We start from the raw sequence: 57,671 nt of genomic DNA, 5'->3' as shown, positions 1-57,671 counted from the left end.
CTGTCAGGGGAATTGTTCTATCATATCCGCATTAGCGTCGTGCGCGCCGCGCTCGGCTTTTTACTGGGCGGGAGCTTGGGGCTGCTTATTGGCCTATTGGTTGGCATGTATGTAAAAGTCGAGGAATTAGTTGATCCTACCGTACAGATGCTGCGGACCGTGCCTTTGCTCTCGATTACCCCGCTGTTCATTTTGTGGTTTGGATTCGGCGAGCTGTCAAAGGTGCTGTTGATTGCAATGGGAGCGTTTTTCCCGCTGTATGTGAACACCTTTCTCGGTGTCAGGGGTGTCGATAAAAAGCTGTTCGACGTTGCGCGCGTGCTTGAGTTTAGCCGTTACAAGCAGGTGACGAAGCTGATGCTCCCTGCCGCCCTGCCCAACGTCTTGCTGGGCCTTCGCCTGTCGCTCAGCATTGCATGGCTGTGCCTCGTTGTAGCGGAATTAATGGGAGCCGACAGCGGAGTCGGCTATCTGATTCAGGATGCCAGATCGTATGTGCGGACAGGCGCCGTGTTCGTTGGCATTTTCGTGTTCGCCGCTGTCGGCAAGCTGGCTGATTCAGCTGTACGCTTGCTGGAGCGCAGACTGCTGAAATGGCAGGATAACTACCGGGGATAATGTAAAAAAATAGCCCATCCCGCTCATTCGTCCCGCAAATCAGTTATAATAAAACGATAGCAACGCGGAATATACGGCCCTTCGGAGCTGGAGACGAAAAGGACGATGAGAGATGGGAAGAGAGCTGGTAATCGGGCTTGATCTGGGGACAACCAGCGTTAAAGCTTGTATTTTTGATAGACATGGCCATCTGGTCGCAGATGTTGAGAAAATGAACACCTTTCACTATCCGCAGCAGGGCTGGGTGGAGCAAAGCGCAGTGGAAATTGAGCGCTCAGCGGTGCTTGCTATCAGAGAAGCGATTGAGAAGGCGAAGGTGCAGGAAGGCGAGCTGCTGGCGCTTGGGTTTTCGGCGGCGATGCATGCGATTTTGACGCTGGACGCTGACGGGAAGCCGACTTCTCCGGCGATTATTTGGGCGGATGGAAGAAGCGCAGGCCAAGCAGAAGCGATGCTGGCAGCAAATGGGGAGCAGGTTTATAAGGCAACGGGAACGCCGATTCACCCGATGACGCCGCTCATGAAGCTGCTGTGGATGAAGGAAAATAACTACGAGCCTTATGAGCAGGCGAGCTATTTCATGTCGATTAAGGAATATTTGCTTTACAGCTGGTTTGGCCAGCGCAAAATCGATTATGCAATGGCCTCGGCAACCGGCTTGTTCAATCCGGCGAAGCTGGACTGGGAAGCAGAGCTGCTGGCGCTTACCGGCATTACAGCAGAGCAGCTGTCCGAAATCGTGCCGCCAACGGAAATTCTCTCTGGGCTGAACGCGGATATTGCTGTGCAAATGGGCATCCCAGCGGATCTGCCCTTCGCGATTGGCTCTGCGGATGGGCAGCTGTCTAACCTCGGCATTGGAGCGATTCTTCCCGGCGAGGTTGCCGTATCTGTTGGGACGAGCGGGGCGATCCGCCAGCTTACGCATCAGGCGAAGGTGAGCGATAGCCGTGAGACATTCTGCTACTCTTTTACGAAGGACACGTATATCGTGGGCGGCCCGACGAATAATGGCGGCATTGCGCTGCAATGGCTGAAGGATACACTGAATTATGAGGGCGGCTACGAGGCTTTTCTGGCTGAGGCTGAAAAGATTGCTCCCGGCGCGGACGGCCTGCTCTTCTTGCCGTATTTGAACGGCGAACGGGCACCGCTGTGGAACCAGCGGGCGAAGGGTAATTTCTACGGCTTAACGATGACCCATGAGCGGGCACACTTAATTCGCGCGGTGCTGGAGGGCGTAACGTTCAACCTTTATCAGATCGGCAAGGCGCTGGAGAAGCTCGCGGGCGCGCCGCAGAAAATGTATGTGAATGGCGGGCTGTCCCGCTCGCCGCTCTGGCTGCAATTGATGGCGGATATTTTCAATGCGGAAATATACGTCTCGGAAAACCATCACAGCGCTGCATGGGGCGCCGCTTGGACCGCTCTGGTAGCGGCGGGTCATGCGGCCTCCTTTGAGGAAATTAAGCAGCATATTCCGATGGACAAGCCCGTTGTTCCGAACCCGGAGACGAGCAAACGCTACAAAGAAATTTATGCCCATTATGAAAAGATGGCGAAAACGATGGCAGCCTTTTTCTAAAGGGCTGACTAAGCTAGGTTGGCCGCAGTTAACAAAAGCAAGCCCCGGCAGTTGTGAGTAGTCAACGCCAGGGCTTGCTTTTTTATTCAAATAGCAGGAAAGAATGAGCGGCTGCCAAGTGTTGGCGACGCTGTTTATGCTTTATTCAGCGAATAGCTGTAGGTGTAGCTTTTGCCATCGAGAGCGCTGCGATAAGAGAAGCTTAGTATGCCTTTGGACGTTTCGCCAGTGAAAGCCAGCTCATCGCCATGGTAAGGAATGTCGTTTGTTTCGGCATACTCTTGCTCGGCAGCGGACAGGAACTGCTTATACAAAAGCGTAGCGGTGCCCGTCTTCAAATCGACTAAAGTGAGCAGTCCTGTCTTGTTAGGCCGAATAATGAGGTAGCCTTGGCCCATGCCAAGCACGGCATACGATTCATCCTTGCCACCCAGCTTGGGAAGGTCATATTCCTCCAGCGTAGCTCCGCTGCTGTCCAGCAGCGTTAATGTTTTGCCATCGGTCAGCAGCGGATTATTGTTCATCGCCACAATGTTAGGCTCATAGCGCTGATAATACTGCGCCGCAGCCTGCTTGACGAGCCTGCTATCTTTAATATAAGCGGCGTGGGAGCGGTATTGAATGCCGGGCTCCCCGTAGTTTATGAGAAGGGATACCATGAGGCCGTTTGTTCCGATCACTTTGGTAGAAATGCCCCAATAGCCGGTAAGCTCCGGATCTATTTGGAGCTTGCCCGCCAGCTTGGGAATATCAGATTTGCCCAGCGCCGTATAAAGACTGCCGGTAGCCGGATCGATCCATGCTGTGCCTGTCTGCATGCTGCCGCCCGTTTGATAAATGATTTTTTGGTTAATCCCTACTGTATTGTCGGCCTGCTTCCAAATCACGCTTGCTCCAATGGATTCGGAGAAAAAGCGCAGCGGTACGTATACACGGCCCTTAATCACTTGAAGAGAGGTGTTCAGCTTGATCTTCTTGCCGTTGTTGATCGCCTCTGTGGAGCCGACCTTTAACGTAACGAGATGTCCCGGATAGCTCATGGTGACGGTTTTGGCTGCTGCGTTCCATGCGACCATCGCTCCGAGCAGCTCGCCAACCTCGCGAAGCGGCATATACACCGAATTTTGAGATATAAAAGGGGCCGATTCGGTCAAATGCGAATTGCCGTTAATCTTAAGCGTTATTTTCTTGGCGGCTGGTGCAGCTGCTGCCGCTGTTATGTAATTGCTGCTCTTCACTGGAAGCGCTGCTGATGCAAGAGGCGCCCCTATTAACGAAGCTGCAAGACTGATTGCTGGAATGATTGTAAAGGCAGTGCGAAAACGTTTCATCCGTATTCCTCCTGTTAAGGCTGCTGCTATTGCCATGCCTTCTAAGCTTATTCTAAAATTAAAGACGCAGCTACACTACAAATAGTTACAATTTTGGCTGAATAAATTTCGATGTCGAGGGTGATGAAGGAATTAACGCCTTCCAAGTGGAATTCATGTATAATTGCTTTGAAGCAATGGCTACCAATAGTATAAAAAGTTATTTCGGAGGTATCGCATATGACGGAAGTGGCTTTATGGCCAGATTCAGCTTATGAAAAAGTGGAAGGTGAGCGCCCGTATTTAGTGCCTCATCTCATCAAGTCGGACAAGCCTCTAGCGGCAGTTATCGTGTTCCCAGGCGGCGGTTACCGCTATCGCGCCGACCATGAGGGCGAGCCGATTGCCAAGTGGTTGAATGATTTGGGCTTGCATGCATTTGTTCTTCATTACCGTGTAGCTCCGCATAAGCATCCTATTCCGCTTGGCGACGCGAAGCGCGCCATGCGGATTGTCAGAAGCCGGGCAGCTGAATTCGGCATTGATCCCGCGCGTATTGGCATACTCGGCTTTTCGGCTGGCGGTCATTTGGCTTCCACAGCCGGCACGCATTTTGATGCCGGAGACAGCAGCAGCCCTGATCCGATCGAACGCGCAAGCAGCCGTCCGGATGCGATGGTTCTGTGTTATCCGGTTATTTCGTTTGGAGAGTTCCGTCACGATGGCTCACTGGTCCATTTGCTTGGTGAGGATGCGCCTGAGGAGCTTCGCAGGGAGCTGTCGAACGAGCTGCAAGTTACGGAGCAAACACCGCCGACCTTCCTCTGGCATTGCGCAGATGACGGTGCCGTTCCGGTCCAGAACAGCTTAATGTTTGCAGCAGCGCTGGCGAGCAAGGGCGTGCCGTACGAAATGCACATTTATGAGAGCGGCGGACATGGCATGGGTCTTGCTTATGACCATCCTGAAGCGCATACCTGGAGCTTATGCTGCGGCAATTGGCTGAAAAAACGCGGCTTTACGGAAGAAGCAGACGTACAATAACACTAGCTTCAATGGCGAACAGCAGGAGTACAGCAGCAGGGCGTAGGAGCGAATAAACCGTTCATTCTAATGTCTGGTCCACTGGGCCTGCTGCTGATTGCTTAGAGGTTTGCTGCGAGCAGCAGTCACAGGGTCTCCGGGCAAAGCCGGAGACCTTTTTGTAACTATAAGCATGTATAAGTGTCAACCTTATAATCGACGTATAATGATATAGATAGAGAAGCGGAGCTGAGAAGCATGATGCAAATGAGTGGGAAAATCGTACTTGTTACCGGAGCAAATGCGGGCATGGGATTGGCATCAGTTACGGAGCTGGGGAAGGCTGGCGCGGAAGTTATTATGGCTTGCCGGAGCCTGGAGCGAGGAGAAGTCGCACGGCAGCAGGCGCTTGCCGCAAGCGGAGCCTCTCATATTGAGCTGATGGCCTGTGATTTGGGAGATTTTGCGAGCATTCATGCCTTTTGCGAAGCATTCAAGCAGCGGTACGACCGGCTCGATGTGCTGCTGAACAATGCAGGCGTTGTATCGCTGAAGCGCGAGCTGACCAAAGATGGTTATGAAAGCATGATTGGCGTCAATCATCTGGGACATTTTTTACTGACGACATCGTTGTTGGAGCTGCTGAAGCAATCGCCGCAGGGCAGAGTAGTCAATGTATCCTCGGGCGCGTATAAAGCGGGGAAAATCCATTTTGAGGATATCAATCTGACTCGGGGCTTTAGTGTAGTAAAGGGTTATGCCCAATCGAAGCTGGCCAATATTTTGTTCACCAAGGAGCTGGCTCGGCGGCTGGCGCATACGAAGGTGACGGTTAATTGCCTGCATCCCGGAGCGGTAGGTACATCGATTGGCGTCAACCGCCAGACGGGCTTTGGCAAAAGCATACATGCGCTGCTGCGGCCTTTTTTCTTGACTTCGCTGCAGGGCGCGCAGACGGCGCTTTATTTGGCAAGCTCGGAGGAAGGCGGAGCGGTAAGCGGGCACTATTTTTATAAGCAAAAAAGGGAGGAAGTGTCTCCAAAAGCAAAGGATGAGCAGGCTGCCAAGCGGCTGTGGGAATGGAGCGAGCAGCAGACCCGGCAAGGAAGGCTTGTGAAATAAAGCGAGATGGGGGGCGTTATGGTGGGAGGTTGTTTGCATGTTTGAGAAAGCCGCCGTCAAGTCGGCGATTGCGCTGATTGCACTGCTCAGCCTTATGCTGGCTGGCTGTACGAAGGATGCGCCGAAACCGGAACGAAGCAATCCGGCCATGCTGCAATGGCTGCCTATGATTCAAGAGTCGGGCAAGCTGGTTATCGCCACAACCGAAAATTACCCGTTTGAATATACGGATGAAGAGACGGGCGAGTTTATAGGCTACGATGTCGATTTGGCACAGGCTATTGCAGATGAAATTGGCGTAGAAATTGAATGGAAAAAAATGGACTTTTCTGACCTGCTTAATGCCCTGCAGCTGGGCAAAGCCGATATGGTTATTGCCAGTATGTATATTACGGAGGAGCGGGAGCGGATCGTCGATATGTCGGATAAATATTTGGATAGCGGCATGGCGGTCGTCAGGAGGAAGGGCGACAATTCGGTGAGCTCCCTCAGTGATCTGGATGGCAAAACGATTGGGGTAAAAACGCAAGCAAGCAGCGAGCGGGAAGCAGAAGCGCTGATTGCACAGGGCAAAAAAATTAAAATACGCTCGTATGCTTCGGTGGCAGAATGTTTGGTAGCACTGCGCTCCAGCGAGGTAGATATCGTATTTAACGATTATTTAAAACAGGTCAGCTACAATCAGCATTATCCCGAGGCGCAGCTGGAGCTGGTAGGCGGTGCATTTACCAAAGAAGGATTCGGGATAGCTGTCGTAAAAGGGCAGACCGAATTGCTTGAGGTCGTCAATCAGGTCATACATAGGCTGCAGGAAAATGGCGACGCGGATGTGCTGTACAGCAAATGGCTGCAATAAAGGAGGAACACACATGAAACAACGACAATTTGCTTTTACAGCTATTCGCTTATTGGCTATTTATTTTTTTGTAGCGGGCTTTGGAAGGCTGATGGATGTAGTGGCACCCATTGTGCTCAGTGGCAGCGATGTTAATGTAACAGCATGGGCGTATTTGTCTCTCGTACTGCCAGGGCTTTTCTATGTGGGAGCAAGCATTTTTCTCTGGTCGAAGGCAGAAGGCATCGTACTGCGCGTTCTGCAAGGCCGGGAAGATAGCGCTGGCGAAGCGCTTGGGACCCGTTTCGCCAGCGGCGAGCTTTACAAGCTGGGGTTATCCCTTACAGGCATCATCCTTATTGTGCTGACCTTGCCTACGCTTGCGGCAACGATTATTCAGCTTCTGCAGGTTAATGAAACGAGCTATACGGTATCTCAGCCATTTCTTTACTCCAATTGGGCTGTCATGATTGAATGCCTAGTGAAGCTGGGACTTGGGCTGCTGCTCATCATTAAAACACAGCTCATATTTGGCTGGGTGGAACGCACCCTTAAGCAGGTTCGGATGAACAACCAATAAACGAATGATCAATTAACGTATGGGCATAAAAAAGACTGGCGACGCATCGGGCTGTGCATGAAGGGCACCCGATAAGGTCATCGCCAGTTTTTTGTTTTTCGTACAAAGTCAGCGGCAAGCTAGCAGGCAAGTACAATGGCAAGCGAGTACAGCCTAAGGGCGGAATTCGACGTTTAGCTGAATAATTTCTGCGCGGCTGCCGATGCGAAGCGGCGGTCCCCATGTGCCGAAGCCGGAGGAGACGATGGCGTGAAGCTGTCCTTTTTGCAGAAAACCCCAGTCGAGCTCGAACAGCCTTCTTGTGAAAAAGTGGTTCGGCATCATTTGACCGCGATGGGTATGGCCGGACAATGAAAGATCAATGCCTTGCAGCGAAGCCTGCTCCAAATCCGATGGCTGATGATCCATCATAATGAGCGGCAGGGAGGCGTCAAGCGCTGCGACGAGCTCCTTAACGGATTGGCGGCCAGCTGGATCAGCTCTTTTTGCGCTGAGATCTTTGCGTCCGATGACGTAAAAGCCGTCGTCAATCTTCACGCTCTCGTCTTGCAGCACGCGAATGCCGACAGCATTCATTTCTGCAATAAAGCGGGCGATGTGACCGCCAATATATTCGTGATTGCCAAGAACGGCATAGACGCCAAGCGGTGCTTTCAGGCGCTTCATAACCTCCGACATATGATCATCGATATAAGGGGCAATGTCATCATCGATAATGTCGCCCGGCAGCAAAATCAGGTCCGGCTTCATTCGTTCCATAGCATTTGCAAGCCGCCCCAAATGGCGTTTGCCGACGATGGTGCCCAGGTGAATGTCTGAGGCCATGCCGATACGCAGCGATTTGCGCGGTCCGGCCGACTTGGCAATCGTAATGGAATAGGTGCGGACAATCGGAGACCAGGCATTCCAGCTGCCTCGCAGAACAATCCCCGTCATTATCAAAACGACTACGCTCCCTACGGCCAGCAAAGCAGTAGAAGCGGGGATATCCAGCTTCGTCAGCAGCCAGTATATTAGATTGGCTGGAGGAAGCAGCAGTACCCCATATTCCATAATCGCGAACCAGTAGGAGCCAATAAGCTTGAACACACGCCCTATTTTGCGCAGTGGAGCTACAGGCTGAAGCAGTCTTCCAATGATATAAGAGAAAGAGATAATAGCGACAATAAAGGCATAAGGCAGCGGGTTTTCCAAGGGAAGTAAGGCCGACAAATACAGCCATCCATTCCAGCCAATATAAAAATTAATAGCAACAAAAATGAATAATACTAAAGCGATTATACCGATCAAACGCGGTTTCAACATTCGCACTCCCCAGTCATTAACTTTGTGCATGAGAATAAGCTGCCAAATCTATTATCATTCATGGTGAGAATACTATAGCATAACGGCAATTGTCAGGTAAAATAGAGTCAGAGACTAAGGGGGAAAAGGAGTGCTTTAGCGTTGCCTTTAATCATGCAAATCTTACTGTTTATTGCGGCCGGGCTTGCAGAAATCGGCGGCGGCTATTTGGTGTGGCTGTGGCTGCGCGAAGGAAAGCCTTATTGGTACGGTATAATTGGCAGTGGAGTCTTGGTGCTGTACGGCATTTTGCCAACGCTGCAATCGTTTCCGACCTTTGGCAGAGTGTATGCGGCCTATGGCGGCGTGTTCGTCGCGATGGCGGTGCTTTGGGGCTGGCTGGTAGACAAGCGAACGCCAGATCTTTACGATTGGATTGGCGCCGCCGTATGTTTGGTCGGCGTATCGATTATTTTGTGGGCGCCGCGGGGATAGCTTGCTTAGGCGTCATGCTCGGTCTATTTTTGACAACATTAGCATTTGTAAGGATAATATAGCTTTACAAGCTGGACGAATGGAGCGAATGGAAGAGATGAAATCATTAGTGCTCGCGGAAAAGCCAAGCGTGGCAAAGGAAATTGCCCGTGTGCTCGGCTGTACGAACAAAAATAAAAGCTACATAGAAGGTCCTAAATATGTGGTAACCTGGGCACTTGGCCATCTGGTCACTCTCGCCGAGCCGGAGGAATATGATCCGAAATACCGCACCTGGAATTTGGAGGATTTGCCGCTGCTGCCTCCTAAAATGAACTTGAAGGTGATGAAGGAAACGTCGCATCAATTCAAGGCGGTAGCGCAGCTGTGCAAGCGTTCCGATATTGGAGAGCTTATCATTGCGACTGATGCCGGTCGTGAGGGCGAGCTGGTTGCCCGCTGGATTATGGAGCTGGTGCATTGGCGCAAGCCGTTTAAGCGGCTCTGGATTTCGTCGCAGACGGATAAGGCGATCAAGGATGGCTTTAGCAGGCTGAAGCCGGGAGCGGAATACAACCATTTGTACGCATCCGCTGTGTGCCGCGCCGAGGCGGACTGGCTAATTGGACTTAATGTCACCCGCGCTTTGACGACCAAATACAATGCACAGCTGGCGGCTGGTCGCGTACAGACGCCGACGCTTGCTGCGCTGATGGATCGGGAGAAGGAAATTGAGCAGTTCCAGTCCCAGCCATTTTGGACGGTCTCTGCGGATATGGGCACTTTTCAGGCGGTATGGCGCGAGCAGGATGGCCATGATGGTCGTGTATGGGGCCGGGATGAGGCTGGCGCAGTTGTCGCCCGCTTGCAGGGAAAAGGAGCGAAGGTTGACAAGCTGCGCACCGTTGAAAAGTCGGAGCTGCATCCGGGAGCCTATGATTTGACGGAGCTTCAGCGCGACGCGAACAAGCGGCTGGGCTTCTCGGCGAAGCAGACGTCCAATGTGCTGCAGAAGCTGTATGAGCAGCATAAAATCGTCACTTATCCGCGTACCGACTCGCGCTATCTTTCGAGCGATATCGTGCCGACGTTCAAAAGCCGTCTGGAAAGCGTGGCGGTCGGGCCCTATGCGCCTTTTGCCCGCAAGCTGCTGCGCGGCCCGCTAACCGTGACGAAGCGATTCGTTGATGACAGCAAGGTCAGCGATCACCATGCGATTATTCCAACAGAGCAATACGTCAACTTGTCTGCGCTAAGCGCGGAGGAGCGCAAGCTGTATGATTTGATCGTTCGCCGTTTTCTAGCCCTGTTCTCTCCAGCATACCGCTATGATGAGACGAGCGTAACGCTGGCGATTGGCAGCGACAAGCTGTATGCCAAAGGCCGGGTGCAGAAGGAAAGCGGCTGGAAGGAGCTTTACAGCGGGGGCGGAATCGGCAGCTTCAGTGATGATGACGATGAAGATGATGATAAAGCCCGCAGCGAGGCAGATCGCCAGCCGGAGCAGCTGCTGCCCGCCATGAGCATGGGGCAGACGCTGCCGATTAAGCAAGCTCGCTTCAAGGAGTTGCGTACGCTGCCGCCCGCAAGATACACGGAAGCATCGCTGCTGGGCCGAATGGAGAAGCATGGCTTGGGTACGCCAGCAACGCGTGCGGATATTATTGAGAAGCTGCTCGGAACCGACACGATTGAGCGCCGGGGCAACCAGCTGTCGCCTACAGGGAAAGGGCGACAGCTGATCGAAATTGTCGTTGAGGAGCTGCGCCGACCGGAGCTGACAGCTGAGTGGGAGCGGGAGCTTGAGCGTATTGCGCTCGGCAAGGGCAATCCAGCGAAGTTTATGGCGGGCATTCGCGAGCAGGCGAGCAAATGGGTAGCAGAGGTGAAAAATGAGACAAAGGAATACAAGCCTCATAATCTGACGCATTCGCGCTGCCCGGAATGCAGCAAGCATTTGATGGAAGTGAAGGGCAAGCGGGGCAAGTCGCTCGTGTGTCCGGACCGGGAATGCGGTTATCGCCGCTCGGCTGAGCCGGCGCTGTCCAACAAGCGCTGCCCGCAATGCCGCAAGAAGATGGAAATTCATGACGGCAAAGCGGGGAAATACGCGCAGTGCCGTCCATGCAACGTCATTGAAATGCTGGGCGATAAGCAGGGCGGCCGAATCAATAAGCATCAGGAGAAAAAACTGATCAATCAATTCAGTGATAATGTGTCGCTGTCAAGCAGCTTGGCGGATGCCCTTAAGGCAGCTATGGGCAAACAGGAGGACGACAAGTAAGTTCTTCATGTAAGTTCATCAAGTTAGTCAGTTAAAAAGCTAGTCGGCAAGATCATAAGCAAATAAGCAAGTGAACGCCCCTGAAAGCTTCGGCCTGCGCATGAGAAAGCAGGCCTGAAGCTTTTTCTTATAATTACGCTTGACTAGTGTTTCCATTGGCTTTAGCGTTATAGTGGCATAGAGAAAACAATTGATTTAGTAAGCGTTTACTGTGGTAACCAACGATGATGAGCTTAACTATTTTGGCAATGGCAGGAGGAACGTTCATGTGGAAAGCAGATCAGCTATTAAATCGGCTTTATGAGGAAGCGGTTGAGGCGCATCGTGCGGCGGCGGAAGCAGAAAGCAGGGAAGGCAGAAGGCTGCGATTAAAGAGTGCGCTTGCATCAGCGGTGGGTTCTTTTGAATCAAATCTTGGGCATGAGCCCGTCGTGCTTGAACGGGTCCAATGCGATGGATATACGAGGGAACGGGTTGAGCTGTCCGCTACGCCGGGGCTGTCATTCGCAGCGTATGTGCTTATTCCAGACGGCTCTGAGAGCCAGCAGCTCCCCGGTGTACTCGCGGTGCATGGACATGGCTATGGCAGCAGGGAGATCGTCGGGCTGCTCCCGGACGGCACAGAAGACTTTGGGAAGCCTAACATTCATCAGCATTTTGCCGTTCAGCTGGTGAAGCGCGGCATGGTTGTCATTGCGCCTGATGTTGTCGGCTTCGGTGAGCGGAAGCTGGATGCGGATTTGCAGGAAAATCCCGATGCTCCAAGCTCCTGCTATAGATTGTCCACACAGCTCATGATGCTGGGCAAAACGCTGACGGGCCTGCGAACGGTCGAAGTGTTGGAAGCGCTTAATTATTTGGCAGGCAGGCCGGAGGTGGATGCAGCCCGCATAGGGGCTATGGGCTTTTCCGGCGGAGCGCTTATCTCGTATGTAGCCGCTGCATTGGATGATCGGATAAAGGCCGTCGTCCTGACCGGCTTTACAAACACGTTTAAGGACAGCATATTTGCCGTTCATCACTGCATCGACAATTATACGCCGGGCCTGCTGGCCCAAGCCGAGCTGCCCGAGCTGATTGGGCTAATTGCGCCGCGCCCGCTGTTTCTGGAAGCCGGGCAAAATGACCCGATTTTCCCGGCCCGGGGCTTTAAGAAAGCGGCAGCAGAGCTGCAAGCGATCTATGAACGCGAAGGCGTGCCGGGGCAGCTGCAATGTGATATTTTCCCTGGTGTCCATGAAATCAGCGGACGGGTGTCTTATCAATGGCTGCACCAAACGCTTTCAATGAAATAGGGGGTTAAACAAAGAGGATGCCGCAGGGCAGCCTCTTTGTTCTATCCACCGCTATTGCCCTCAATGTGAACTTACGTACCGAAAGTCTGCTTCATGCGCTTCGTTTCTGGGGTTTGCTCTGAGCATAAAACACAAGGATAGACTTGTTGGACACAGCAGACGCTATTTCAACAAATCACGGGTTAAGACACAGTCTGCGGACTCAGGAGCCGCTAATGCGTTACCCATCGAAATTTTGAGAGGATTATGAAGGCAATAGCGAATCTCCTGTCCGCTTAAGTCCAAAATGAATGCCCTGGTGGCGCTGGCGGCCCTCATAAGAGGGGCGTCTTACCTGCGTCAATCATCCAAGAGACAGACGTCTTGCCGACATATGCTATGGAGGAGGAAGCAGGAAAGGAGCTGGTAGCTTTTGAGCGAGCATCAGGGCAGGCAGTTGGCGAGCAAGTGGGCAAAGACGGCCGTATTATTGTCCCACGCGGGTATTGCCCCGCACATTCCCCCTACCAGACGGTATACTGGGGAAAACTTGAGGAGCATGCTGCAAACGCATCAAATGGTTGTAATCAAGCCTGTTCGCGGAGCAGGCGGGCACGGGGTTATTAAGGTGACGCAGGATGGAAGCGCGAGCTATTCCTACACTTATTATGCAAAGAAAAAGCAATTCAGCAGCTTTAACGCACTGAAGAGCGCGCTTGATAAGCAACGCAAGGGACGGCCTTATATTATACAAAAAGGCATCTCTCTGGCATCCGTCGGCAGCAGGCCGATCGATTACCGCGTGAAATATGTAAAGACCGCTACGGGCTGGGTTTATCGCTCCATGGTAGGAAGAATTGCTAGAGAGGGATTATTCGTAACGAACCTCTGTCGAGGCGGAACGATGGTTAGCGCAGCGGAAGGCATCAGGCGCTCCATTTCCGGTGCAGCCGTTCGGGCGAAAAAATCGAAGATGAGAGAATTGACGGTACAGGCGACGCAGATGCTGGAAAGCCGGTTTCCAGGCATTGGGCAGCTGGGCTTCGATTATGGCATCGACAAGAGCGGGAAGATATGGATTTTCGAGGTGAATACAAGGCCGCAATAAACCCGAAAGGGTTTATTTTTTTGACCTTCCACTTCCTTTCCATAAGAGGAAAAAATAACTAATGGCATTAAACGATAAGATTGATAGATTAAGAGATTGTAATTAAAGTTTTTTATAGAATTGGTAAAAATTGAGACTGTGTATAACCGTATCCACAATGTACACAGCGTGAATCCTCAAGATTCGACGTTTATTCACACACCATGCACACCCTGTCCACAAGCAACTGTGTATAACCAGAACGGTTGTTCTATCGTTTATCCCCGTGATAATATGGTGAAGCATTAGCAAAAGCCATGAAAGGAAGTGCCGATTATGGAGCTTATGTCCGACGATTTTCTTAAGGACACCTACTATGCGGCGGTCCAGTCTAAGCTAGATCAGGAATTTATCCAAATGCTGCTGTTTGAAATGAAGCGAAGGCAATTGACAGACGAGGATGTGCGCATTACAGCCTGAGACGTTATTCCTGCCATTCACTTATGCACACTTCTATCGTATGCGCGCAGCTTGGGCACAGTGCCGTATGTAAACAAATTGCATCGCCTACCTGATTGCGGGTGGAACCGGAGATGGATACAGGCTCGTATGGAGCATAAGGATCACTCCATTCCAGCGTACGCCCGCAATCGTTCATCGCTTCATTGCACTTGCCACAACTTACTTCCACTCTCTTGATGCCATTGCAGACTGGACAAAACATAAGGGTATCCTCCTTGGCTTGCACCGCTTAACGCCATGCATTGCTCCAAGGTAGAATACCCTTATTTGTGTGTATTTACTTCATTGCTTGTATGAAAGGCTGTGCGCGCTACCAGCTTACAGCTTACAGCTTCATATTGCTGCTGTGGCCAGGGGACAGCTTCGCTTCCGGATCTACATAAACTTTAGCATTGTTAATCGCGGTTGGCGCTTCGCCAAACCCAACAGCAATCAGCTTGAGCTTGCCTGGGTAGGTCGTAATATCGCCGGCTGCGAACAGTCCAGGAATATTCGTTTCCATGCGTGTATCCACGACGATGGAGCCGCCCTGAATTTCAATGCCCCATTCGGCAATTGGGCCGAGGGAGGATACGAAGCCGAAGTTGACAATAACGGCATCGACATCAAGCTCGGTCGTTTCTTTCGTTTTCACATGGGCAAGCGTTACTTTCTCGATTTGGTCCTCGCCATGCAGCGCGGTAATTTCCATCGGAGTCAGCACATTGACCTTGGAATTCATCAGGTTCTCTACACTGTGCTCATGCGCACGGAACTTGTCTCTGCGGTGAATGAGCGTTACGCTCTTCGCAATCGGCTCAAGCATAAGCGACCAGTCAACCGCGGAGTCGCCGCCGCCGCTGATCAGAACGTTCTGGTCCTTGAAGCGCTGCAGGTCGCCGACAAAATAATGCAGATTTTTCTTCTCGTAAGCGGCAGCTTCCGGAAGCTCCAGACGACGCGGCTCAAACGCGCCTACGCCAGCTGTAATAATAACGGCCTTCGCGTAGTGGGTTTCTGTATCAGTCGTAATTTCAAACAGGCGCTCATCCTTCTTAACAACCTGCTTAACCTTTTGCTCCAGGCAAATTTCAGGCTTGAAGTGGTTAAGCTGCTCGACAAGACGGTCAACAAGCTCTTGAGCCGTTACTTTTGGGAAGCCTGCAACGTCATAAATATATTTCTCTGGATAAAGAGCAGCCAGTTGTCCACCAAGTTGGGGCATGCTTTCAATAAGCTTAACGGATGCTTGGCGCATGCCGCCGTAAAAAGCAGCGAACAGGCCAGCAGGACCGCCGCCAATAATTGCGATATCGACAATGTTTTCAGGTAGTTCAGTTTGAGACAACGTAGGCACCTCCACATATTTGTATCTATCCTTATTATTATAAACATACGGGCACAAAGAAGGAAATAACTAATTTGTATGCCCTTCTAAACTTTTTCGTATAAAATGCCATTGAACTTTTGTTTAAAACTCTGTAGTATGTCTGTTGTATGTTAAGGTTGGTACAATTGGAAATTGGCCAAATATAGGGAGACTAAGTTGCACATTTAATCCTCGTAGATCATAAATGTAGAAAGAGGTTTGTGTAATTTTTCACAATATAATTAAACGCATAGGAATGGAAGGGATCATACGATGAGCAACATACCTAAGATTGTTATTCTGGGTGCGGGATACGGCGGAGTGCTGACGGCGTTGCGTTTGCAGAAGGAGCTTAACTACAACGAAGCAGATGTTACCTTGGTAAACAAGCATGACTATCATTACATCACCACACATTTGCATATGCCGGCAGCAGGAACCGATAATCCTGAAAATGCCCGTGTCAGCATCTCGAAGCTGATTGATGAGTTTAAAATTGATTTTGTAAAATCAACCGTTGTACAAATCCGCCCACAGGACAAAAAGGTTATTTTGGAAGACGGCACGTTGTCTTACGATTATTTGGTTGTGGGACTTGGCGGCGAGCCGGAAACATTCGGCATTCCCGGTCTTGGCGAGCATGCCATGAACATCCGCAGCATTAACTCGGTCCGCCTTATCCGCGAGCATATTGAATATCAATTTGCCCGCTTTAAGCGCGAGCCGCACCGCACTGATTATTTAACGTTTATTGTAGGCGGAGCAGGCTTTACCGGCATTGAGTTCGTCGGCGAGCTGTCCGACCGCATTCCTGAGCTGTGCAAGCAGTTCGATGTGGACCCGGCGCTTGTGAAAATCTACAATATTGAGGCAGCTCCGACGGCGCTGCCAGGCTTTGATCCTGAGCTTGTGGAATATGCGATGGATGTGCTGACGAAGAAGAACGTCACGTTCCGCATTGGCACAGCGATTAAAGAGTGCACAGCAGAAGGCGTCGTTGTTGGCGAAGGCGAAGAGATCAAGTCGGCAACGGTCATCTGGACGGGCGGCATTCGCGGCAATCGCTTGATTGAGGATGCGGGCTTTGAAACGATGCGCGGACGCGTGAAAATCGACGACCAGCTGCGTGCGCCAGGCCATGAGAACATATACATTTTGGGTGACAACTCGCTCATGTTTAATCCGGAAGGCCGTCCATACCCGCCAACCGCGCAAATTGCTATGCAGCAAGGTGTCGTGTGCGCCCATAATTTGGTTGCATCGATACGCAACCAGCCGCTTAAAGCGTTCGCGTTCAGCAATAAAGGAACGGTAGCGTCCCTTGGCAAAGGCGAAGCGATCGGCCTTGCATTTGGCAAAAAATATAAAGGCCGTGTAGCGGCATGGCTGAAGAAAATGATTGACCTCCGCTATCTGTTCATTATCGGCGGCATTCCGCTCGTCCTGCGCAAAGGGAAATTTTTCTAATGCGTCATTGCAGCGTGCAGGTTCGGGGGTTGCTGACGCGGGATGAATTGGATCGCTATAACGCTCTAATGGAAGTTGGCTCGTTTCTGGAGTCGCAAAACCGCTATGATCTGGCCTATCCGGTTCAAAAGGAAGTGGACCTGCTCATTCAGCCGGCGATTGAACGGTTGAAGGAGAAGGGGCGCGAGCGCGACCGCGCGACGCAGGAGTATTTGGAAGCGAAGCGCCTTGGCCCAGATGAAGAGGATGACGAGGAAGAAGATTAGGCGAAGCTGTTAAACAAAAAAACCGCCCCGGCACAGTGACGAACATTCGTCAGCGTGTCGGGGCGGTTGTGCGTTATTTTCAGAAGAAAGAAAAAAGGTCTACACTTTCAGCAGAGCGGTAAATTTCGCTGCATCAAGCAAATTGCCGACGTAGAAGTCGCCAAAGTCGCCGTAACGTGCGCTGACTTCATCAAAGCGCATTTCGTAGATCAGCTTCTTGAATTGCAGCGCATCCTCTGCGAACAGCGTTACGCCCCACTCCCAATTATCAAAGCCGACGGAGCCGCTAATAATTTGCTTCACTTTGCCCGCATATTTGCGGCCAATCATGCCATGGCTGCGCATCATCGTGCGGCGCTCGTCCATGCCGAGCATGTACCAGTTGTCGTTGCCGTCGCGGCGCTTATTCATCGGATAGAAGCAGATGTGGCGCGCTTTAGGCAATATCGGCTTGAGGCGGGCGAGAATTTCCGGATTTTCCATCGGATCGAGGCCCGGCTGGTTCACATAATTGCTCAGCTCCACAACGCTCACATAGGAATAGGTAGGCGTTGTAAAGGAAGCGAACGCTGTTTTATTGAAAGCTGTCTCGATTTCATTCAGCTCCTCCAGCGTTTCGCGCAGGTGCATGAATACAAAGTCAGCCTTCTGTCCAACGATGGAGTAGACAGCTGTGCTGCCTTGCTTGCTTTCCTCTACATCCGACCATTGCTTCAGAAACGTATTTAGCTCGTCCAGCATGCGGTTTTGCTCTTCGGCGGTGCTCAGTCTCCATGCAGCCCAATTGACGCTGCGGAAATCATGAAGGCAGTACCAGCCCTCTAGTGTAATAGCTACTTCACTCATATCAGCGATAACCCCTATCTTTGGCATATTTTGCTGTGAACATTGTAACGTAGTTTAGGGCGGAAGGGCAAATGTCGGACTTGTGACAATTGGCAAATCGGAATTGACTTCCTTAAGCGGTTTCATTAAAATGTTATCGAGAGTCTGAGAGGGGAATCGTACATGCTTCAACTGATTATTGCGACGGTGCTGTTTTTGGTCATGATGTTCGGCATCGGATTTATTCTGAATATGCTATTGAAAACAACATGGTTTCCCATTTATATGTTTATTATTGTTCTGGTGCCCTTCTATGTGTGGAGTACATGGGATAAGACAATCTCCACTTCCGAGAACTTTACGAGCTTTACCTTCATTGATTTAGTGCCTGTGTTTGGCGCATTAATCGGCGCTTATTTAAGCGGCTGGACGATTCAGATGCTGCGCAAAGGCGGCTATAAGATGTTTTAAGCGTATAAGCAAATCCCTCACTTGGGGGATTTTTTCTATTCAAGCGCAAACGACTGAAGCCGTCCTCTGGCGGCAAAGTTAACGTTTCGCGTTGAAATATAAGCCCATTATAAGTGTATAACTTATAAATGCTAATATTTTCAGAAAGCCGCTTTGCGGTCTTTTTTATGTTAAACTGATAGAAAGTATGGACAGGATGGAGTAGATGCCATGCGCATCGGTAACTTATTGCAGTTTACGGAGCATCACCGCTATTATATCTTTCGTGATTTTTCATTAAGCAGTTTGGATTATAAAATATTATCGCTCATCTATCAGCCGATGATTGGTGCCTTCGCGGTTGCTTTGTACCAGCAGCTGTACCACGGCATCTCGGATGGTGCTTCTGGCTATTCCTCGCTGGAGCCGCAGCGCAAGCTGTTTCTAGGCCTCGGCCTTGAGATGAATGAGCGGGGACGCAAGCATCTTGTCGAGCAGGCGTCGCGCCTGGAGGCGGTGGGCCTGCTTCAAACGTCGCGGCTGGCACTGCCGGAGCAAAGCGATCTGATTTATGAATATGAGCTGGCTAAGCCGCTCACGCCGGGCGAGTTTTTTCAAACCCAGCATTTGGTCATGCTTCTTCGTGACAAGGTTGGCAAATACGCTCTTATTGCGTTAAGGGAATCATTTGGAGCGCAGGAGCCTGACGAGCTGGCTAGCGTACAGCTGAGCAAGGAGAACATTTCCGTACCGTTTTATGAGCTGTTTCAGCTCAATCCGCAATCTGTAGACCCGGAGCTGGAGCAGGCACTAAGCGAGGTGGCGCCATCTCGGCAAGCAGCTCCTAGACTTAAACAGGAGACGGCGGGCATTCCTTATGGGGAAATTATTTTGCGTTTTCCGCGCAATTCCGCTAACCGCAGCTATGTAGAGCGGCTGCGCGGCGATGGCGAGCAGCTTGGGCAGCTGAATTATGTCGCTTATAAATACAGCTTGAATGCGAGCGATCTTTGCCGTCTGCTGGATGAGGATGGCGTTTTTGCGCCAGACGGGCTGCTGCTCATTGACGAGCTGCAGATGCGGGCCAATCAGATGTATCGCCAGGATAAGAAGCGCGAAGGGGATCGCCAGCGTACGATTGCCCGCGTGCAGCAGTCACAGGCGGAAGCAGCCGATGACAATATAGAAGAGTTTGGCGTCCAGGAAGAATATTATTTGAGCGTGCCCAGCTTGCTCGATGGCAGATGCGATATTCATCAGTACAATATGCTCATGCGAAATGAGCCGCATACCCGCTTTATGCAGCGCTTTTTCCCGGGGGCTGTACCAGATTGGATAGAACGCTCCTTCGAGCGCATCGATCTCAATTACCGGCTGCCTGCACCTGTTATTAATGTACTCATTCATTATGTTATAGGCATGAACGACGCCCATCGGATGACGAAAACATTCGTTGAAGCGGTCGTATCCAATATGCTCGTCAAGCAGATAGATACGTTTGAGAAGGCTGTTGGCTACGTGCGCGAGCAAGGGAAGGTTGAGGAGGACAAGGAACAGCGGCAAGAAAATGCGCGTTCTGTGGGCGCAGCGGGCCGCGGGGGCTCACGGCCTGGAGCCAGAGGCGGTGCTTCCCGCAAGCCAAGCATCCCGATTGTGCAGGATACGGAAGCTTCAAGCCAGGTATCGCCGGAGAAGCTTGAAGAAATGCGCCAGCTGGCAAGGAAGCTGGATGGAAAATAAGATCGCGGGGTGATTAAGAATGGAATCGCTGGGTGAGCTTCTGAAAGCATGGCCTGCGGGCAAGTCATTAACGGATCAGGCGGACCGCAAGCTGGAAGAGCTGCTTGCTGATCCGCTTGTGCATCGGCTGCGGGAGAAGCATCCCGAGCTGGATGAGCAGGCGGTTCGTCTTAATTTGAACCGGGTCTATCAATATGTAACCGAATATCGGAACTGTACGAACTGCCCGGGACTTGATCAATGTCCGAATGACTTTGAGGGTCATTATACACTGCTTTCATGCGATACGGTGCAGGAGCGCGTACAGCTGCATGATCGCAAGGTTGCATGCAAGAAAATGATCGCTCGCCGCAATGAGGAGAGGATCAAGAAACGGATTCGCAGCTTCTATGTGGATGACCGGGCGCTCAAGAGCGGCTATTCGGCGCTCGAAATTTTGGACAAGGACCCTACCCGTGCCGAAGCGGCTTACCGCGTCATTGAATACATTGACCGGACGAAGGAGCAGGGCCTTCAGCCCAACGGCCTGTATTTAGCCGGAAAATTTGGCACAGGGAAAACCTTTCTCATGTGCTACCTGCTGCATGAGCTGGCGAAAGCCGATTATTCCGGCGTCATCGTCTATATGCCTGATTTTGTCGAGGATTTGAAGTCGATGATGCATGAGCCGGCGAAGCTGCGGGAAACGGTGGAGATGATGAAGGAAACGGATCTGCTCATCTTCGACGATATCGGTGCTGAGAACTTGAATCCTTGGGCGAGGGATCATGTGCTTGGCTCCATATTGAATTACCGAATGAACCGGAAGCCGACGCTGTATACGTCCAATTATGAGCTTGATGGGCTGGAGCGCCATTTCAGCTTCACAAGCAAAGATGGCGATGAAGTGTATAAAGGGCAGCGATTAATGGATCGTATTCGGCCCTATGTCGATGTGATTATGGTCACAGGCGACAATAAGCGAGGATTAAAATAAAAAATTTGTTTAAAGTTTCAGCCTATAGGATATTCTATTAAACCTGTCGAGAACGTTTCGACAGGTTTTTTTGCATCTGTAAACATTTATAAATGTTTTACTTTTGTAATGAATAATCAATGATGGTGCAATGGTGGGTCTATACCCAAAATTCTGGGACACAACGGTTCATGACAAATGAATAAAAGTGTATGAAGCGATTTTTCGGACTAAATATGTAAACGCATTATTGGTAGTAAATGTTAATTTATACGTAACTTAAATTAAAAATGTTTGCGTTTTCATTAAAAAAATTTTAAATTAATTTTTTGTGTTGAATTTAATCAAACGCCGTATTTTCGGACATAATACCTTACGCAAAACAGCCGTAGTATGTGATATTGCTCAGTTTTGTCGAAATGGGTAGTTGATTAAGTCTGATTTTATGCTATAATCTCTAGCATCAAATAGAGAATCTCGAACTATTCATAATTATTCCTTATGCCAAATATATATTCATCCTTACATTCAGTGGATAATATTTTTTTATTTCGGTTCTGCACAAACATGAACGTATGTTCACTGTATAAGGAACAAAGGAAGAATAAGAGAGATTCATATTGAAATATTAATTGGGAGGAAATAAACGCATGAAAAAGAAGTATTCGTTTTTACTCAGCACTTTGCTTGTCATGACTTTGCTCATCAGCGCTTGTGGAAATGCAGGCAAAAACACAGGCACTAACAATCCGGGAGAGGCTAGCCCAGATGCTACCGCTGCGGAAGTGAAATTGGCTGACAATCAAGAGATTAGCGTAAACATTGCATCTGAACCACCGACACTTAACCCTGGTAAAGCAAGCGACTCCACATCCGGTACGATTTTGCGTCAAACGTTCGAAGGTTTGACTCGTATTGGACAAGATGGTCACCCTGAAAATGCAGTAGCTTCGAAAGTTGAAGTTTCTCCTGACCAAACGGTATACACATTCACAATTCGCGACGGCGCTAAATGGTCCAATGGCGATCCAGTTATTGCCGGAGACTTTGAATATGCATGGAAATGGGTTCTTGACCCAGCTAACGCAGCAGATTACGCTTACCAGCTTTATTATATTAAAGGAGCAGAGGCTGCTAACCTCGGCAAAGGAAAAGTTGAAGATGTAGGCATTAAAGCGGTCAACGACACTACGCTTGAAGTTACGCTTGCTAACCCGACTTCTTTCTTCCTTGAATTGACAGCATTCTACACGTACCTGCCAGTAAACAGCAAAATTGCTGCAGCCAACAAAGATTGGGCTAACGATGCAGGCGACCAATATACAACAAACGGTCCTTTCCACATGACCGAATGGAAACACAGCGACAACCTTATTATTGAGAAAAGCGATACGTATTGGGATAAAGACAACGTGAAATTGACTAAAATCAACTTCTCGATGATCAATGACTTCAATACTGAGCTTTCGATGTTTGACAATGGCGAGCTGGACTGGGCTGGACAGCCTAACGGCCAACTGCCAGTTGATGCTATGCAAGCTTTGAAAGACCAAGGCACTTTGCATACTCAAGCAATCGCAGGTGTTTACAACTACAAGTTCAATACAAAAGTTGCTCCTTTTGACAACAAAAACATCCGTAAAGCATTCACTTATGCGATGAACCGCCAAGAACTGATCGATAACATTACACAAGGCGAGCAATTGCCAGCGATGGCAATCGTGCCTCCAACGATGTTTGCTGAGAACGAAAAAGGTTATTTTGCCGATAACGATTTGGCGAAAGCAAAAGAATATTTGGATGCTGGCCTTAAAGAAATGGGGCTGAAAGACGCATCTGAGCTTCCTCCAATTACGATTTCTTACAACACAAATGAAGCTCACCAAAAAATTGCTCAAGCGATTCAAGACATGTGGTCCAAAAACCTTGGTGTAGAAGTAACGCTTGATAATGCTGAGTGGGCTGTATATATCGAGAAATTGCATGCAGGCGACTACCAAGTAGGCCGTCTGGGCTGGCTTGGAGATTTCAATGATCCAATCAACTTCCTTGAGCTGTACCGCGATGCTGACGGCGGCAACAACGATACAGGCTGGGAAAATGCAGAATACAAAAAATTGCTGATTGATTCCGCATCTGAGCAAGATGCTGCGAAACGTACGGAAATGTTGAAACAAGCAGAAGCGATCTTCATGGAAGATATGCCTGTAGCGCCAATTTATTTCTATACGATGAACTGGGTACAAAATGAAAAACTGAAAGACGTTGTAATCAGCGGTCTAGGCGACGTAACTTACAAATGGGCCTATGTTGAAGCTTAATACAGGTAGGATGTAAAAAAGAATAGTCGACCATAACCGGATGCAGCGGTATGGTGGGCGGAACATCCCGAATCACATTTTCAAGTGGTTCGGGGTGTTCCTTTGTTATGAAAATGCGGGGCGATACTCCCCTTATATGTAAATAAAGCTCGAAACTAATAGGAGGTGCCAGACTATTATGGTGAAATATATTGGCAGACGTTTGCTGTATATCCTTTTGTCGTTGTGGCTGATTATTACAGCTACCTTTTTCTTGATGCGTCTTGCTCCGGGTAACCCGTTTACGTCGGAGAAGCAGCTGCCGCCTGAGATTAAAGCCAATCTGCTGGCTCACTATGGTCTGGATCAGCCGTGGTATGCGCAATATGGCGATTATTTGCTGAAAGTGCTGCAATGGGATTTTGGTCCTTCCTTCAAGTACAAAAGCCAGACCGTAAATGATTTGATCAACACTGGTTTTCCTGTATCGCTCGTGCTTGGCCTCGAAGCGATCTTCCTCGCGCTTGCAGTCGGTGTTATTCTTGGTGTAATTGCTGCGCTTAAACATAATCGCTGGCAGGATTATACCGCGATGATTATTGCGGTGGCAGGGATTTCGGTGCCTTCCTTCATCATGGCAACCGTGCTGCAATATGTGCTTGCCATTAAATTTGGCATTTTTCCTGTCGCGAGATGGGGAACGTTCATGCATACGGTTTTACCAGCGATTGCCTTGGCTTCCACGCCAACGGCGTTTATCGCTCGCCTGACGCGCTCCAGCATGCTTGAAGTACTTAGCAATGATTATATTAAGACGGCGAAGGCCAAGGGCCTTAGCGAATTTATGATTACAGTTAAACATACGCTTCGCAATGCTCTGCTGCCTGTCGTTTCATATATGGGCCCGCTGTCGGCTGGTGTCATTACAGGAAGCTTTGTTATTGAGCGTATATTCGGCATACCGGGCCTTGGCTCCCACTTCGTTGTAAGTATTGGCAACCGTGACTACACGGTTATTATGGGGGTTACGGTGTTCTACAGTATTATCCTTCTCTTTAGCGTACTCTTGGTTGACATTTTGTATGGATTAATTGATCCCCGTATTAAACTTGGGCGCGGGAAGAAAGGGGCTTGACGATGGAACCAATATCTAAAGACCGGTTTAAGCTGGTAGGCTTACAGCAGCAAGGAACAGATAATGTGGCGAAGGCAAGCCTTTCTTTCTGGCAGGATGTCGTACGGCGCTTCGCTAAAAACAAACTAGCTATGGTCGGGGTTGTTATGCTTGTCCTTTTGGTCTTCATGGCGGTGTTTGGCCCATTTATGACCGAATTTGATTACCGCTCCAACGATCTTGGCAATAAAAATCAGGCGCCGTCCGCAGTGCACTGGTTCGGCACGGATGACCTTGGACGCGACATGTTTGCCCGTGTTTGGGAAGGCGCACGAATTTCCCTGTTTATCGGTCTTGCAGCCGCACTTATTGACTTGTTTATTGGCGTCCTTTGGGGCGGAATTGCCGCTTACAAGGGCGGACGTGTGGATGAAGGCATGATGCGTTTTGCCGACGTTCTTTACGGTATCCCGTACTTGCTGCTTGCGATTATTTTGATGGTCGTATTTGGGCAAAGCTTGGGAACGATGATTGTGGCGATGACGATAACCGGCTGGATCAACATGGCGCGTATCGTTCGGGGACAGGTGCTGTCGCTGAAAAATCGCGAGTATGTGTTGGCCGCTCGTACGCTGGGCGCTACAATGCCTTGGATTATGAGAAAGCATTTGATTCCAAATGCAATGGGCCCTATTCTGATTACAATGACGCTGACGATTCCATCAGCGATTTTTACGGAGTCTTTCCTAAGCTATTTGGGACTGGGCTTAACTCCGCCAATCGCTAGCTGGGGTACAATGGCATCCGATGGATTGCCTGCGCTTAAATATTATCCATGGCGTTTGTTCTTCCCGGCCATTATGATCTGTGTAACGATTTTCTCATTTAACGTAATTGGCGACGGATTGCGTGACGCTCTTGATCCGAAAATGCGCAAATAATAGGAGGGAAGCATAAATGGAAAAGCTGCTCGAGGTAAAAGATTTGTGCGTTTCCTTCGGTACGCACGGCGGCGAGGTACAAGCGGTCAGAGGCATTAGCTTTGACCTGTACAAAGGCGAGACGCTTGCCATCGTAGGGGAATCGGGTTCTGGTAAAAGTGTCGCTTCACAAACGATTATGAAGCTCATTCCGATGCCGCCAGGCAAAATTACGAATGGCGAAATTTTGTTTGAAGGCGTAGATTTAGTAAAAAAGACGGATAAGCAAATGGAGAAGGTACGGGGCAAGGATATCAGTATGATTTTCCAAGACCCGATGACTTCGCTTAATCCGACGATGAAGATCGGACCGCAAATTATGGAGGTTCTGAAAAAGCACCAAAAGCTTTCCGGCTCCGTTGCAAAAGAACGTACGATTGAACTGCTTCGTCTCGTCGGCATTCCGATGCCAGAGACGCGGATTAACCAATATGCCCATGAGTTTTCCGGTGGTATGCGCCAGCGGGCGATGATTGCGATTGCGCTAGCGGCCAATCCAAGATTGCTCATTGCGGATGAGCCGACGACGGCGCTTGACGTAACGATCCAGTCGCAAATTTTGGAGCTGATCAAAGATTTGCAGCAAAAAATCGGCATGTCCGTCATTTTCATCACGCATGATTTGGGCGTCGTTGCAAACGTGGCTGACCGTGTAGCCGTTATGTATGCGGGTCAAATTGTCGAGGTTGGAACGGTCGATGAAATTTTCTATGATCCGCGCCATCCTTACACATGGGGACTGCTTGCATCCATGCCGAGCCTTGATATGACGGATAAAGCCGAGCTGCTGGACATTCCAGGCACGCCTCCTGACCTGACGAATCCACCTAAGGGCGATGCGTTTGCACCGCGCAACCGCTACGCGCTGGCGATTGATTTCGAGGAAGAGCCGCCGATGTTCCAAGTATCCGAAACGCATTATGCCAAAACATGGCTGCTGCACCCGGATGCGCCGAAGGTGGAGCTGCCGGAGCAGGTTAAACGGAGAGTTCGTAAATTGGCAGCGTCTTTCGATAAGCCGGTGCTCGCGGAAGGAGAGGCTTAAATGGCGAAGAAGCTGCTTGAAATCAAAAACCTAAAGCAATATTTCAATGAAGGCCGTCCGAATATGGTGAAAGCTGTCGACGATGTCAGCTTCGATATTTATGAAGGCGAGACGCTTGGACTCGTTGGCGAGTCGGGCTGTGGCAAATCAACGACCGGCAGAACGATTCTACGGCTGTATGACGCAACGGACGGGCAAGTGCTGTTCAGTGGTGAGAATGTTCACGGACGCAAGTCCAGGAGCGAACTGAAGCGTCTGAACCGCAAAATGCAAATGATTTTCCAAGATCCATATGCCTCGCTCAATCCGAGGATGACTGTTGGCGACATTATTGCCGAGGGCATTGACCTGCATGGTCTTGCGAAAAACAGCAAGGAGCGTATGGCGAGAGTGCATGAACTGCTGGAGACGGTAGGCCTGCACAAGGACTATGCGAATCGTTACCCGCATGAAGCGTCTGGCGGACAACGTCAGCGGATCGGTATTGCTCGCGCGCTTGCGGTCGATCCTGACTTCATCATTGCCGATGAGGCGATTTCCGCGCTTGACGTATCCATTCAGGCCCAAATCATCAACCTGATGAAGAAGCTGCAGCGTGAGAAAAACCTGACTTATTTGTTTATTGCCCATGATTTGTCTATGGTTAAATATATTAGCGACCGTATCGGCGTGATGTACTTCGGGAAGCTTGTAGAGCTGGCTTCTGCGGATGAGCTTTACAACAATCCGATGCATCCTTATACGAAGTCGCTGCTGTCGGCCATTCCGATTCCCGATCCGGAGACGGAACGCGTGCGCAAACGGACGCCTTATGATCCCAATGTGCATCAATATACTCCAGAGGACCTTCCGGAAATTCGTGAAGTGAAGCCTGGGCATTTTGTATATTGCTCGAAACGCGAGATGGAGCAGCTGCAAGCTTCTCATTAAAATGGATTTAAGCCATTAGGCATAAAGCTTGCAGAAATATCGCTTGCTTCACGGATAGACAGGACCGCTTTCAAATCAGTAAAGCCCTACGGCTGCGTTGGTTTGAGAGCGGTCCTTTTTTGCGTGTAAGACTCTGATTTCATATCTTTTTTTCTAGGTAGGGAGATGCTTGTAACGGCAGGGGAATAGCAGTCTTTTTGCCAAAATGGTTTTAACATAAATGAATCCACCTAATTTCGAAAACCCTATTGACTAAACAAAACCACGCTGGTAGAATCCATCCATAACCAACTAAGCGGGTAGGAATAATATTTTATCTACCGGATCACCGGCGGCAAAACATTACTCATGTATCCAGGACTGCAGGAGAAAAAAAAGAAAAAATCAGGGGTGTGAGGATTTATGTTAAAGGGGAAATGGTCAGTTTCATTATTGCTTGTATTGGTGCTCATCTTGTCCGCATGCGGAGCAAATGGAGGCAACCAGGGAACAGGAGCGGGAGAGTCGCCAGCTGCATCAACAGAAGCGAGTGCCGCAGGAGAGAAGCCAGCAGATCCAGTCAAGCTGCTAAATGTATCGTATGACCCGACTCGTGAGCTGTACGAGGAGTATAATAAAGCATTTACAACCTATTGGAAAAATAAAACCGGCCAGGACGTGACGATCAGCCAGTCCCATGGCGGATCAGGCAAGCAAGCACGCGCAGTCATTGACGGTCTGAAAGCAGATGTCGTCACACTGGCGCTTGGCTACGATATTGATTCATTGGTAGAGCCGGGCCTGCTGAGTGCAGACTGGCAGTCCAAATTCGAGCACAACAGCTCGCCGTATACGTCAACAATCGTGTTCCTAGTACGCAAAGGCAACCCGAAGGGTATTAAAGACTGGAATGATTTGATTAAAGATGGTGTGGAGGTCATTACGCCGAACCCGCAAACGTCGGGTGGAGCTCGTTGGAACTATTTGGCGGCATGGGGCTATGCGCTCAAGCAGAATAACAATGACGAAGCGAAGGCGCAGGAGTTCATCACACAGCTGTTCAAGCATGTACCCGTGCTCGACACAGGTGCGCGCGGAGCAACAACGACCTTTGTAGAAAAAGGAATTGGCGATGTGCTGCTGGCTTGGGAAAATGAAGCTTTCCTATCCATTAAGGAGCTTGGACCCGATCAATTCGAAATCGTCTATCCATCGGTCAGCATTTTGGCGGAGCCGCCTGTAGCGGTCGTTGATAAAAATGCCCAGGCTAATAAAAGCACTGAGGTAGCTAAGGCTTATCTGGAGTATTTATATTCGGATGAGGGCCAAGAGATTGCAGCTAAAAATTACTACCGTCCGATTAATGAGACGATTGCTGCGAAATATGCTGATACATTCAAAAAGCTGGATCTGCTGACGATCGACGGAGATTTTGGCGGCTGGAAAGTGGCGCAGGAGAAGCATTTTAATTCCGGCGGCATATTCGAAAAAATTTACACGCCAGGCTCGTAATGATCGCTAGGTATAGCAAAATGTGGAATGGAGCTGACTTCACATGAAAGGTTCCAGTAGGAGCAAAGGAAGGAGCAGAGGCGGCAAAGCGCGAAACGTTTTGCCGGGCTTCGGCCTATCAATGGGATTTGCAATTGTGTATTTGAGCTTGATCGTTCTAATCCCGCTAGCCAGCGTATTCATTAAGACGACAGGGCTCAGCTTTGCAGAATTTTGGAGCACGGTAACGAATCCAAGGGTTCTGGCTTCTTACCGGATCAGCTTCTTCACCGCTTTCAGTGCCGCAGCCGTCAATATGGTGTTCGGCCTGCTCATTGCGTGGGTGCTGGTACGCTACCGTTTTCCGGGCAAAAAATTTATCGACAGTCTCGTCGATCTACCATTCGCGCTACCGACAGCGGTGGCGGGGATTGCACTGACGGCGATATATGCGCCAAATGGCTGGATGGGCAAGCTGCTGCAGCCGATTGGGCTCAAGGTGGCCTATACGCCGCTCGGCATTACGATCGCCCTTATCTTTATTGGCATTCCCTTCGTTGTCCGTACGGTGCAGCCAGTGCTGCAGGACCTCAATAAAGAAATAGAAGAGGCCGCAGTTATGCTTGGCGCCTACCGGATGCGTACCTTTTGGAAAGTAATATTGCCTGAGCTGATGCCGGCTCTGCTTACGGGGTTCGCCCTGGCGTTTGCTCGCGGCATTGGCGAATACGGCTCCGTCGTATTCATCTCTGGCAATATGCCGATGAAAACGGAAATCGCCCCGCTTCTTATTATGACGAAGCTGGAGCAGTTTGATTACGCAGGGGCTACCGCAATCGCACTCGTGATGCTCGTCGTCTCGTTCCTGCTGCTGCTGTTCATTAATTTCATGCAGTGGCGGATTAACCGCCGCGTCGTAGAAGGAGGCTAAGCAGGATGGCTGGAGCAATTACAACGCATTTATCGAGCGAGGCCTCCAAGCGGCCTAAGCATATTAATGAACCGGCACTGGTGCGTATCGTGCTCATAACGGTAGCGCTCATTTTCCTCGCGCTGGTCGTGCTGCTGCCGCTCGTCTCAGTCTTTGTTGAAGCGTTTAAGAAGGGCTTTGATGTTTACCGCGCCGCGATCACCGATCCCGATGCATTATCGGCACTAAGACTGACGTTGCTCGTAGCCGTTATCGCCGTGCCGCTGAATACGCTGTTCGGCATATCCGCTGCATGGGCGATCAGCAAGTTCCGTTTTCGCGGCAAGCAGTTTTTAATTACGCTCATTGATTTGCCGTTTGCCGTATCTCCGGTCATATCTGGACTTATCTATATTCTAATGTTTGGCGCACAAGGCTTCTTCGGCCCCTGGCTCGATTCCCATGGCATTCAGCTCGTCTTCGCCCTGCCGGGCATCGTGCTGGCAACTGTATTTGTCACGGTGCCATTCATTGCCCGTGAGCTCATACCGCTCATGCAGGCGCAGGGAGTCACAGAAGAGGAAGCGGCGGCAAGCCTTGGCGCGAAGGGCTGGCAAATTTTCTGGCGGGTCACCTATCCGAACATTAAGTGGGGCCTGCTGTACGGCATTATATTGTGTAATGCGCGAGCGATGGGTGAGTTTGGAGCTGTCTCGGTCGTATCGGGCCACATTCGCGGACAGACCAATACGCTGCCGCTGCATATTGAGATTTTGTATAACGAATACCAATTTTCAGCTTCATTCGCCGTTGCATCGCTGCTCGTTATGCTGGCGTTCGTAACGCTTATCGTCAAGTCGCTTATGGAATGGCAAATGAACAAACGGGCTTCTGCCCAAATCGTCTGACGCTTGCGATAAGGTGAAACGGCTGTATTTTTAGTATTAAAAAAAGGAGGAGAAGACAATGGCAAAACCTTTGGAAATCGATCAGCAGTGGCTTAAGCGAATTGCGGATCAGGTGGGCGGGCTGCAATATGGAAGTGTGAATATTACGGTGCATGACGGCAGAATCGTTCAGATTGACCGGACAGAGCGGACGCGCTACGATCAGCCCTCCAGCAAGCAGCAGGAATCCCCAAGCATCAAGCAGCAATCGGGCAGCAATAGCCATAATAATAGCAATAGCAGCAAGCACCAAACGGCCTAAATTTTGTAGAGGCAGTTGTCAGCATAAAATAGTGTTTTAGACTGACCCTGCAAATTGAAACAGCGACAGCCAAGGACGAGAAAACAAAGTCCTGGACGGTCGCTGTTTTATTGAACTAATGTTACCCATTAGCTTAAAGTCTCGGTAATCGAAATTAGCCAATCACGGTTGCTACGCTCGGCCAATACCTCATACTGCAATGCCTTACCCATAGTCGGTCCCATTTCCGCCCAAATCAACTGCTGTATTTCATTATCTCCAACGTAAACTGCTTCATTAGAACGAATTGTTAAGTACTCAATAGTGTGTTTATCTACATCAGGCACATGAATTCGACTCTTTGTGGTTCCAAAAATCCGGAATTGAAATGAGGTTTCTTCTTTACGATATAACAGACTTACACCAACGAACGTATCATTTGGTTTAAGATCTCGCACAACGTCTTTTCCGGTGTTTGCACTCTCAATAGCCATTTCATCGATTTCTTCCTGAGTCAAATTGTCAAATCCATAGTAAACCTGAATCCCCTTCACTTCTGCATTAGCAGGGAATACGGGCTCCCATGATGACGCTTTTGCCTTTAATTCGTCGAGACCATCCAACCAATTCACTGGTGCGTAATTTGTTTGCTGACTGATTTTTTTATCATCCGCAAGGTATATTCCTTTTCCCAAACCAGGCTTTAACTCGCGAATAACGATATCAATAGTGCTCTCCGCTTGAAGTGAAGCGACATTCAAAATTCCTAATACTTCTCCCTTTTCATTCCTCATTTCCAAAGTCTGATCTCTCCTTTAAGGTAGTAAACCTCATTCAACGTACCTATAGTCTACAGAAAACGGACGATAATAAAAACCTGACAATGTACAGTAATTTTCGTATATCCCTCTTAAGTTAATCTGCCCATTAGCTTAATGGAGCGTTAGCAATCGCATATTATAATGACAAACAGGCAGTATAAAGAAAGAAAAAGAACCTTCGAATCATCCGCCAAAAGCGGAATCGAAGGTTCTTTCTTTTAATGCAGGGCTTGCTATTTGTTTACGATATGATAAATTTCACGATTACAGCTGCAGCAAACATGACAGTCATTAGACCAAGCATGCCGCCAAAGCCGAACACTACATCCATCAAGTCGTGGCGCGGTTCTTCGTTATAATGCTCGCGCGGGTCTCTAACGTTCTCCATAACAAGCGTCCTCCCTTGAAAACGATTTAGCTACCAATAGTATACCCAACTATCTGAATAATTGTAAAGCAAAACACGGCAACTATTGTAAACGGAAGGACTCTGCTGCCGGCCCTAATCTATGTTACAATAAGGCATGGGAACAGATGTCCGTGAGGGAGGTTTGGAAATGAATCAGCATGAGGAGAAACAGGCGGTCAGCCCGGCTGAAGCGGCGGAGCTTATTCGTCACAAGCTGGCGCTGCTTCCGGACCAGCCCGGCTGCTATTTGATGAAGAATGGCGAAGGCACAATCATTTATGTCGGCAAAGCCAAAATTTTAAAAAATCGCGTCCGCTCGTATTTCAATGGCTCTCATAATGGGAAGACGCAGCGCCTCGTTGCGGAAATCCGTGATTTTGATTTTATATTGACGAAGAGCAACATGGAGGCGCTCATTCTCGAGTGTAATCTCATTAAGCAATATCACCCGCGCTATAACGTTTTGCTGAAGGATGACAAATCCTTTCCTTATATAAAAATTACGCATGAGCAGCATCCAAAACTCGAGGTAACCCGCAGGATGGCCAAGGATAAGGGGAAATACTTCGGCCCTTATCCGAATGCTTATGCAGCCCAGCAGACGAAGAAGCTGCTGGACCGGCTGTATCCGATGCGCAAATGCAAGACGCTGCCCGACAAGGTATGCCTGTATTATCACATGGGGCAATGCATTGCGCCTTGTGAATATGAGATTGAACCCGGCACCTATGAGGCGATGGTTCAGGAAATTACCCGTTTCCTGAATGGCGGCCATGATGTGGTGCGGACGGATTTGCAGCGTAAGATGGAGGCTTCCGCCGAGCAGCTGGAGTTTGAGCGGGCGAAGGAATACCGCGATCAGATTATTGCCATTGATGCGGTGATGGAGAAGCAGAAAATTACGATGTCGGACGCCTTAGACCGCGATATTTTCGGCTATGCCGTCGAGAAGGGCTGGATGTGCGTCCAGATCCTATATATGCGCCAAGGCAAGCTTATCGAGCGCCATGGCACGACCTTCCCTTATTATGGCGAAGAATACGATGATTTTATGACCTTTGTAACCCAATATTATAGTGAAAACCCTGCGCTGCCGAAGCAGATCTTGCTGCCACTTGCGCCGGAGCAAACAGAGCTTGCTTTGGCTGCGGGCAAGCCAGCAGTAGGAACGCAGGAGACGGCCGCAGCCTATCTTGAACAGGAGGCGGCGTCAAGCGCAAATGAGGCAGCAAGGGATATGGTTGATGCAGCGAGCTTAGTCATTGTAGTTGATGAGGATACGCAAGAGGAAGCTCAGCAGCCCAAAGAGAAGGAGCTGTCCGTTGCTGAGGAGGCCGCAGCTGCGCTGCACCACTGGCTGAAGGTCAAGGTGCTGCTGCCGCAGCGCGGACGCAAGAGCGAGGTCGTCTCGATGGCGACGGAGAACGCCAAGGTTACGCTTGCCGACAAGTTCCGGCTCATTGAGCGGGATGAGGAGCGCAGCGTCAAGGCGGCAGCAGGGCTTGCCGAATGGCTCGGCTTGCCGCAGGCGACCCGAATTGAGGCGTTTGACAACTCAAATATTCAAGGGACGAACCCGGTATCGGCAATGGTCGTATTCATTGACGGCAAGCCGGACCGCAAGGAATACCGCAAATACAAGGTCAAAACAGTTGTTGGGCCAGATGATTACGAGACGATGCGTGAGGTCATACGCAGACGCTATGAGCGGGTGCTGAAGGATCAGCTGGTAGCGCCGGATCTCATTGTCGTCGATGGCGGCAAGGGGCAAATTTCCGCAGCGATTGATGTGCTGCAAAATGAGCTGAACCTGTTTATTCCGGTATGCGGCCTCGTCAAGGATGCCAAGCACCGGACGGCCCAGCTCATGACCGGCGATCCCGCCGAAATTATTCCGCTGCCGCGTGACAGCCAAGAGTTTTATTTGCTGCAGCGCATACAAGACGAGGTTCACCGCTTCGCGATTACGTTCCACCGCGAGCAGCGCGGCAAGTCGATGGTCGTCTCACAGCTCGATGCCATTCCGGGCATAGGCGAGAAGCGGCGCAAGCTGCTGCTGAAGCATTTTGGCTCCATCAAAAAAATAAAAGAGGCCACGGTGGAAGATTTCCGGCCTCTTTCAATAGGAGATAAGCTTGCCGCACAAATTATTGCGGCACTGGGGGAGGAGGCGTCGCCGTAAGCTGCGGCGGCCTTCCTCCTTTTTTTCTATGCCATATCCTTATGATATAGGCAATGGGAACGGGCAGAACAGCGTAAAAAATCGCTGCCCCGATATTTAAAGCGCCGCCAACAGATATGAGCGAGAAGCCCATTAAGAGCGAATCAAATATCGCATGAACAAATATGGCGGTAATGAGGCTGTAGCGCAGAAAAATGTAGCTGAAGATCATCCCAATAATAATGAGTTCAATGAGCCTGGTGTAGAATGGGAAGATCGGATAGGCGACATGCCCGAGCGCCCACAATATAGTCGGGATCAAGGCAGCGACATAAATATTTTTGAACCATCTGCGGAACAAGGCAATGCCGAAAAACCGGTAAATGGCTTCCTCGGAAATCGCTGCGCACCAAGCCAGCATCGGCATGAGCCACAGCCATTTGATGTTATAGGGAGACTGGGTCGCATCGCTGGTGCTCCAACTGCCGATTGCCGATTCGAGCACCAGAAAAATGACCGATTGCACGCCCAGCAAAATCAGGGCAATCAAATAACCGAGTCCCATGCTGCGCCATACATGCTCGCCGTAGTTTTTTTCCCGGAAGCCTGGCCATACCGGACGTTTCCACGAGCGCCACATGCCGTCTCCGGCGACGAAGGAGAAATAGACGGCCGCGCCAACCGGAATCAGCAGAAGCGCAGTAAACCATGCCATGAAGCTCACCTGGCCATCGCTCATCACTTGTTCGCCCTGCTGGGCAATGATGCCGTCCATAATGCCTAGATTGTTAATAATATAAAAAACGGTGAAAATAAGGCTAATGACAATGCCGCGTTTGAATGTCGTATGACGGCGGTATAATATCGCATAAATAATAGCAAGCACCAGCGTGATGAAAGTCATGTAGGTGAGGCTAATCAACGATAAGACGTCGGCCGTATTTTTTTGCTGCTCAACAATGGCGACATAGTCTGAGGGTGGAACAAACGCGGGCTTATAAGTCGAAATAATGGTTTTGTCGCCATTCTGACTGAAGCCAAATCGCAGCTCAAGCTGAGAACTGCCTGCTGCATACCCTGTTGGATGAATGACGACCTGTCCAAGGGAGTTAACGGTAGCATCGTTCAAATCCTTGGCTTGAAAGCCCTGCGTAGTCGCAAAGCTGGCCGCTGCATCGAGAAGCTGCTTCTGCTCCTTAATGGTGTTCACGCCCGAGCCTGCTCCAATAAGATTCCATGCGACAACGCTGCCGCTTTGCATGTGGAGATAGACGAACGCGGTGCTGCCATTGTCAAGCGTAACTTGGGTTTGATAGGTGTCGAGCGGAAATTGCTGCATATATTTGGACGCATAATCCTCGTACAGCTTTTCCTTCATCAAATAGCCGGTTTCATCGCTATCGGTTTGATAAACAGCGTGAGCGTCCGTAACGTTAACGCCGAACTGCTTCTCGGCAAATTCCGTTGCTTTTTGCAGAGCTGCCTCATTGCCAATAACGTTGCCCTGTGATTCCGATGTGCCCGAATCTGGGCCGCCAAGCATGGGCATGATTTGCAAAAATATAAAAACGACAGCGCCAATGACAGCGGCCCATACAAATTTCTTCCACTCGCGTGGAGCAATAAATTCAATCATAACTCACCTCAATTTCAGTTTAATCAAAAAATATAGCATAGTGCTCTTAACATACCATATTAAACCATATCATCGCCAATCTAACAGCTTGGTCAACCTTTAGGCGGCTTGTCAACGTTGCCTGCATTCATAAAACAGAGAAATAACGATATCTGGCAAGCTATCGGGAGGCTGTCTCTCTTGCAGGGCTGTTTTTGAATGAAATCAGCTGTTTTTATTGCAAAAGGCTGTTTTATACCCGGTGTGCTTTAAGCTTATAATCGTTAAGTCATCTGTAATTGGAAGCTGCAAGGTGATACTTGAACAGAATAATAGGCATTATTAAGGTGGATGTAATGAACATTTCGTTTTTTTCCTTACTTAAATGGTCCCCGCCACGCATATTGGTCGTGGGCTTTGCGATTATTATTATGCTGGGGGCTCTGCTGCTATCCCTGCCTTTTGCCTCGGCCGACGGCAGCGGGCTGCGATTTCTGGATGCTTTTTTTACAGCTACCTCGGCAACTAGCGTGACGGGGCTTGTGGTCGTGGATTCCGGTACCTATTTCTCGGTCGCTGGACAGGTTATTATTATGCTGCTGATTCAGATCGGTGGGCTCGGCTTTATGACGATGGGCACGCTGTTCGCGCTTGTGCTGAAAAAGCGCATATCGCTGCGCGAGCGGCTCATTTTGCAAGAAGCCATGAATCAGGGGAGCATGGAGGGCATTATTCGGCTCATCCGCAAGGTCATTGTATACTCCTTGTCCTTTGAGCTCGTCGGTACGCTGCTATTCACACTGCGCTTCGCTTACGACATGCCGTTTGGCAAGGCGCTGTATTTCGGTGTGTTTCATGCCGTATCGCTGTTTAACAATGCAGGCTTTGATATTTTTGGCGACTACCGCAGCTTGACGCTGTATGTGGATGATCCGATTGTGAACTTGACTGCCATGCTGCTTATTATATCCGGGGGTCTCGGTTTTATCGTCATCTCGGATTTGCTGGAATTCCGCCGCCGCAAGGGGCTGTCGCTGCACAGCAAAGTGGTGCTGGTTATGACAGGATCGCTCATCGCAGTCGGAGCGGTCGTTATTTTCATATTTGAGTTTTCGAATATGAGGACGCTTGGCTCGCTGGACTGGGGCGGGAAAATTCTTTCTTCCTTCTTTCAGTCCGTCTCGCCGAGGACGGCGGGGGCTAATACGCTGAACTATGCCGATTTACGGCAGGCGACTTTATTTTTCACCATTATATTAATGTTTATTGGCGCATCTCCCGGCTCGACTGGGGGGGGGATCAAGACGACGACGTTTATGACGCTCATAGGGGCCGTTGTCGCGATGTTTCGGGGGAAAGAAGACATTGTACTGTTCCGCTTTCGCCTCGGCAAGGAGCGGGTACTCAAGGCGCTTACGATTACGATGCTGTCGCTGTCGCTTGTCGTAGTCGTTACGATGCTGTTATCCGCAACGGAGGATCAGCAGTTTATTAAAATTTTGTTTGAAGCAACTTCCGCCTTCGGGACGGTAGGACTGTCGATGGGCATAACGCCAGAGCTGAGCGATTTTGGGAAAATCATCATTTCCATTACGATGTTCGCTGGGCGTCTAGGCCCACTGACGCTAGCTTACGCGCTTAATCCGAAAGTTAGCAAGGAGCTTTATCGGTATCCAGAAGGCAAAATTACAATTGGATAGGGGAAACACGGATTCATATGAAAAAGAACCAGTTCGTCATAGTGGGGCTTGGGCGTTTCGGCTCAAGCCTTGGCAGAGAGTTGATTCAGCTAGGCTACGAGGTATTAGGCGTTGATAAGGATGAGGAGGTCGTGCAGGAGATGAGCGATGTGCTCACTTATACGGTTTCGGCCGACTGCACGGACGAGGAGACGCTGCGCTCGATTGGCGTGCGAAATTTTGACGTTGGCGTTGTAGCGATTGGCGATGATATTCAAGCGAGCATTTTGACGACGATTTTGCTCAAGGACTTAGGCGTTAAGACAGTGGTGGCAAAAGCGATGGACGAACTGCATGGACGAGTGCTGGAAAAAATCGGCGTGGATCGCGTTATTTATCCAGAGCGGGATATGGGCATTCGTGTCGCACATCAGCTGGTATCGCCGAATCTGCTTGATTACATCGAGCTGTCCAAGGATTATACAATTGCCGAGCTTGTCGTCACGGGAAAAATGCATGGCAAGACACTCAGCGATCTCGACCTGCGTGCCCGCTTCGGGTGCAGCATAGTAGCGATTAATAAGCCGAATGGCATTATTATTGCCCCGACGGCAACCGATGTGCTGTACGAGCGTGATGTCATGGTCGTTATCGGGACGAATGAGCAGATTGAGCAGTTTGAAGAGGCAGCAACAAGGTGACAATAAAGACAGCAGCGCATGCGGCTATTCGCATCGGCGCTGCTGTCTTCTTGCTACTCTGCTGCTCAAGACTTCGAGCGCGCGGCAAGCTCCTCGATCCACAGACGGACCGCTGGATGCAGCGCTGCCGGGTCGGCGTGAATGAGCGAGGTCGTGCGCTTCGTCTCCGCCAGCTCTCTGATCGGAATGACGGTGAGGTCGTTGTCAGCCAGCAGCTGTTCGCGCACATACGATTGGGGCAGCAGTGTCGCTGCTCGGCACGTGTGCTGAAGCCGGACGATGGCCTCGAAGGAGTCGATCTCCATGCGCACATCCGGCTGGAGATTGTATTTGGCAAACAGCTCGTCGGTCAGCATGCGGTACCAGGTTCCTTTGGAGAATAGCAGAATCGGCAAGCCGTTGAGGTCTTGAATGCCGAGCATGCCTTTATCGGTCACAACCATGCTTTTCGGCAGAACGAGCAGCAGATGATCCTCAAACAGCGGGACGCAGTGCAACTGGGCGTCTTCAATACGCGAGGCGACAATGCCGATATCCGCTTTTCCTTCCCTTACATAAGTAACGATCTCATGGGTTTTGCCCGTGACCGCCTTTATATCGAATTCAGGATGGCTGCTATTGAGCGCTTTAATAAAATCGGGCAGTGTCGTTTGCAGCGTCGTCAGGCTCGCGCCAATCGTAATGGAGGTTCGCCCTGCCGACTCATAATCGGCAACCTTCTGCAGGTACCGCCGGTGCAGTTGCCGAAGCTCCAGTGCGTATTCATAGGTCATCTGGCCGATAGGCGTCAGCTCCAGCCGCTTGCCGATCCGCCGGAACAGCTGCGTGCCGATATCCTGCTCTAGCTTGACAATTTTACGGGATAGGGCAGGCTGGGACAAATTGAGCAGCGCCGCAGCCTTGTTCATGCTGGACTGCTCGACGATGGCGGCAAACATATGCATTTCTTCAATCAATATAGCCAGCTCCTGTCTGCTTATGTCAAAATGTTATAACAAATTATAAAAAATAAGCAATTCCATTATAAGCTGAAAAGGAGTACGATGGGAAGTGTGACTAAACTGTGTCAACTTTTGTTGACGGAGAAAGAACCGAAGAGTAAAATGTAGATTGATTTGTAGACAAGCATTTTGAGGAAAGCGTAACCACAGTCTGGAAAGGAGACACAAAGGCATGAAAGGAAATTCCTATTTTTCCCGTAAGCTTCACTCGCTGCTTGGTATCATTCCGCTCGGAATGTTTATCGTTGTGCATGCGCTTACGAACTATCAATCGTTCGAGAGGGGGGCAGAGGGGTTCAGCAGCGGAGTAAAGCTCATTAACAGCTTGCCATTGCTGCCGATTGCTGAAATTTTCGGTATATATCTCCCGCTGCTTTTCCATGGCGTGTACGGCTTATATGTAGCCTATCAATCGGACAGCAACCTGGGGCGCTTCAAGTACGGCCGCAACTGGGCGTTTACAGCGCAGCGTATAACGGGTGTTATTACGTTTATCTTTGTGTTCTGGCACGTATACCAAACTCGGTTTCAGGTGTACATGGGCCATATCACACATGAAGAGCTAGGCTCCACGATGCACAATATTGCGACTAACCCGCTTTATTTTGTATTTTATGTGGTCGGAGTACTGGCAGCTACGTTCCACTTTGCTAATGGGCTTTGGGCATTTTTGATCAGCTGGGGCATCACAGTTGGGCCTCGTGCACAACGGATTTCATCCATCATATGCATGGGTGTTTTTGTAGTCGTAGCGGCATTGTTTATTCTTTCGCTAGTTGCCTTCCGCGGCGACGAATTCAAGGAAGCAGCCGATCTTGCATTGGCTTGGAATAATATCGGATAGTTTGAAGACAAGGAGTGAAGCGTGATGGCTAACAATAAAATAATCGTCGTAGGCGGCGGCCTTGCCGGTCTTATGGCTACGATAAAAGCAGCAGAAGCTGGCATGCACGTTGATCTGTTCTCGATCGTGCCGGTGAAGCGTTCCCATTCCGTCTGCGCACAGGGCGGCATTAATGGAGCGGTAAATACAAAGGGTGAAGGCGACTCGCCTTGGGAGCATTTTGACGATACGGTATACGGGGGAGACTTCCTCGCTAACCAGCCTCCTGTTAAAGCCATGTGTGAAGCAGCACCAGGCATTATCCACTTAATGGACCGGATGGGCGTTATGTTCAGCCGTACGCCGGAGGGCTTGCTCGATTTCCGCCGTTTCGGAGGCACACAGTATCACCGTACAGCATTTGCAGGTGCTACAACAGGACAGCAATTGTTATACGCTTTGGATGAGCAAGTTCGCCGCTGGGAAGCAGCCGGCCTCGTAACGAAATACGAGCACTGGGAGTTCCTTGGCGCCGTTCTGGATGATGAAGGCATTTGCCGCGGGGTATCTGCACAGGATTTGCGTTCGATGGAAGTGAAAACGTTCATAGGCGATGCGGTTATATTGGCATCGGGCGGCCCTGGCATTATTTTCGGCAAAACAACGAACTCGGTTATTAATACAGGTACAGCAGCAAGTGCGGTGTATCAGCAAGGCGTTAATTATGCGAACGGCGAATTTATTCAAATTCACCCAACCGCGATTCCGGGCGATGACAAGCTGCGCTTGATGTCCGAATCGGCTCGTGGCGAAGGCGGACGCGTATGGACTTACAAAGACGGCAAGCCTTGGTACTTCCTTGAGGAAAAATATCCGGCATACGGCAATCTTGTACCGCGTGATATTGCGACCCGTGAAATTTTCAGCGTCTGTGTCGATCAGAAGCTCGGCATCAATGGCGAAAACATGGTTTACCTTGATCTTTCCCATAAAGATCCGAAGGAGCTTGATGTTAAGCTCGGCGGCATCATCGAAATTTATGAGAAATTCATGGGCGATGATCCACGGAAGCTGCCAATGAAAATTTTCCCTGCAGTTCACTATTCGATGGGCGGCATGTGGGTGGATTACAACCAAATGACGAACATTCCTGGTTTGTTTGCAGCAGGCGAATGCGAGTATCAATACCATGGTGCGAACCGTCTCGGTGCGAACTCGCTGCTGTCGGCGATTTATGGCGGTATGGTCGCAGGACCGAAAGCGGTAGAGTACATTAAAGGCATGAAAAAAGCTTCCGCTGACGTGGCTTCCTCCGTATTCGACCGTGAGCAAAAACGCCAAACGGATAAATACGAAAGCATTCTTGCCATGAACGGTACAGAAAATGCTTACGTTCTGCACAAGGAGCTTGGCGAATGGATGACCAACAATATGACGGTTGTTCGTTTCAATGACAAGCTCGAAGCAACGATCAGCAAAATCAAAGAGCTTAAGCAGCGTTATAACAATATCAACATCAATGACTCGATGAAGTGGAATAACTCTAGCGTTGCCTTCACTCGTCAGCTGTGGAACATGATCGAGCTGTCCGAAGCTATGACCCTCGGTGCCCTGCTCCGTGACGAAAGCCGCGGCGCGCATTACAAGCCGGATTTCACAGAGCGCAATGACGAGAAGTTCATGAAGTCAACGATTGCGACTTGGACGAAGGAAGGTCCGCAAATTTCGTACGAGGACATCGATGTTTCCCTTATTACACCGCGTAAACGCGACTACACAGCGAACAAGAAGAAAGGAGAATAAAGATGGCTGATACGACTACTGCTACAAAAACCGTTAAATTCATCATTACCCGTCAGGATGGACCGGAGTCTGCGTCTTACAAAGAGGAATTTGAAATACCGTATCGCCCGAATATGAACGTTATCAGCGGACTTATGGAAATTCAGCGTAATCCGACGATGGCAGATGGCGGCAATACAGCTCCAGTATGCTGGGAATCCAACTGCTTGGAAGAAGTTTGCGGTGCCTGCTCCATGGTCATTAATGGCAAGCCGCGCCAAGCGTGCAGCGCACTGATCGATCAGTTGGAGCAGCCGGTACGTCTGGAGCCGATGCGCACTTTCCCGGTCGTCCGTGACCTTGTTATCAATCGCGAGCGCATGTTTAACGCCCTCAAACGCGTTAAGGCATGGATTCCGATCGATGGCACTTATGATCTTGGTCCTGGCCCGCGCCTGGCAGAATCGAAGCGCCAATGGGCTTACGAGCTGTCCAAGTGCATGACATGCGGCGTATGTCTTGAAGCTTGCCCGAACGTTAACGATCGCAATAGCTTTGTTGGCCCAGCGGCCATTTCTCAGGTTCGCTTGTTCAACGTTCATCCTACGGGAGAAATGAACAAGGAAGAGCGTCTGGAAGCATTGATGGAGGATGGCGGCATCGAGGGCTGCGGCAACTCGCAAAACTGTGTTCGTTCTTGTCCGAAAGGCATTCCGCTTACGACGTCGATTGCGGCAATCAACAAAGATACAACGAAGCATCTGTTCAAAAAATGGCTTGGATTTTAACTATAAGGTCTTCCACCTGAGCGGTGGAAGGCTTTTTTCTTTTTTCTTAAAATATAGGAAAGAATATGATTTTGCGATCCTTTTCTATATTTCTCGGACTGAAACGCGCCGCACCGCCAAAGGACGGAGACAGCCGTTTCACCTTGTATAATAATGATAATCAGTATCAATAATAAAAGAGATTATGCCGCTTGTCAATGTTCAGCCGTGAATACAATATAAACAGAGCAAAAAAGAACCGCTCTCACGGTTCTTTTTTGCTCTGTTTATGCATTTCCTACTAATAGCTCTTAAAGCTGGCTTGTTACAGCCACTCTTCGCCCCACTTTTGAATCGATTCAATGACAGGCTCTAAATGATGGCCTTTGTCACTTAATTCGTATTCAATGCGAACAGGCATCTCTGGATACACCGTTCGTTTAATAATGGAAAGTTGTTCAAGTTCCTTCATCCGGTCGGTAAGCATCTTGTCGCTCATATCCGGAATTTGCTCCTTGATCTCCTTGAACCTCTTTGGTCCAGCTAGTAGCACCCGAATGATGAGACCGGTCCATTTCTTGCCTAAAATTTCGGCCGCTGCTTCATACTTTGGGCACATTGTTGAATAATCCAACCTGATCACCCCGTTTCTTCTTAACCCATTATAACATATCTACTTTGGAAAAGTAAGTGCATATAAACACCATATCGACATTTAACTTTATTTTAAATATTTACTTTACAAAAGTTAGTTTATATATTAAGATAGGTTCATGAAACGCAGCGAGCAAGTGATGCAGCTGCGAAACCAAACAAAAGACGAAGGGTGAGGTTAAAATGTTGGACACAGGATTATTGATTATTCGGGTAGTATTGGGTTTGTTGATGGTTGGTCATGGGGCGCAGAAGCTGTTTGGCTGGTTCGGTGGTTACGGATTGAAGGGCACGGGAGGCTGGCTGGATTCAATTGGTGTTAAACCGGGTGTACTGATGGCACTGGCAGCAGGGCTAAGCGAAGTGGTAGGCGGCTTGCTGTTTGCTGCAGGCTTGTGGACATGGCTTGGCGCGGTGCTGTTAATCATCCCAATGATTATGGCGATCGTGAAGGTACATGGCGCTAACGGCCTGTGGTCGACGCAGAACGGCTACGAATATAATCTGGTGCTGCTTGCTGTATTTGTCGGTATTGCTTTGACCGGTGCAGGAGAGCTGTCAATCGACGCTTTGCTTAAATAAGGGAATTAGAGGTTTTGTATCGCAAGGTGAAACGGCCGAAAGCCGTCTTTTGGCGGCGTAGCGCGTTTCAGACCGAGAAATATAGAGAAAGGATGGCGAAATCATAAACTTTCCTCTATTTAAAAAAAGCCTGCTGCCAGCCGCTATAAGCGGATGACAACAAGCCCAATCATCATGCATGCGAATGCCGCCCACTGGGCGGCATTTAGTTTTTCCTTGTAAATCAGGATGGCGCCTGCAGCGACCACAAGGCTGTTCGTCGCAAAGATCGGCGCGGCTAGATTAGCGGGCCCTGTCGCCAGCGCGGTTGCATAAAGCTGGAGGCCAGCGTAGGAGAAAAGGCCAGCGAGCAGTCCGTAAAGCAAGCCGGTCCGATAGGCAGATTTGCGGGTGCTGCCTTTTTTATCTTTGCTTAGCAAGGCGAACCATAGAAAGGACAGCAAATAGCCCACGAATAAAATCGGCGCGCTGGAAAATCCCCATTCCTCCGTTACCTTCAGCCCGCCATTGCGAAAGGTAAAGAAGATGACGGCGGCGAAAGCGTAGTAAAACCATTGTGTCTGGGCAGGGATGGCTTGTACCTGTTTTTTATAAGAAATGAGCACAACGGACAGCAGCAGCAGTAAAATGCCGCTAGCTTGCGCGAGCTGGAGCGGTTCCTTATAGACAAGTGTGCCCAATGCAACGACAAGCACGATGTTCATATTCGTCAGTGGAGAGGTCAGGCTTGCCGGACCATAGTCCAGCGCCTTCATAAAGACCGCGTTGCCGATGGCCGAGCCTGCTCCAATGATCGCACCTGCAATCCAGATCCGGTAATCGGCTAACGAAGCGAGCGAGCCCTCAAACGCGGCATGAATGCCAAACCCAGCTGTGCCTGAGGCGTAAAGCCCAAGCAGCAGCGCTGAGGTTGCGCCGCTGCTCATCTGGCTTCTTTTCATCCACCAGCCGGCTAATCCGAATAAAATGGCGCTAGAGATGGCAACGGTTAGCCACATGATGTTCAACTCCCTGATTGTTTACGGTAAGGCTGAATTTGTTACACAAATGAAATGATTCTGTTATACCCCTATTACAATACTCGGTTATTATAATAAACAAGACCCCCTTTTAATATATCGAATTCGGACCTGCACTCGGTGCAGGTCCACTTTTTTTGTCCAGATGTTCGTAGGCAGCTTGCCGCTGGCGCATTCTACATAAAAAAGAGACTGCTCTGCTGATAATCATCAAAGCAGCATCATTTTACGGGATTCATTAAGCAGACGGCCTATAGCGGTACGATGATCTGCTTGCGCTGGCGGTAGAAGACCCATTTTTTAAAGCCAATTTCCTTAAGGCGTTTGCTGACGCGATCCCAATCGTCGCCAACCCTTGCTGGAACGTGGGCATCGGAGCCGAAGGTCACATTGACGCCGAAATGATGGGCACGCTCCAAAATGTCATCGGATGGATACCAGCCGCCTACATATTTTGTGCTGCCCGAGGTATTAATTTCAATCGACACATCGTTTTCCGCAATAATGCGAAGCGTATCATCGATTTCGGCATCGGCTTTAATGTCGGAGAAAGCAGGGTAATAGCCTTTCATTGCATCAATATGCCCCAGCACATTGAACATGCCGCTGCGTGCCGATTGGCTGATCAGGTCATAATAACGGCGCTTTTCCTCAAATTGCTGCTTCTCGGTCAGCCCTTTCCAGCGATTGCGATTAAAAATGCTCACTCCGCTTACCTGATGGACGGATCCGATAATGTAGTCGAACGGTACGCCTTCATAGGCGTCGCGATAAGCGGGAAGACGTTCAGGGAAAAAGTCAGATTCCATACCGAGCAGCACCTCAATACGTCCCTCATATTTTGCCTTAAGCTCAAGTACTTCCTTTATGTAGTTGTCAAATTCGGATTGGGCCATGGCGATGCCAGGAAAAGGGCGGTCGTCCTTATGGCCGAAATAAGGCGAATGATCAGAAATGCCAATGGCCTGCAAACCTGCGTCCAATGCGGCAGTAATGTAGTCTTCAATCGTTCCGTCGGCGTGGCCGCAACGCTCGTGGTGGGTGTGCAGATCAAATTTCATTGCTGTTTCCTCCTTGAGTTGAAAATGCGCTGGCAGCTTATTCGCTGCTTATGAATTGATGCTCCGGCATGCCCTTGAGATCGCTTAAAAACTGCTGCATCGCCGTGTTTAAATATCTGCCGGACTTGTAGACGACGCCGACCGGATGGCTGATTTCAAGCTCATTCACTTTAATCATCTTGAGCGAGCCCCGCCGCAGCTCCTCGGCAATGGACAGCTTGGAGACGACAGCGGCGCCGAGATTAATTTCAACCATGCGCTTCACCTCTTCGCTGCTCGAAAGCTCCATCATAATATTCGGCTGAATATTGTACTGGCGAAAAATCTTGTCTACGAAGCGCCGTCCCAGTGTGTCAGGTGCAAGCATGATCATAGGAATATCCTTGAGTGCCTCTACGGTAGTATGCTTCAAATCGCTCAGGGGATGCTCCGGAGATACAACAAGCTCAAACGTATCGTAATAAAGAGTGGACGAGTGCAGGTTTGGATTTTTCTCGAATAAGTAAGAAATACCAATGTCAATGGTGCCATTTTCGACGCTGGCGGTCACCTGCGAGGATGGCATCGTATGAATCGTTGTTTTGATCAGCGGAAACTGGTCTTGAAAGTAGGATAATACCCGCGGCAAAATTTGAATCGCAATGGAAGAAGTCGTCCCTAGCAAAATATGGCCTTGAGGCGTCGTGTTGAGGTCTGAAAGCTTAGCCTTAAGCTCTTCGACAATAAGCAAAATTTTCTCGGCATGCTCTAGAAAAACTTGTCCATGGTCGGTGAGGGTCACAGGCTGATTGCGGTCAATCAGAACCGTCTTGAATTCCTCTTCAAGCGTTTTGACTTGTGCGGATACAGCAGGCTGGGTCAAATTAAGCAGCTCACCCGCCTTGCGGAAGCTCATCGTTTTGGAAATGGTGAGGAGTGTTTCAAGTTGGCTAATATTCACTACAATCCCCCTCCAGGTTTAGTGAAGCGATTACACGCTTATAAAAATCGGCTTACAGGCGCAATTGCCTTTCATCGTGATAGCGTTGCTTACTATTATAAAGCAAATCAGGCAAGACGGCAAAAAGCAGTAGAAGCTTTACGTATTATTTAAAGAGGATATAGGGTGGTGTTGTCGAAGTGTGTTGGACGAAGGTACTTATTTGAGGAGGCGTTACGACTGGACAGGAAAGCAATAAGAGGCTGGCTTATGTACGACTGGGCCAATTCGGCGTTTGCGACGACGATGATGGCGACTGTGATGCCCATATTTTATTCGGGTGTGGCAGCGTCTAATCTGTCGGGGACGAAGGCGGAAGCCTATTGGGGATACACTCAAAGCATTGCGATGCTGTTCGTAGCGGTGCTGTCGCCGATATTGGGAGCGGTAGCCGATTACATGGGCTCTAAAATCAAATTTCTGACGATGTTTATGCTTATGGGAGCCGCATCCTGTGCCGCAATGGCGTTTGTTGGTGAAGGGGACTGGCTGCTGGCTTCTATCCTGCTTATTATAGGAACGATGGGCTTTGCTGGAGGCAACACTTTCTATGATGCGCTGCTGGCGGATGGCGTGCCGATGGAGCGCAGGGATGTCGTGAGCGCGCAGGGCTACGCTTATGGCTATATAGGCGGTGGGCTGCTGCTGCTCGTTAATATTTTGATGATTCAAAATTTCGAGCTGCTCGGATTCCCTACGAAAACCTTTGCGACCCAAATGGTGTTTATAACGGTAGGCATCTGGTGGTTTGTGTTCTCGCTGCCGCTGCTGCGTTCGGTGAAGGAGCCTGTGAAAAATGTTAAAGTTGGCTTTGGCACCGCCCTTGGCAAAGGCTTCACGCGATTGCGCGGAACGCTGCGAACAGTTAAGCGATATCCGGAGCTGCTGAAATATATGGCTTCGTTTTTATTTTTCAACGATGGCATTAATACGGTTGTTTTGATGGCAACCATATATGGCCAGGGAATCGGCATTAATACGGATGATATGATTACGGCGCTGCTCATTACGCAGTTTGTCGGTTTCCCATGTACGATTGTATTCGGCAGACTTGCAGCGCGTTTTGGTTCGAAAAGGCTGTTATATGTGTCGTTATGGTTCTATGTCGTTATTGTCATTTTAGGTTATTTTATGACGTCATCGCTGCATTTTTATTTGCTCGCGATTATGGTTGGCGTCGTGCAGGGAGGCAGCCAGGCGATTTCGCGCTCGATTTATTCGGGTATGGTGCCGCCGTCCAGATCGGGTGAATTTTTTGGCTTTCTCTCGCTTTCCAGTAAGTTTTCCTCCGTTGTAGGACCGCTGCTGTTTTCGGTAGTCGCGACGGTTTCAGGCTCTACCCGTATCGCTATCCTCTCGCTTATAGGATTATTCGTCATCGGCATTGTGCTGCTCATGTTCGTCAATTTGACGAAGGGCAGAGCAGAGGCACTGGCAGGGGATGACGCTGTGAATCCAGTGTAGGAAGCTCATAAGTGCTGAAACCTTCTAAGGTGAAAAAAGAATGCCCGGCGGCTCTCCTGTTACTAGGAAAGAGTGGCGGGGCATTTTGCTTTTTTGTAGATAGGGTGCTCTTCTTTCCAATGCCAAACCAATGATCAGGGACTACAAAAGTTAGAACCTCTGCCCTGCTGCATGGGGTGATTGGCTTGCTAATTGAAGTTGTGTTCCCATATACAGGCTTAGCCATATACGGAATGGCTGCGGCTCTCGCATATGGCTGTATAGACAGGCTGTTATGGATCAGGATGTCGAAGAACAAATCGACAAAGGCATTTTTGCTCATTCCAATACTGCTGTTCGGTCTATATGGGGGATATTTTTATGTGAATACGTCTTTGCTGCCGACATATACAGCGCCTGACGTCTCTACTTCTGCGACTTCAGCTTCCTAAGCTTATACGACCAAGATGGAACTGGCTCTGAGGCTAAATCTGAAGCTAAATCTGAAGCCTAAGTCCAAATCGTTTTTCTGAATAACCGGCACAAAAGCAAATAAAAGCTTTTAAGCCGTAAAAAAAGTAGAAGCCTGATGGAAAAGGCGAGCGGAGTAAAAGGTTTGAGATGGAGGAGCGCAGCGTTCGCCTTTGCATCTGCATTTTTACCGCAGCGCGGTATCATTCAGAAAAATGCAGAGGCAACAGCGACCGGAATCCAAACCTTTTGCGCAGCGACGAATCTTTTCCATCAGGCTTCTACGACAAGGTCTTAATAGCATTTATTTGGTTGTGCCCTACGGTCACAACCATTCCTTTTTGCGGAAAATAAAAAACATCCCAAAGCCCAGCACAAGCATAATGCCGAGCAAAATATACGAACCGCCTCGCATATGCAGGCCGGGTATAAAGTCGAAGTTCATCCCATAAATACCGGTTATGAAGGTCAGCGGCATGAATATCGTCGTCATTGCTGTAAACACGCGCATAATTTCATTGGCGCGAGCCGATAAACTGGACTGGTAAGCTTCTCGCAAGTTGCCCATCAGCTCGCGGAACGTATCAAATGTCTCGGCGATTTTGACGGCATTTTCATAAATATCGCTGAAATATTTTTGCAGCTGATCATCAATCAGCTTGAGATCGCGTTTGTTCAGCGTAGCGATAACGTCCTTCTGCGGGCCAAGCACCTTCTTGAGCCACAAAATTTCACCGCGTAAACCGATTATTTCGTTCAGATGCGATTTTTTCGTATGCATTAATATATCTTCTTCAAGCGTTTCGATCCGCGTATCAATTCGATCGGCTACGAGGAAGTAGTTATCGACGACAATATCGACGAGATTGTATAAAAAATAATCGGGGCGGCTGACTTCCTGCTCCCACAGGACAGGCTTCAGGGAACGCAGCTCATTAATTTTTTGCTTCGTAACGGTAATAATATAATGGCGGCCGAGAAAAATGTTCAGCGCGCGCAGGAAAATCTCCTCATCATCAAAGCGAATGCTGTTAATAACAATAAAATAATGGCTTTCATAAATTTCAATCTTAGGGCGCTGCTCCTCCTCGGTAAGGCAATCCTCTACCGCGAGGTCATGCATGTGGAAAAGCGGCTGCAATACAGCCAAATCCTCCACATCGGCATCAATCCAATAGAAGCCCTCCGGCGATGGAATGAGTGTATCAGCAATATCTTCAATAGGGGTAAACAAGCCGTTGTTGACCAGACGGATTTTCATCTGTGCATCTCCTCTCTGAAATGGACAGGAAGCCGCCTTCGCCGCTTGCACAGAGCACTGTTAATTATAGAAAAACAGGGCGCAATACGCAGTGGCTGGGCAGCCGCCATATTCGGTTGTGTTCAGGCCTTGGTCGGTCGCCTTCCATGTCCGTATGCACTCCTTTATCATGTGAATTTTTGGATGAAAAACACCCGTTTTTTCGCTTAGCGTTTCAATCCTTGTCTAGTATACTCCCGCAGCAGCTTTACATTCAAGCGAAAAAACCGTAAATGATGCCGAAAGATCAGCCTTCGATAGTATATGCAGTCCACAGGGTTGACGCGCCTGCCTGAATCCATTAAAGTATGCTTATAAGCAGCAATTCCATAATTGAATAGAACTACTTTCTTATCAAGAGCAGGCGGAGGGACTAGCCCGATGAAGCCCGGCAACCGGCGTAAGCACGGTGCTAATTCTTGCGGAGACATTTCGATGTTTCTGAGAGATGAGAGAGGCGAACGCTTATTTTTTGAGCAAACGACCTTTTCTCTCGACAGAAAGGGTCTTTTTATATTTGGGAATGCTGATAATCTCATCAAAGGAGTGATTCTGCATGCCAATTAAAGTTCCCGATCATTTGCCAGCCAAAGAAATATTAAATAGTGAGAACATTTTCGTCATGGACGAAAGCGTTGCTTATCATCAGGACATTCGTCCGCTGCGTATCGCGATTTTGAACTTAATGCCTGAGAAAGAAACGACGGAGACCCAGTTGCTTCGCTTGATCGGCAACACGCCGCTGCAGGTGGAGGTTGTGCTGCTTCGTCCGAAGACGCATACGTCGAAAAATACGTCGTACGAGCATCTGCATGCTTTTTACAAAACGTTTGACGAAATTGCCCATGAATTTTACGATGGCTTAATAATTACAGGTGCTCCTGTAGAGCATCTGGATTTTGAGAACGTGAATTATTGGGAGGAACTGAAGGACATTATGGATTGGAGCGCACGGCGCGTCACCTCGACCTTCCATATATGTTGGGCCTCGCAGGCAGGACTTTACCATCATTATGGTGTTCCCAAATATGAATTGGATGATAAAATTTTCGGCGTGTTCCACCATACGATTGAGAAGCAGAACGTCAAGCTGCTTCGCGGCTTCGATGAAGCGTTCCTCGTGCCGCAATCCCGTCATACGGAAGTGCGTCGCGAAGATATTGAGAAGGTTGATCATCTGGAAATTTTGTCGGAATCGGCCGAATCGGGCGTTTACATTGTCGCTTCCAAGGATGGCCGTCAAATTTTCGTCAGCGGGCATTCGGAATACGATCCATTCTCATTGAAAAACGAGTATGACCGCGACAAGGCGAAAGGGCTCGACATTGCATTGCCGAAAAACTATTTCCCGGGTGATAACCCGGAAGCAGTGCCGTACTCCTCGTGGAGGGCGCATGCTAATCTGCTATTCTCGAATTGGCTCAACTATTACGTGTACCAGCAGACGCCATTTGATTTGGGAGCAAACATCTAACTATATAATAGAAGGAGCAATAGCCCATGTTGAAAATCGAAAGTGAATTAGCGCAAATTGGTTCGCAAAAGGATACGGAAACCGGTGCCGTAAGCTTCCCCGTTTATCAGGCAACGGCTTTCCGCCATCCGAAGCTCGGACAAAGCACAGGATTTGACTACGCTCGTACAAAAAGCCCTACCCGCGCCGTATTGGAAGAGGCGGCTGCCAAGCTTGAGTCTGGCGATGCTGGCTTCGCCTGCAGCTCTGGCATGGCGGCTTTGCAAACGGTATTCGGCCTGTTTCACCAAGGTGACCATTTAATCGTGTCGCTTGATCTGTATGGCGGCACGTATCGCCTGCTGGAGCGGATTATGTCGAGATATGGGGTTACAGCGTCCTACGTGGATACGAACGATATTGATGCGATGAGCGAGCTGTGTACACCGAATACGAAGGCGGTACTGATCGAGACGCCAACCAATCCGCTAATGATGATTACCGACATCGAGAGTGTCGCTTCATGGGCGAAGTCCAAAGGGCTGCTGACGATTGTAGACAATACACTGCTGACGCCGTTTTTCCAGCGTCCAATTGAGCTGGGGGCAGATGTCGTTGTCCACAGTGCGACTAAATATTTGGGCGGTCACAATGATGTGCTCGCTGGCCTTATTGTGACGAAGGGACAAGAGCTGTCGCAGGAGATGGCGTTTTTGCATAACTCCATTGGAGCGGTACTTGGGCCGCAGGATTCATGGCTGTTAATGCGCGGCATGAAAACATTGGCGCTGCGGATGGAGCGTCATGAGTATAATGCAACAAAAATTGCGGGCTACTTGCTTGAGCATCCTTCTATTGAAGAGGTTTATTATCCAGCCTTGCCGCATCATCCAGGGCATGTTGTGCAGAACCGCCAATCGTCGGGCAATACCGGCATTTTCTCCTTCCGCGTGAAGGATGCCCGCTACATTGAACCGATTCTGCGCCATATTCAGTTGATTGCTTTCGCTGAAAGCTTGGGCGGCGTTGAGTCACTGATGACCTATCCGGCCGTGCAGACGCATGCTGATATTCCAGAAGAAATTCGCCGTGCAGTCGGCGTTGATGATAAATTGCTTCGCTTCTCCGTTGGCATTGAGCATGCGGATGACCTGATTGCCGATTTGGAGCAGGCACTTGCCGCAGCTAAGCAAGAGATTGGGGAGGTATAGCAGCATGAGCGACAGACATAACAAAGAGGAATACGCCAAGCGTCATTTTGCAACGAAATTGCTTCATTTCGAAGGATCTTTTGATGAGCAGACGGGTGCATCCAGCACGCCGGTTTTTCAGGCATCTACGTTCCATCAAAGCGATTTGTCTCAAAATCCGCCTTACGATTACAGCCGCTCCGGCAATCCGACAAGGCAGGCGCTGGAGGACCAAATCGCGCTGCTGGAGGGCGGTACGCGGGGCTTTGCCTTTGCATCCGGCATGGCGGCCATTTCAACGACGTTCCTGCTGCTGTCGGCGGGCGACCATGTTATTGTGACTGAGGATGTGTATGGAGGTACATACCGCCTGCTGACGACGGTGCTTAATCGTCTTGGCATGGAGACGACGTTCGTTGATATGACGGATTTTGAAGCCGTTAAAGCTGCATATAAAGAGAATACGAAGGCGGTATTTATCGAGACGCCTTCCAACCCGACGCTGAAAATCACCAATATTTCGCAGGTGGCTTCGTGGGCGAAGGAGCATAATCTGCTGACGATTTTGGACAATACGTTTATGACGCCTTATTATCAGCGTCCACTTGAGCTTGGTGTAGACATTGTTGTGCACAGCGCGACCAAGTTTCTGAGCGGTCACAGCGACGTGCTCGCTGGTCTTGCTGTCACGGCGGATGAAGAGCTGGGACGCAGGCTGTATCAGCTGCAGAATGGACTCGGCGCCGTGCTGAGCGCCCATGAATGCTGGCTGCTTATGCGCGGCATTAAGACGCTGCAAGCGCGTATGGAGCATAGCGAGCGCAGCGCGCGCAAGCTGGCGGAGTGGCTGAATGAACATCCGGAAGTGACGAAGGTTTATTATCCTGGCCTTACGGATCATCCGGGCCGTGAGGTGCATGAGCAGCAATGCTCCGCCTATGGCGCGGTGGTATCCTTTGACGTGGGCAGCGGAGAACGGGCGAAGGCGATGCTTGGCCGCGTGAAGATCCCGCTTGTAGCGGTCAGCCTTGGCGGCGTAGAGAGCATCCTATCGTATCCAGCGATGATGTCGCATGCAGCAATGCCGAAGGAAGTACGACATGAACGAGGTATTACAGATGGACTCGTACGCTATTCGGTAGGCCTTGAGCATATTGAAGATTTACTAGCAGATTTGGATCAGGCTTTGCGCGGCTAACGGCTGCGTAAAGTGGAGGAAAAGACGGCTGTCATTACTGACAAGCCGTGTTTTTCCTTTTTAGCGGCTGTATTGGCTGTAAACGAAAGATGACGAATTAGAGCTTAGTATGATAAAATTAGCCTATACTTAATTAGTTTGTGAAAAAAAGCGCAACATCAAAACTACAGCGATAGATAAGGAGGTCTTGCGTAATGGCAACGTTGGACCAGATATTGGATAAGGCCCTGCGGGGTGAGCGAATAAGCTTGGAAGAATGTATTATTATGTTCGAATCCGACGAGATTGAGAAAATGGGTAAAGTTGCAAATGAAATTATGCTGCGCAAGCATCCCGAGCCTATAACGACATTCGTTGTGGGAAGAAACGTCAACTACACGAATGTGTGCGACGTTTATTGCAGGTTCTGTGCCTTTTACCGTGCCCCGGGCTCCAAAGAGGGTTATGTGCTCGATAACGAGACGATTATGAATAAAATTCAAGAAACGATTGACGTGAATGGCACGGAAATTTTGATGCAGGGCGGAACGAATCCAGATTTGCCTTTTACTTATTACACGGACTTGCTGAAGGAAATCAAGCAGCGCTTCCCAGACATTACGATGCACTCCTTCTCGCCAGCGGAAATTCAGAAGATGAAGGAAGTTTCGGAAGGCCTGTCGCTGGATGAGGTTGTTCGTCAGCTGCATGAAGCGGGACTGGATTCGCTGCCGGGCGGCGGCGCGGAAATTCTTGATGATCGTACTCGCCGTAAAATTAGCCGTAAGAAGGGCTCCTATACGGACTGGATCGACGTTATGAAATCTGCTCATCGTCATGGCATGAATACGACAGCCACGATGGTATATGGATTTGGAGAAACGATGGAGGAGCGCGCCTTGCACCTGCTGCGCATTCGTGACGTTCAAGATGAGTGTAAAGCGAATGGCTACGACTCCGAAGGGTTTACGGCCTTCATTTCCTGGCCGTTCCAGCCAGACAACACGAGGATGCCGATGGAGAAAGCGAAGCCGGAGGAGTATTTGAAAATTGTGGCAGTCAGCCGTATTTTCCTCGACAATATTGACAACCTGCAATCGTCATGGGTAACGATGGGGCCTGATATGGGTAAACTTTCGCTGGCCTATGGCTGCAACGACTTCGGGAGTACGATGATTGAAGAAAATGTGGTGTCCGCTGCGGGCACGACGCACAAGGTCAACATAGAGCTGATTTTGCAGCTCATTCGTGAAGCGGGCAAGGTTCCGGCGCAGCGCAATACGCGCTATGAAATTTTGCGGATGTACAATGAAAGCGACAAGGCTGAGCAGGATTTTGTAATGCAAAATTAGGTTTTAGCGATCCACTAATTCGGAACTGTTTTCGATCATTAAAGGTAATAACGTTTGTCTCATATTTTATCCGTTAAGGGATAGATATGAGACAAGCGTTTTTTGTTAGTGCCTCTAAAAGCAGCATTTCACACTTTAGACACCTCGACCGATAGTTGTATAATATAGTCGTTCGGATTTTTTACCGAAATGTAGCTGAGCATCTCAACCGCGTACGCTTTTCCGCATAGGGCCAATCCGTTACTTTCCATATATGTTTTTATGATAGCGTACGTTTCAGACATCGTTTCATAAGAGCCTCGATGATTCATGACAACATAGATACCTTTAGGCTTGGTAAGCATTCTCTCCCCTAGTATGGGAGCTTTTAGCTTATTGGCAATGAAATCCCCGTAATAATCGCCTGATTCAAAATGATCCTTACATAAAATGGTCCAGATAGGAAACTCGTTTTCAATCAAATGATTTTCGCAGTAGGTTCGATGTTCATTTAATTTGTGAGCAAACTCCTTGTCACCATCGCCCTGTTCCAGTTGAGTGGCAATGAAATATTCCTCGTCACATTCCGCTATGAACGGACCATCTTGAAGCGTTCCCGCAGCTTGCTCCGACATTTCAATGGCGCCTTTCAAAAGTCTTTGCATTCGTTGTATTCTAATCTGTTCCATCTCTAGGTCATGCAGCTTTTGTTTGAGCAGTTCTATGAGCAGTGGGTTGTTCTGATTCTGAATAAACCCTTTAATTTCATGCAGGGAGCTCCCCGCTTTTTTCAATACATTAATAATATCCAGTACGTAGCATTGCTGAATGGAGTAATAACGATAACCTTTTGAGTTTATAAATTCTGGTTTCAAAAGTCCGATCTCATCATAATGAAACAGGGTATGTTTGGTAACCCCGCAAGTCTTGGCAAATTCACTGGTCGTAAAATATAGGCTGCGGCTGTCGGACATCGTTCATTCCTCCGTTACAAGCTATCAAAAATAATCAACCCTATTGTAGCCTATCAATTAAAGCTTGACTATAGGGTAACCCGATACTTTAAAGTTTGAAACAAGTTAACTTGCATACCTGGAGGAGTAACATGTCTAAATTCAAACGTTGGTTGGTTCTGGTTATCGTATCAAGCGCACTTTTACTTATTGTGATGGATATGACCATCCTGTATACGGCATTGCCCAGCTTAACCCACGATCTCGGTGCGTCAGCATCGGAAAAATTGTGGATATTGAATGGCTACTCGCTCGTCATGGCGGGCCTGCTTCCAGCAATGGGAACGCTCGGAGACCGATGGGGTCATAAAAAAATCTTCTCCCTCGGCTTGCTCGTCTTTACGGCAGCGTCACTGCTTGCCGCTTTTTCTCCCAATCCTTATGTGCTAGTGGCGGGACGGGTTCTGCTTGCCGTCGGTGCATCTATGATGATGCCGGCCACATTGTCCATCATAAGAATCACCTTTACAAATGGACGCGAGTTAGGATTGGCGATTGGCATTTGGGGCTCTGTTGCTTCTGGAGGAGCAGGTCTCGGTCCCATCGTAGGCGGTCTGCTTCTGGAGCATTTTTGGTGGGGATCGGTGTTTTTAATTAATCTTCCGATCGCCATTGTTGCGCTCGTATTGACACTGATCTATGTGCCAAATCATCCGGGCAATAAAGAAAAGAAGTGGGATTTAATTAGTTCGATTCAGATCATGATTGCGATGGTGGCAATCATCTATTCCATTAAAGAGTTTGCTAGGCGTGAAGGGTCGCTTACTTTTGCTGTTATAGGAGCTGTTATTGGCATTATGGCTTTAATCATCTTTATTCGTAGGCAAAATAGCAGCGAAAATCCACTTATTGATCTTTCGTTATTTAAAATAAATGGTTTTTCGGCTGCATTTATCACGGCTTTGGCAGGCACATTTGCACAGATGGGGGTTCAGTATATTGTGACTCAGCGTCTTCAATTAGTGGAAGGCCTAAGTCCACTCCTAGCAGGGCTGTATACGATAAGCATACCGTTAGCAGCGCTCATTGCGGGTCCGCTGACTGGAGCGATCCTGCATCGCTATGATGTGATCCGTATTAAAAGCGCAGCCCTTCTGCTTGCGGCTCTGGGAATGGGTGTGTATCTGATGCAATTCGATTCGGGCATTGCTGGGCAGATACTTGGACTCGCTCTCCTTGGTGCAGGCTTAGGAGCAGGGATGACAGCAGCATCGCATTCAATTATGAGCTATGCTCCCCCTGAGAATGCGGGG

54 protein-coding genes and 1 riboswitch (2 of these 55 only partly in view) are annotated in these 57,671 nt (G+C 49.4%); of the genes, 39 read left to right on the top strand and 15 right to left on the bottom strand.

What is annotated here, in order from left to right; all coding sequences use genetic code 11:
- Together AC50YG_RS20600 and AC50YG_RS20595 are read left to right on the top strand one after the other, a co-directional pair.
- Positions 1 to 618, top strand: partial view of an ABC transporter permease gene (locus tag AC50YG_RS20600; RefSeq protein ID WP_046228617.1) — the 3' portion only. It extends 147 nt beyond the left edge of the window; the window shows 618 of its 765 coding nt (coding positions 148–765); its start codon lies beyond the left edge, outside the window; the stop codon is at positions 616 to 618.
- Between the two features lie 112 nt (positions 619 to 730).
- The gene (locus tag AC50YG_RS20595) at positions 731 to 2,203 is read left to right on the top strand and encodes a gluconokinase (RefSeq protein ID WP_494829169.1); all 1,473 of its coding nucleotides are present in this window, start codon (positions 731 to 733) and stop codon (positions 2,201 to 2,203) included.
- A 134-nt stretch (positions 2,204 to 2,337) separates the two neighbouring features.
- Here the strand turns inward: AC50YG_RS20595 and AC50YG_RS20590 are convergent, their stop codons facing one another.
- On the bottom strand, positions 2,338 to 3,534 hold the full coding sequence (locus AC50YG_RS20590; protein ID WP_494829167.1) for a copper amine oxidase N-terminal domain-containing protein: 1,197 nt from the start codon (positions 3,532 to 3,534) through the stop codon (positions 2,338 to 2,340).
- 219 nt (positions 3,535 to 3,753) lie between these two features.
- Between AC50YG_RS20590 and AC50YG_RS20585 the strand changes: the two genes are divergently transcribed.
- The 4 genes from AC50YG_RS20585 to AC50YG_RS20570 all read left to right on the top strand — a co-directional run bounded on the left by AC50YG_RS20585 (position 3,754) and on the right by AC50YG_RS20570 (position 7,073).
- Positions 3,754 to 4,557 (top strand): alpha/beta hydrolase, encoded by an 804-nt coding sequence (locus tag AC50YG_RS20585; protein WP_494829165.1) that lies wholly within the window; start codon positions 3,754 to 3,756, stop codon positions 4,555 to 4,557.
- A gap of 246 nt (positions 4,558 to 4,803) precedes the next feature.
- A complete protein-coding gene (locus AC50YG_RS20580) occupies positions 4,804 to 5,658 on the top strand; it encodes an SDR family oxidoreductase (RefSeq protein WP_494829379.1) in 855 nt (284 codons plus the stop codon).
- Between the two features lie 37 nt (positions 5,659 to 5,695).
- Positions 5,696 to 6,514, top strand: a complete 819-nt coding sequence (locus AC50YG_RS20575) for a substrate-binding periplasmic protein (protein ID WP_494829163.1) — start codon at positions 5,696 to 5,698, stop codon at positions 6,512 to 6,514.
- Positions 6,515 to 6,527: 13 nt separating this feature from the next.
- Entirely contained in the window at positions 6,528 to 7,073 is a 546-nt protein-coding gene (locus AC50YG_RS20570; RefSeq protein WP_494829161.1) for a hypothetical protein, read from the top strand.
- Positions 7,074 to 7,226: 153 nt separating this feature from the next.
- On the opposite strand, the gene AC50YG_RS20565 is transcribed toward AC50YG_RS20570, so the two are convergent.
- The gene (locus AC50YG_RS20565) at positions 7,227 to 8,378 is read right to left on the bottom strand and encodes a metallophosphoesterase (protein ID WP_494829159.1); all 1,152 of its coding nucleotides are present in this window, start codon (positions 8,376 to 8,378) and stop codon (positions 7,227 to 7,229) included.
- Between the two features lie 153 nt (positions 8,379 to 8,531).
- On the opposite strand from AC50YG_RS20565, the gene AC50YG_RS20560 reads away from it, so the two are divergent.
- The 5 genes from AC50YG_RS20560 (at position 8,532) to sda (ending at position 13,956) form a co-directional block, all read left to right on the top strand.
- On the top strand, positions 8,532 to 8,852 hold the full coding sequence (locus tag AC50YG_RS20560; RefSeq protein WP_473762381.1) for a YnfA family protein: 321 nt from the start codon (positions 8,532 to 8,534) through the stop codon (positions 8,850 to 8,852).
- 97 nt (positions 8,853 to 8,949) lie between these two features.
- Positions 8,950 to 11,115, top strand: a complete 2,166-nt coding sequence (locus AC50YG_RS20555) for a DNA topoisomerase III (protein ID WP_494829157.1) — start codon at positions 8,950 to 8,952, stop codon at positions 11,113 to 11,115.
- A gap of 266 nt (positions 11,116 to 11,381) precedes the next feature.
- Positions 11,382 to 12,410, top strand: coding sequence for a dienelactone hydrolase family protein (locus tag AC50YG_RS20550; protein ID WP_494829155.1), 1,029 nt, complete (start codon positions 11,382 to 11,384; stop codon positions 12,408 to 12,410).
- Positions 12,411 to 12,822: 412 nt separating this feature from the next.
- On the top strand, positions 12,823 to 13,497 hold the full coding sequence (locus AC50YG_RS20545) for a YheC/YheD family protein (protein ID WP_494829153.1): 675 nt from the start codon (positions 12,823 to 12,825) through the stop codon (positions 13,495 to 13,497).
- Between the two features lie 315 nt (positions 13,498 to 13,812).
- Positions 13,813 to 13,956, top strand: coding sequence for a sporulation histidine kinase inhibitor Sda (sda, locus tag AC50YG_RS20540; RefSeq protein ID WP_341281554.1), 144 nt, complete (start codon positions 13,813 to 13,815; stop codon positions 13,954 to 13,956).
- 4 nt (positions 13,957 to 13,960) lie between these two features.
- Here the strand turns inward: sda and AC50YG_RS20535 are convergent, their stop codons facing one another.
- Both AC50YG_RS20535 and AC50YG_RS20530 read right to left on the bottom strand, forming a co-directional pair.
- On the bottom strand, positions 13,961 to 14,200 hold the full coding sequence (locus tag AC50YG_RS20535; RefSeq protein ID WP_473762174.1) for a hypothetical protein: 240 nt from the start codon (positions 14,198 to 14,200) through the stop codon (positions 13,961 to 13,963).
- A gap of 123 nt (positions 14,201 to 14,323) precedes the next feature.
- The gene (locus tag AC50YG_RS20530; protein WP_473762172.1) at positions 14,324 to 15,325 is read right to left on the bottom strand and encodes an NAD(P)/FAD-dependent oxidoreductase; all 1,002 of its coding nucleotides are present in this window, start codon (positions 15,323 to 15,325) and stop codon (positions 14,324 to 14,326) included.
- Between the two features lie 294 nt (positions 15,326 to 15,619).
- On the opposite strand from AC50YG_RS20530, the gene AC50YG_RS20525 reads away from it, so the two are divergent.
- Positions 15,620 to 16,813: an NAD(P)/FAD-dependent oxidoreductase gene (locus AC50YG_RS20525; RefSeq protein ID WP_338555045.1), complete on the top strand. Its 1,194-nt coding sequence runs from the start codon at positions 15,620 to 15,622 to the stop codon at positions 16,811 to 16,813.
- Complete coding sequence (locus AC50YG_RS20520; RefSeq protein ID WP_341281557.1) at positions 16,813 to 17,079, top strand: hypothetical protein; 267 nt, start codon at positions 16,813 to 16,815, stop codon at positions 17,077 to 17,079. The genes AC50YG_RS20525 and AC50YG_RS20520 overlap by 1 nt, the downstream gene beginning before the upstream one ends.
- Before the next feature lie 99 nt (positions 17,080 to 17,178).
- On the opposite strand, the gene hemQ is transcribed toward AC50YG_RS20520, so the two are convergent.
- On the bottom strand, positions 17,179 to 17,925 hold the full coding sequence (hemQ, locus tag AC50YG_RS20515; protein ID WP_473762170.1) for a hydrogen peroxide-dependent heme synthase: 747 nt from the start codon (positions 17,923 to 17,925) through the stop codon (positions 17,179 to 17,181).
- A gap of 162 nt (positions 17,926 to 18,087) precedes the next feature.
- Between hemQ and AC50YG_RS20510 the strand changes: the two genes are divergently transcribed.
- The 12 genes from AC50YG_RS20510 (at position 18,088) to AC50YG_RS20455 (ending at position 31,007) form a co-directional block, all read left to right on the top strand.
- A complete protein-coding gene (locus tag AC50YG_RS20510) occupies positions 18,088 to 18,375 on the top strand; it encodes a YuiB family protein (protein ID WP_338555048.1) in 288 nt (95 codons plus the stop codon).
- A gap of 210 nt (positions 18,376 to 18,585) precedes the next feature.
- Positions 18,586 to 20,094 (top strand): replication initiation and membrane attachment family protein, encoded by a 1,509-nt coding sequence (locus tag AC50YG_RS20505; RefSeq protein ID WP_473762168.1) that lies wholly within the window; start codon positions 18,586 to 18,588, stop codon positions 20,092 to 20,094.
- Positions 20,095 to 20,113: 19 nt separating this feature from the next.
- A complete protein-coding gene (gene dnaI, locus AC50YG_RS20500; RefSeq protein ID WP_046228632.1) occupies positions 20,114 to 21,070 on the top strand; it encodes a primosomal protein DnaI in 957 nt (318 codons plus the stop codon).
- A 629-nt stretch (positions 21,071 to 21,699) separates the two neighbouring features.
- On the top strand, positions 21,700 to 23,370 hold the full coding sequence (locus tag AC50YG_RS20495) for a peptide ABC transporter substrate-binding protein (RefSeq protein ID WP_494829148.1): 1,671 nt from the start codon (positions 21,700 to 21,702) through the stop codon (positions 23,368 to 23,370).
- Positions 23,371 to 23,548: 178 nt separating this feature from the next.
- Entirely contained in the window at positions 23,549 to 24,484 is a 936-nt protein-coding gene (locus tag AC50YG_RS20490; RefSeq protein ID WP_338555052.1) for an ABC transporter permease, read from the top strand.
- A gap of 2 nt (positions 24,485 to 24,486) precedes the next feature.
- Positions 24,487 to 25,404, top strand: a complete 918-nt coding sequence (locus AC50YG_RS20485) for an ABC transporter permease (RefSeq protein WP_473762163.1) — start codon at positions 24,487 to 24,489, stop codon at positions 25,402 to 25,404.
- Between the two features lie 16 nt (positions 25,405 to 25,420).
- Positions 25,421 to 26,488, top strand: a complete 1,068-nt coding sequence (locus AC50YG_RS20480; RefSeq protein ID WP_341281564.1) for an ABC transporter ATP-binding protein — start codon at positions 25,421 to 25,423, stop codon at positions 26,486 to 26,488.
- Entirely contained in the window at positions 26,489 to 27,418 is a 930-nt protein-coding gene (locus AC50YG_RS20475) for an ABC transporter ATP-binding protein (protein WP_341281565.1), read from the top strand. It abuts the gene before it with no gap.
- Between the two features lie 402 nt (positions 27,419 to 27,820).
- Positions 27,821 to 28,909, top strand: a complete 1,089-nt coding sequence (locus AC50YG_RS20470) for a sulfate ABC transporter substrate-binding protein (RefSeq protein ID WP_494829141.1) — start codon at positions 27,821 to 27,823, stop codon at positions 28,907 to 28,909.
- Between the two features lie 43 nt (positions 28,910 to 28,952).
- Complete coding sequence (gene cysT / locus AC50YG_RS20465) at positions 28,953 to 29,819, top strand: sulfate ABC transporter permease subunit CysT (RefSeq protein ID WP_494829136.1); 867 nt, start codon at positions 28,953 to 28,955, stop codon at positions 29,817 to 29,819.
- Positions 29,820 to 29,824: 5 nt separating this feature from the next.
- Positions 29,825 to 30,706: a sulfate ABC transporter permease subunit CysW gene (cysW, locus tag AC50YG_RS20460; protein WP_473762156.1), complete on the top strand. Its 882-nt coding sequence runs from the start codon at positions 29,825 to 29,827 to the stop codon at positions 30,704 to 30,706.
- 58 nt (positions 30,707 to 30,764) lie between these two features.
- A complete protein-coding gene (locus tag AC50YG_RS20455; RefSeq protein WP_494829133.1) occupies positions 30,765 to 31,007 on the top strand; it encodes a YezD family protein in 243 nt (80 codons plus the stop codon).
- 128 nt (positions 31,008 to 31,135) lie between these two features.
- Here AC50YG_RS20455 and AC50YG_RS20450 read toward each other — a convergent pair whose 3' ends face one another.
- Positions 31,136 to 31,786: a hypothetical protein gene (locus tag AC50YG_RS20450; RefSeq protein ID WP_494829130.1), complete on the bottom strand. Its 651-nt coding sequence runs from the start codon at positions 31,784 to 31,786 to the stop codon at positions 31,136 to 31,138.
- A 262-nt stretch (positions 31,787 to 32,048) separates the two neighbouring features.
- Entirely contained in the window at positions 32,049 to 32,195 is a 147-nt protein-coding gene (locus AC50YG_RS20445) for a YqzM family protein (RefSeq protein WP_099516602.1), read from the bottom strand.
- Positions 32,196 to 32,364: 169 nt separating this feature from the next.
- Between AC50YG_RS20445 and uvrC the strand changes: the two genes are divergently transcribed.
- Entirely contained in the window at positions 32,365 to 34,398 is a 2,034-nt protein-coding gene (uvrC, locus tag AC50YG_RS20440; RefSeq protein WP_494829124.1) for an excinuclease ABC subunit UvrC, read from the top strand.
- Here the strand turns inward: uvrC and AC50YG_RS20435 are convergent.
- On the bottom strand, positions 34,364 to 36,013 hold the full coding sequence (locus tag AC50YG_RS20435) for a CPBP family intramembrane glutamic endopeptidase (protein WP_494829122.1): 1,650 nt from the start codon (positions 36,011 to 36,013) through the stop codon (positions 34,364 to 34,366). The genes uvrC and AC50YG_RS20435 overlap by 35 nt on opposite strands.
- A 335-nt stretch (positions 36,014 to 36,348) precedes the next feature.
- Here AC50YG_RS20435 and AC50YG_RS20430 point away from each other — a divergent pair, with 335 nt between their 5' ends.
- Together AC50YG_RS20430 and AC50YG_RS20425 are read left to right on the top strand one after the other, a co-directional pair.
- Positions 36,349 to 37,692: a TrkH family potassium uptake protein gene (locus tag AC50YG_RS20430; protein ID WP_341281573.1), complete on the top strand. Its 1,344-nt coding sequence runs from the start codon at positions 36,349 to 36,351 to the stop codon at positions 37,690 to 37,692.
- Between the two features lie 17 nt (positions 37,693 to 37,709).
- Complete coding sequence (locus tag AC50YG_RS20425) at positions 37,710 to 38,372, top strand: potassium channel family protein (RefSeq protein WP_341281574.1); 663 nt, start codon at positions 37,710 to 37,712, stop codon at positions 38,370 to 38,372.
- Between the two features lie 65 nt (positions 38,373 to 38,437).
- Here AC50YG_RS20425 and AC50YG_RS20420 read toward each other — a convergent pair whose 3' ends face one another.
- Positions 38,438 to 39,328, bottom strand: coding sequence for a LysR family transcriptional regulator (locus AC50YG_RS20420; RefSeq protein WP_494829119.1), 891 nt, complete (start codon positions 39,326 to 39,328; stop codon positions 38,438 to 38,440).
- Positions 39,329 to 39,545: 217 nt separating this feature from the next.
- Between AC50YG_RS20420 and AC50YG_RS20415 the strand changes: the two genes are divergently transcribed.
- Genes AC50YG_RS20415 through sdhB form a run of 3 tightly spaced genes read left to right on the top strand, consistent with a single transcriptional unit; the run spans position 39,546 to position 42,766 of the window.
- Complete coding sequence (locus tag AC50YG_RS20415; protein ID WP_473762143.1) at positions 39,546 to 40,217, top strand: succinate dehydrogenase cytochrome b558 subunit; 672 nt, start codon at positions 39,546 to 39,548, stop codon at positions 40,215 to 40,217.
- 24 nt (positions 40,218 to 40,241) lie between these two features.
- Positions 40,242 to 41,999 (top strand): succinate dehydrogenase flavoprotein subunit, encoded by a 1,758-nt coding sequence (sdhA, locus tag AC50YG_RS20410; RefSeq protein WP_341281577.1) that lies wholly within the window; start codon positions 40,242 to 40,244, stop codon positions 41,997 to 41,999.
- A 2-nt stretch (positions 42,000 to 42,001) separates the two neighbouring features.
- On the top strand, positions 42,002 to 42,766 hold the full coding sequence (sdhB, locus tag AC50YG_RS20405) for a succinate dehydrogenase iron-sulfur subunit (RefSeq protein WP_341281578.1): 765 nt from the start codon (positions 42,002 to 42,004) through the stop codon (positions 42,764 to 42,766).
- 304 nt (positions 42,767 to 43,070) lie between these two features.
- Here the strand turns inward: sdhB and AC50YG_RS20400 are convergent, their stop codons facing one another.
- Positions 43,071 to 43,379 carry a winged helix-turn-helix transcriptional regulator gene (locus AC50YG_RS20400; protein ID WP_056040108.1) on the bottom strand — a complete coding sequence of 103 codons (309 nt, stop codon included), beginning with the start codon at positions 43,377 to 43,379 and terminating at the stop codon, positions 43,071 to 43,073.
- 203 nt (positions 43,380 to 43,582) lie between these two features.
- Here AC50YG_RS20400 and AC50YG_RS20395 point away from each other — a divergent pair, with 203 nt between their 5' ends.
- Entirely contained in the window at positions 43,583 to 43,981 is a 399-nt protein-coding gene (locus AC50YG_RS20395; protein ID WP_494829115.1) for a DoxX family protein, read from the top strand.
- A gap of 143 nt (positions 43,982 to 44,124) precedes the next feature.
- Here AC50YG_RS20395 and AC50YG_RS20390 read toward each other — a convergent pair whose 3' ends face one another.
- The 3 genes from AC50YG_RS20390 to AC50YG_RS20380 all read right to left on the bottom strand — a co-directional run bounded on the left by AC50YG_RS20390 (position 44,125) and on the right by AC50YG_RS20380 (position 47,001).
- A complete protein-coding gene (locus AC50YG_RS20390; RefSeq protein WP_494829113.1) occupies positions 44,125 to 44,979 on the bottom strand; it encodes an EamA family transporter in 855 nt (284 codons plus the stop codon).
- A gap of 272 nt (positions 44,980 to 45,251) precedes the next feature.
- Positions 45,252 to 46,061 carry a histidinol-phosphatase gene (locus AC50YG_RS20385; protein ID WP_494829111.1) on the bottom strand — a complete coding sequence of 270 codons (810 nt, stop codon included), beginning with the start codon at positions 46,059 to 46,061 and terminating at the stop codon, positions 45,252 to 45,254.
- Between the two features lie 37 nt (positions 46,062 to 46,098).
- Entirely contained in the window at positions 46,099 to 47,001 is a 903-nt protein-coding gene (locus AC50YG_RS20380; protein ID WP_099516592.1) for a LysR family transcriptional regulator, read from the bottom strand.
- Here AC50YG_RS20380 and AC50YG_RS20375 point away from each other — a divergent pair.
- On the top strand, positions 46,987 to 47,154 hold the full coding sequence (locus AC50YG_RS20375; RefSeq protein WP_494829108.1) for a hypothetical protein: 168 nt from the start codon (positions 46,987 to 46,989) through the stop codon (positions 47,152 to 47,154). The two genes, AC50YG_RS20380 and AC50YG_RS20375, sit on opposite strands and share 15 nt — an antisense overlap.
- A gap of 96 nt (positions 47,155 to 47,250) precedes the next feature.
- On the top strand, positions 47,251 to 48,504 hold the full coding sequence (locus AC50YG_RS20370; protein WP_494829106.1) for an MFS transporter: 1,254 nt from the start codon (positions 47,251 to 47,253) through the stop codon (positions 48,502 to 48,504).
- A gap of 775 nt (positions 48,505 to 49,279) precedes the next feature.
- Here the strand turns inward: AC50YG_RS20370 and corA are convergent.
- Positions 49,280 to 50,215: a magnesium/cobalt transporter CorA gene (gene corA, locus AC50YG_RS20365; RefSeq protein WP_494829104.1), complete on the bottom strand. Its 936-nt coding sequence runs from the start codon at positions 50,213 to 50,215 to the stop codon at positions 49,280 to 49,282.
- Between the two features lie 387 nt (positions 50,216 to 50,602).
- A riboswitch (SAM riboswitch) is annotated at positions 50,603 to 50,709 on the top strand.
- Positions 50,710 to 50,810: 101 nt separating this feature from the next.
- On the opposite strand from corA, the gene metA reads away from it, so the two are divergent.
- The 4 genes from metA to mqnC all read left to right on the top strand — a co-directional run bounded on the left by metA (position 50,811) and on the right by mqnC (position 55,426).
- Entirely contained in the window at positions 50,811 to 51,728 is a 918-nt protein-coding gene (gene metA, locus AC50YG_RS20360) for a homoserine O-acetyltransferase MetA (protein ID WP_473762127.1), read from the top strand.
- Positions 51,729 to 51,754: 26 nt separating this feature from the next.
- On the top strand, positions 51,755 to 52,918 hold the full coding sequence (locus AC50YG_RS20355) for an aminotransferase class I/II-fold pyridoxal phosphate-dependent enzyme (protein ID WP_494829102.1): 1,164 nt from the start codon (positions 51,755 to 51,757) through the stop codon (positions 52,916 to 52,918).
- Positions 52,919 to 52,922: 4 nt separating this feature from the next.
- Complete coding sequence (locus AC50YG_RS20350) at positions 52,923 to 54,095, top strand: trans-sulfuration enzyme family protein (RefSeq protein WP_494829100.1); 1,173 nt, start codon at positions 52,923 to 52,925, stop codon at positions 54,093 to 54,095.
- A gap of 194 nt (positions 54,096 to 54,289) precedes the next feature.
- Positions 54,290 to 55,426 carry a cyclic dehypoxanthinyl futalosine synthase gene (gene mqnC, locus AC50YG_RS20345; RefSeq protein ID WP_341281588.1) on the top strand — a complete coding sequence of 379 codons (1,137 nt, stop codon included), beginning with the start codon at positions 54,290 to 54,292 and terminating at the stop codon, positions 55,424 to 55,426.
- A gap of 128 nt (positions 55,427 to 55,554) precedes the next feature.
- On the opposite strand, the gene AC50YG_RS20340 is transcribed toward mqnC, so the two are convergent.
- Positions 55,555 to 56,379 carry a MerR family transcriptional regulator gene (locus tag AC50YG_RS20340; protein ID WP_494829097.1) on the bottom strand — a complete coding sequence of 275 codons (825 nt, stop codon included), beginning with the start codon at positions 56,377 to 56,379 and terminating at the stop codon, positions 55,555 to 55,557.
- 131 nt (positions 56,380 to 56,510) lie between these two features.
- Between AC50YG_RS20340 and AC50YG_RS20335 the strand changes: the two genes are divergently transcribed.
- Positions 56,511 to 57,671: the 5' portion of an MFS transporter gene (locus tag AC50YG_RS20335; protein ID WP_494829095.1), read on the top strand. 339 nt of this gene lie beyond the right edge of the window; only the first 1,161 of its 1,500 coding nucleotides appear in the window; its start codon is at positions 56,511 to 56,513; its stop codon lies beyond the right edge, outside the window.

This window comes from Paenibacillus sp. J31R34 (assembly GCF_059383715.1).
Note: the sequence above shows the minus strand (reverse complement) of the source record. Positions and strands in the feature narration are given on the sequence as shown.

Coding starts and splice junctions, on each gene's coding strand:
- AC50YG_RS20595 (WP_494829169.1), top strand. CDS start 731: ATGGGAAGAGAGCTGGTAATCGGGCTTGATCTGGGGACAACCAGCGTT.
- AC50YG_RS20590 (WP_494829167.1), bottom strand. CDS start 3,534: ATGAAACGTTTTCGCACTGCCTTTACAATCATTCCAGCAATCAGTCTT.
- AC50YG_RS20585 (WP_494829165.1), top strand. CDS start 3,754: ATGACGGAAGTGGCTTTATGGCCAGATTCAGCTTATGAAAAAGTGGAA.
- AC50YG_RS20580 (WP_494829379.1), top strand. CDS start 4,804: ATGAGTGGGAAAATCGTACTTGTTACCGGAGCAAATGCGGGCATGGGA.
- AC50YG_RS20575 (WP_494829163.1), top strand. CDS start 5,696: ATGTTTGAGAAAGCCGCCGTCAAGTCGGCGATTGCGCTGATTGCACTG.
- AC50YG_RS20570 (WP_494829161.1), top strand. CDS start 6,528: ATGAAACAACGACAATTTGCTTTTACAGCTATTCGCTTATTGGCTATT.
- AC50YG_RS20565 (WP_494829159.1), bottom strand. CDS start 8,378: ATGTTGAAACCGCGTTTGATCGGTATAATCGCTTTAGTATTATTCATT.
- AC50YG_RS20560 (WP_473762381.1), top strand. CDS start 8,532: ATGCAAATCTTACTGTTTATTGCGGCCGGGCTTGCAGAAATCGGCGGC.
- AC50YG_RS20555 (WP_494829157.1), top strand. CDS start 8,950: ATGAAATCATTAGTGCTCGCGGAAAAGCCAAGCGTGGCAAAGGAAATT.
- AC50YG_RS20550 (WP_494829155.1), top strand. CDS start 11,382: ATGTGGAAAGCAGATCAGCTATTAAATCGGCTTTATGAGGAAGCGGTT.
- sda (WP_341281554.1), top strand. CDS start 13,813: ATGGAGCTTATGTCCGACGATTTTCTTAAGGACACCTACTATGCGGCG.
- AC50YG_RS20535 (WP_473762174.1), bottom strand. CDS start 14,200: ATGTTTTGTCCAGTCTGCAATGGCATCAAGAGAGTGGAAGTAAGTTGT.
- AC50YG_RS20525 (WP_338555045.1), top strand. CDS start 15,620: ATGAGCAACATACCTAAGATTGTTATTCTGGGTGCGGGATACGGCGGA.
- AC50YG_RS20520 (WP_341281557.1), top strand. CDS start 16,813: ATGCGTCATTGCAGCGTGCAGGTTCGGGGGTTGCTGACGCGGGATGAA.
- hemQ (WP_473762170.1), bottom strand. CDS start 17,925: ATGAGTGAAGTAGCTATTACACTAGAGGGCTGGTACTGCCTTCATGAT.
- AC50YG_RS20510 (WP_338555048.1), top strand. CDS start 18,088: ATGCTTCAACTGATTATTGCGACGGTGCTGTTTTTGGTCATGATGTTC.
- AC50YG_RS20505 (WP_473762168.1), top strand. CDS start 18,586: ATGCGCATCGGTAACTTATTGCAGTTTACGGAGCATCACCGCTATTAT.
- dnaI (WP_046228632.1), top strand. CDS start 20,114: ATGGAATCGCTGGGTGAGCTTCTGAAAGCATGGCCTGCGGGCAAGTCA.
- AC50YG_RS20495 (WP_494829148.1), top strand. CDS start 21,700: ATGAAAAAGAAGTATTCGTTTTTACTCAGCACTTTGCTTGTCATGACT.
- AC50YG_RS20490 (WP_338555052.1), top strand. CDS start 23,549: ATGGTGAAATATATTGGCAGACGTTTGCTGTATATCCTTTTGTCGTTG.
- AC50YG_RS20485 (WP_473762163.1), top strand. CDS start 24,487: ATGGAACCAATATCTAAAGACCGGTTTAAGCTGGTAGGCTTACAGCAG.
- AC50YG_RS20480 (WP_341281564.1), top strand. CDS start 25,421: ATGGAAAAGCTGCTCGAGGTAAAAGATTTGTGCGTTTCCTTCGGTACG.
- AC50YG_RS20475 (WP_341281565.1), top strand. CDS start 26,489: ATGGCGAAGAAGCTGCTTGAAATCAAAAACCTAAAGCAATATTTCAAT.
- AC50YG_RS20470 (WP_494829141.1), top strand. CDS start 27,821: ATGTTAAAGGGGAAATGGTCAGTTTCATTATTGCTTGTATTGGTGCTC.
- cysT (WP_494829136.1), top strand. CDS start 28,953: ATGAAAGGTTCCAGTAGGAGCAAAGGAAGGAGCAGAGGCGGCAAAGCG.
- cysW (WP_473762156.1), top strand. CDS start 29,825: ATGGCTGGAGCAATTACAACGCATTTATCGAGCGAGGCCTCCAAGCGG.
- AC50YG_RS20455 (WP_494829133.1), top strand. CDS start 30,765: ATGGCAAAACCTTTGGAAATCGATCAGCAGTGGCTTAAGCGAATTGCG.
- AC50YG_RS20445 (WP_099516602.1), bottom strand. CDS start 32,195: ATGGAGAACGTTAGAGACCCGCGCGAGCATTATAACGAAGAACCGCGC.
- uvrC (WP_494829124.1), top strand. CDS start 32,365: ATGAATCAGCATGAGGAGAAACAGGCGGTCAGCCCGGCTGAAGCGGCG.
- AC50YG_RS20435 (WP_494829122.1), bottom strand. CDS start 36,013: ATGATTGAATTTATTGCTCCACGCGAGTGGAAGAAATTTGTATGGGCC.
- AC50YG_RS20430 (WP_341281573.1), top strand. CDS start 36,349: ATGAACATTTCGTTTTTTTCCTTACTTAAATGGTCCCCGCCACGCATA.
- AC50YG_RS20425 (WP_341281574.1), top strand. CDS start 37,710: ATGAAAAAGAACCAGTTCGTCATAGTGGGGCTTGGGCGTTTCGGCTCA.
- AC50YG_RS20415 (WP_473762143.1), top strand. CDS start 39,546: ATGAAAGGAAATTCCTATTTTTCCCGTAAGCTTCACTCGCTGCTTGGT.
- sdhA (WP_341281577.1), top strand. CDS start 40,242: ATGGCTAACAATAAAATAATCGTCGTAGGCGGCGGCCTTGCCGGTCTT.
- sdhB (WP_341281578.1), top strand. CDS start 42,002: ATGGCTGATACGACTACTGCTACAAAAACCGTTAAATTCATCATTACC.
- AC50YG_RS20395 (WP_494829115.1), top strand. CDS start 43,583: ATGTTGGACACAGGATTATTGATTATTCGGGTAGTATTGGGTTTGTTG.
- AC50YG_RS20390 (WP_494829113.1), bottom strand. CDS start 44,979: ATGTGGCTAACCGTTGCCATCTCTAGCGCCATTTTATTCGGATTAGCC.
- AC50YG_RS20385 (WP_494829111.1), bottom strand. CDS start 46,061: ATGAAATTTGATCTGCACACCCACCACGAGCGTTGCGGCCACGCCGAC.
- AC50YG_RS20370 (WP_494829106.1), top strand. CDS start 47,251: ATGTACGACTGGGCCAATTCGGCGTTTGCGACGACGATGATGGCGACT.
- corA (WP_494829104.1), bottom strand. CDS start 50,215: ATGAAAATCCGTCTGGTCAACAACGGCTTGTTTACCCCTATTGAAGAT.
- metA (WP_473762127.1), top strand. CDS start 50,811: ATGCCAATTAAAGTTCCCGATCATTTGCCAGCCAAAGAAATATTAAAT.
- AC50YG_RS20355 (WP_494829102.1), top strand. CDS start 51,755: ATGTTGAAAATCGAAAGTGAATTAGCGCAAATTGGTTCGCAAAAGGAT.
- AC50YG_RS20350 (WP_494829100.1), top strand. CDS start 52,923: ATGAGCGACAGACATAACAAAGAGGAATACGCCAAGCGTCATTTTGCA.
- mqnC (WP_341281588.1), top strand. CDS start 54,290: ATGGCAACGTTGGACCAGATATTGGATAAGGCCCTGCGGGGTGAGCGA.
- AC50YG_RS20340 (WP_494829097.1), bottom strand. CDS start 56,379: ATGTCCGACAGCCGCAGCCTATATTTTACGACCAGTGAATTTGCCAAG.